This window comes from Candidatus Aminicenantes bacterium, from assembly GCA_011049425.1.
In the GTDB taxonomy this organism is placed as follows: Bacteria; Acidobacteriota; Aminicenantia; order UBA2199; family UBA2199; genus UBA876.
Map to the genome: position 1 here is coordinate 1 of DSBM01000141.1, position 57,671 is coordinate 57,671.

The following is a 57,671-nucleotide window of genomic DNA, read 5'->3' on the forward strand; positions in this document are numbered from 1 at the left end:
CAAGCCAGTCGTGTGCCTACAGGTTTTGAGCAAAAAACAATATCCAATGTTCCAAAAACCGCATCAATAAAGGGTTTTACTTTTCAAACTTCCCAAAATGTGCGTTTTCGTCTCAAACGCAAGCTTGACATTGGTGTCTGGATTGATACAATTTCAATCTGCATTACAATCGTCAAAAACCCGGACTGGCTGGAACGAGTCATATCCAAGTGAGGAGAGTGCGATGATCGAGGTGATGGACCTGACCAAGTACTACGGTAACCTTTGCGCCCTGGACCGCATCAACTTCCAGATTCATAAAGGCGAGGTGCTGGGCATGCTGGGGCCCAACGGAGCGGGCAAAACCACGTGCATGCGCATTTTGACCTGCTACCTGAATCCGACATCCGGAAACATCACCGTCAAAGGCATGAACGTTACGGAAAACCCGCGTTCCATAAAGCAGATCATGGGGTATTTGCCGGAGAATGCCCCCCTCTATCCCGAGATGCTGGTGTTTGATTACCTGGAATATGTGGCTGATTCCAGGAGGCTGGACCGGGAAGCCAAACAGAGTCGTATTGACTTTCTGTCACATATTTGCGGCATCCGTGAAGTCATGCATCAACCCATAGGTGAATTATCCAAAGGCTACAAGCAGCGGGTGGGATTGGCCCAGGCCATGATGGGCGATCCGGAAATCCTGGTGCTGGACGAACCCACTTCGGGATTGGATCCGAACCAGATTGTTGAAATCCGGGAGATCATCCGCGAAATCGGGCGCGAAAAAACCGTAATTCTGTCCACGCACATCCTCAGTGAAGCCGAGGCGACTTGCGACCGGGCCGTCATTATTCACCAGGGACGCATCGTGGCGGACGGCGATATTACCGCACTCAAAGAAAGCGCCGGTCGCGATACCCGGATTGTGGTGACCCTGGCCAAAGCGGAAGCGGGGAAAGCCAGATCCGTGTTAAAGAAGGTGCCCGGCGTAATGGGCATCGATACGGAGTCCCATCCCGGAGATTCGGTTATTCATCTCAGCCTGGCCGTTGAACCGGGAAAGGATATCCGTGTGCCGGTATACCATGCCATCAAAGCAGAGGATTGGGACCTTCTCGAATTGCAACGCCAATCCAAGTCACTGGAACATATTTTCCGTGAACTGACCAAGGAGAACGTGCAATGAAGCAGATTTTGAATATCGTACGCAAGGAATTGGCCAGCTACTTTGTTTCTCCCATTGCCTACATTGTAATCGCCATCTTCCTGGTGGTGACCGGATGGTTCTTTTTCTCGACCTTCTTTTTGTACAACCAGGCCAGCATGAGGGGATTTTTCTCGCTTTTGCCCATTATCCTCTCTTTTGTTGTTCCCGCCGTTACCATGAAACTCTTTTCCGAGGAATTCAATCGCGGCTCATACGAGATGCTGATGACCCTTCCAGTAACCCCGGTTGAAGTCGTCCTGGGAAAATTCCTGGCCGCACTCGGATTCATCGTGGTCATGTTGCTTCCTACGGTGGTATACGCGTTGACCATATCCGGCATGGGAGATCTCGACCCGGGCCCCGTTCTGGGCGGATATCTCGGTGCCGTGCTGCTGGGCGGATTGTTTGCGGCGGTGGGGTTGTTCGCATCCTCCCTGACCCGCAATCAGATTATCGCCTTCATTATCGCCATGGCCATCTGTTTTTTTCTCACCCTGATCGACAAGATGCTCTTTTTCCTGCCCAAAGGCATACTCAGCATCATGTCCTACCTGGGAGCGGATTTCCACTTCCGTAACATCGCCAGGGGAGTATTGGATTCCCGTGACCTGCTGTACTTTATCAGCATGACGTTCATCGCGCTGTATGGCACCCACCTGGTGGTCCAGGAGCGCAAGTGAGGTCCAGTATGAAAAATATCGCAGACAGCAAATACACCAAGTTTGTCCTCTACTTGATCGTGGTCGTGTTGATCAACGCCGTGGGCATGAATGTTTTTTTTCGCGCGGATCTCACCGATTCCGGCTTGTACTCCATCTCATCGATCAGCCGTGAAGTGGTGTCCACCTTGTCTGAACCGCTGACCATTCACGTTTTCTTTTCAGACAACCTGCCCGCGCCTCACAACAACACGCGGCGCTATCTGGAAGATTTACTCAAGGAATACGCGGTTTACGGTAACCGCTTTTTTAACTATCGCTTTCATGATATCCGTTCCGCGGACACGCCGGACCGGGGCGCAACTTCCCCGGAAAGCTACGGCATCTATCCTTTGCAGCTTCAATACCTCAAAAACGATGAAATCAAACTGTTGAAAGCGTATATGGGCTTGGTTCTGATTCACGGAGATATGGTTGAACAAATCCCCCAGATAACCTCCACCAGGGGGATCGAGTACCGTATTACAACCGCAGTTCAGAAGATGCACAACAAGATCGGCGCCCTGCTGGGTCTTGAAGACCCCATTCAGGTCAAGCTGGTCCTCTCTTCTTCTCTGCAATCCGTGGCGCCTTACATGAAACTCAACCAACTCATGGGTTTGCCGCAAACCCTGGAGCGGTTGACCAAAGAAATCAGTGAGCGCCACTACGGCAAACTGGAGTATGCGTATGTAGATCCCACCCGCGATCCTCAGGTAAAGGAATCCCTGAAAAAGTACCGCTTGATGGAGCTTTCGTGGCCCGACCTGCAGGATGCTTCCGGAAAAATGATCGCGGCGGGTGAGGGAGTGGCCGGATTGATTGTTGAGCATCAGGGCAGTATCCGGGAATTTCAACTCATTCAAGCCGTAAACATTCCCCTGATCGGCACGCAATACCGCCTGGTGGAGCCGGAACAGATTGAAAAACTCATCGAGGAGGGAACCGAGTCATTGTTGGACATCAACGCCGACATCGGATACCTGGAAGACCACGAAACATTGAGTTTGTTTAATCCCATGGCCTCCATGCAACGCATGGAGAATCCTGACACCATCACCAATTTCAACAACCTTGTCAAAGACATCTATACGTTGAAGCCCGTAAACCTGACAAAAGACGGAATCGGAGGTGCTTTCGACACCCTGATCATCGCCGGTCCCAAAGAGGAATTTTCGCAATACGAGTTGTTTGTCATCGATCAATTCCTCATGCAGGGCAAAAACCTGGCGGTATTCCTGGATCCGTTTAAGGAAGTCATGCCGCAGCAGAACATGAACTACATGAACCGCAACCAGGGACCGGTTTACCTGCCTTTGGACACCGGCCTGGAAAAACTCTTGTTCCATTACGGCGTTACGGTTCGCAAGGCTTATGTGATGGACGAAAAGTGCCTGCGCCAGCAGGTAGATGAACAATTTGGTGGTGGGGAACAGGTTTTTTATTTCGCCCCGGAAATTCAGCAGGAGTATATCGACAACTCCCTGCCCTTCATGCAGAACCTCAATCGCCTGGTGTTGTTGAGGACCGCGCCGTTGGAAGTGGACGCTGCCAGACTTGAGAAAAACAGCATCCATGCCACGACCCTTTTCTCTTCATCGCCGCGTTCCTGGGAGATGAGCAATCAAATCAACCTGAATCCCTTCATGATCCGCAAACCCCAGGATCCGGCCAAGTATCAGCAATATCCCCTGGCGCTGATGCTGGAAGGAGAATTCAGCAGCTTTTTCGCCGACAAAGCGATTCCGGAGCAAACGCAAGCTTCAGCCGATAGAGACAATGCCGAGGGCGTTCAACCTCTAGACGGCGCAGCCAAAAAGGCGGATGCGATCGATATGTCCAAGGTTAAGGATAAGGGAAGCATCCTGCGGCGCGGCAAAAGCGCCAAGATCTTTATCGTTGGAACATCGGATATCCTGCGCGACAACGTTATCGATGCCCGCGGCCAGGGCCAGAACGCCATCTTTGTTCTCAACCTCCTGGATCACTTGAATCAGCGTGACGGCATCGCCATGATGCGCAGTAAGCAGCAGACTGTGGCGTTGTTGAAATCCAGCCGCACCACTGAGGGCGCCAAGACGTTCGCCAAGACATTCAACATCGCCGGGTTACCGTTGCTGGTGGTTCTGGCCGGGTTGGCCGTATGGTGGAAACGCAATCAGCGGAAACGCCGACTCCGCAGCCGGTTTTCACCCGCTGGCGCGAAAGGAGGTGAAGTATGAAATTAAACTTCGGCCGGATCAGGAGTGAATTCGTGGTTTTGGCCCTGGTCATCATAGGGCTGACTCTGTTCCTGTTGTTGCGAAACCCCGACCGCGTTAGGTATGAGTTGCCTCAGATCCCAATGGTGGAACGCGAGGCCATGGATCGGATTGAAATCCAATCCAAAAAAGGTCAAGTCGTTTTAGAGAAAAAGGCGGGAGAATGGCAATTGCAGCCTTCCAACCATGCCGTGGATCCATCACGCTTGAACAGTGCCCTGGATGCGTTGGTTGACCTCAGCTTGACCACGCTGGTTTCCAGTTCCAAAGATTTTCAACGTTACGGCATGGATCCGGACTCCGCCGTTCAAGTCAAAGCCTACGCGGGAAAAGAAGTGGTCCAATCTTTTATACTGGGTAAAGTCGCCTCCACCTATCGTCACACATTTCTGAGGTTCCCTGATGATCACCGCATCTACCATGCATCGGGTTCCCTGCGCACCCGCTTTGAGTACAGCGCGCAGGATTGGCGTGATAAGACCGTGTTGGCGTTTTCGAAAGATGAGATTTCTGAGATCGACGTCACGGCAGGCAATTGGTCCGGCACCTTTGTGCGCCAAGCGGCTGCCCCAAGGGTAAAAGATGATGAGAAAAATGTTGCCGGCAGCGAAATGACATCCACCGTAGAGTGGAAAAGTACGGATGGACACAGCGTTGAATCCAAAATCATGGATCCCCTGCTGCAGTCCCTGTCTGAACTCTCTTGCCAGGAATTCCTCCAGGCTGAGCCGGATGCAACAGGTACAACCATTGCCTTAAGGGTATCTTTGAAAGGCAGCAAGGAGTATCAACTCCAATTGCGACAAGCGCAAAACGGGGAAACCACCCGTTATACCGGCACATCTTCCATGGTTGCGCAGTGGTTCGTGATGCCCGCTTACACGGTTGAAGACTTGACAGGTAAAGCCGAAGCCTTGTTCAAACCTCAAGCGGGCGGCGATTCGTCCCGGAAAGATTAGTTTGGGTTCATTGATCGCCTGAGGAATAGTGTCTGCCGCTTTCAGCGAACTCCCGTAACCGTTGGTTGACCCGGTGGTTGATCGTGCCCTCGGGGTAAGCGCCTTGCTTGTCGCGTGAGCCGGCGGGAATCCCCATAAGGATTTGCATGCCTTCGTCCACGTTCCGGACCGGCCAGATATGGAATTTTCCTTTGCGAACCGCCTCCACCAAGTCCTGACGCAACATCAGGTCATCTGTGTTCTGGTGGGGAATCATGACACCCTGTCGGCCTGTCAGTTTGCGGGCACGGCAAACATCAAAGAAACCCTCGATCTTTTCATTGACGCCGCCGATGGGTTGAATTTCTCCCCTCTGGTTGACAGAGCCCGTCACGGCGATCGCTTGGGATATGGGGACTCCGGATAAAGCGGACATCAGGGCGTAGATCTCTGCAGACGAAGCGGAATCACCATCGACTCCGCCATAGGATTGTTCAAAGCACAAACTGGCGGTGACGGCCAACGGTTTGTCATGCGCGAAGCGTGCGCGCATGAATCCACTGATGATCAGCACGCCCTTATCGTGCAGGCTGCCGCTCAACTCCGCCTCCCGTTCGATGTTGACGATGCCCTCGCTGCCGACCGCGACTTGAGCGGTGATGCGGGAAGGTTTGCCGAACATCGCATCTCCCAGGTTAAAGACGGACAGGCCGTTCACCTGGCCCACCACGGAGCCTGTGGTGTCGATCATGAGGGAGCCGTCCTCGATCATCTCTTGAATCTTGGTTTCGATCAATCGCGAACGGTCGCGTTTTTCCAGAATGGCCTTGTCCACATCCGCTCCAAAGATATGTTTGCGGCCTGTTTTCCGTGCCCAGTAATCCGCTTCACGGATGATGTCTGCAATGTCATTAAACCGGGTTGAGAGCTTTTTGCGGTTTCCAGACAGTTTAACACCGTGTTCCAGTACGCGGGCGACACCACTGTTTTTCATTGCAAGCAAGTCTTCATTATTTGCGATCCGATTGACAAAACCGGCATAATCCAGCATGCTTTTCTGATTTAAATCCATGACGGAGTCGAAATCCGCCCGCAGTTTAAAGATCTTCTTGAATTCGGGATCGCGTTCAAACAGCAATTGGTACAGGTGGGTGTCTCCCACCAAGGCCACTTTGACGTCGATGCGGATGGGTTCGGGTTTCAATCCCGACACGGTTAACAGGTAGATGGGCGAATAGTTCTGAATCTCCAGGCGCCGGTTTCGCAGGATGCGCTTGAATGCCGGCCAGACTCCGGGCTCTGTCAGCAGGTCGAGCGCTTCTACGATCAGGAAACCGCCGTCGGCTTTTAACAGCGACCCGGCCTTGATGCGAGTGAAATCGGTGCGGGAACCGCCTGAGCCGTCTGCACTGAATTCCACGCTACCGAACAGATTGCTGTAAGTGGGGGAGGTCTCGTAAATCACCGGGGCTTGGGGGGTTTTAGAGTTATCCACGAGCAGATTGACGCGGTATACCAGGAAAGGATCATCCGGGGAACCGGGCCGCGGCAGGGGGACACCCTGTTCTTTTTCAGCGGCCTGCGCCTTGCGAAAAAGGTTGAGCTGATCCATGATGCTTTCGGTTACTTCGTCCAGGTACTGCGCGACTTTTTCCTGGGGGTGGCGTTCCCGGATCTCGCTGATATTGCCATGCACGACCGGCTTGGCGAATTCATGATCCATCTCTTTCAGACGCCGGGCGGTTTCTTTCTCTAAAACGGCCAGTTTCTTGAACACATCTTCCAGTTCGTTGGAGAGCTTCTCCTGGGTTTTCTCTATCGCCTGGAACTTTTTTTCCGTCATTTTGCCCTCGTTTACCAGGGCACGCAGTTTGTCGGTATTGGCCGGTTTGCCGTCCACCATGGGAACCACAACCGGGCGGGTCATGCCGCCGACCTGGATCTGGACCAGGGCAAAGCCTTTTTCACTTACTGTTTTTTCCAAATCCGCCAACAACTTTTTCTGCTGCTTTGTGACTTCGTTGAGCAAGGCCTTGCGGCTTTCAGTGTAACCTTCGCTCTCAAACAACTCGGGGATTTGTTTCACCAGGATTTCAATCAACTCATCCATTTCCCCTTTGAACGCGCGGCCCTGACTCGCCGGCAGGCGCAAAAGGCGTGGTGTGTCGTGATTGCGAAAGTCATTTACATACAATTTGTCATCCGGGATGCGCTTTAAGCGCTCGCTTTCACGGATCAGGCGACGCACCGAAGTCTTACGCCCGGTGCCCACTTTACCGGTTACGAATACGTTGTATCCTTGGCTCTCGATGTCAAAGGCCATGCGCAGGGCACTCAAAGCCCGGTCCTGACCGATGATCTCTTGGCAGGATTTCAAGTCGCTGGTGGTTTTGAATTTCAAGGTTCCGGGATCGCATTGCCAGCGAAGTTCCTCGGGTTTCAGCTCAACATGTTGCTTATCGTTTTTTTTCGCTTTGGTCAACGTTTACTCCTGATCATGCCATCTGCCCGGCTGCGCCGGGAAAGGGTTAAGAGAAAATTTGGTACTCGCCGTTCAGAATCACCGGCGTGGGCGGGCCGCTACCCGCGGTCAGGGTCACTTCCAACAGGCGGAGCCGAGGTTGGGTTTCGGGAATGTAGATGCGATCCAGATGGATTACCTCCGCGGGAGAAGAGAAGCTGTCCGGTCCGACATCTCCACCAAAGTGATCGCTGCGCCCGAATGCAACGTGAAAGCCGAGTTTTTCATCCAGCAGGATCTCGTTAATGGGGGTGAGTCCGAAATCTCCGAGAACTCCGAACCCGAGTTCAGCCATGTTGCCGTAAGCGGGTTCCCTCTTTAAGTGATTGCGTTCCGCATCAACCGATTCTGTTTCTCCGGAAACATCCACGGCGCGGTTTTCGCGGATGGTGAACACGGCGATTTCGCCGTTGATCTCGACCGGCAGTTCGCCGCTGGTGCGGCTGACATCTTCGGCATTCCCGGATTTCCTGAAAAGTTCGCCTTCGTAGGGCACGATATAGGTTTCGCCGCTGGGGAGGTTGCCGGCAATGCCGGGTTCCGGGAAGCGGCCGCTGCTCAAATGGGCCAGGCGGTGGCGCAGATCGAAGTGCATGCGGTATTCCTTGTGATCGTCCACCCGGAAACGCACGTTTGCCTCAACGGCGGGGTCAAGTAGTTCCTTGAGTATGCGGCAACGGCGGTTGACTTCATTGTAGTCGATACGCAATGCGGGGATCATGGCGGAGATGAATCCGGGCATGGTAGCGGCACGGAAATGGTATTTGCGTGCGGCGTTCTTCAGCGGCGCCGTGGTTGAGTACTCCGTGGGCGCCAGAAGCAATTGGCATTGAGAAAACACCTTGTCGAAAGATGTGCGTTTGCCACTGGATTGAAGTTCATGCGCGGTTTCCGGAAGCGCTCCATCCACATCGTAAGCTGACTCGGGTAAGTCGGCGTTATTGGAACCCACATCGGGATAGGCGAAAAGGTGCACGCTTTCCAAACCGAGTACAGCGGCGTGGAGGCGGATGGTATCTCTCCATGAAGCAGCGATCTGCCGGCGTTCCTGCCAACGGGGAGAGTCGGATTGGGATTGCCTGGGCAAATCGACCAGAATTCCCAGTACACGGTCGGATTTCCCGGGAGAAAAAACCGACGCCAGTAAGCCGATCAACTCTTGAATGTCGAGTTGGTTCATAGCTGTCCTCCTTAGTGCCGGGTACTAGAATTTCCCGGTGTACTTCGTCCAGATATCGTCTCCGAGTTTCCAGTACGCATCGGTTAAGCGTTTCATCCAGGATTGGCTGTAGCGGGTCAAGGCTTTTTTCAATCTGCGCGGGGTCTTTTTGTGCAAAACCATCATGCGTTCTTCAAAATCCGCCTGGGAGGCAAAAACCTCTTTTTCCAGGGGATTCCGGACCGCGGCTACATCCTCACGCATATGGCCCCATTTCTGTGCGGCCAGGTCGGCAACCCGGTTAAACGCCCACCAGGCGCACTGCCGGTTAAAGCCGGAACGGCCGCAAACCCGCCATTCTGCAGGGAACGACTCGATACCGGCGTATATCGGGGCGTATGCCGTCATGGCGGGGTTGTCGTAACCCACCCAGGCGAGGCCGCCTATGGGGTCGGGGAGCCACGAGCGGACCTGGATCACGGTGGCGTAGGTACAATAGTATCGGGCAATGCAGCGTTCGCCGAGTTCGTTCCAACCTCCGTTGATGGCAAACAGGGGCATCATGTCGTAATCCATGAAGGGATTGGCATAAGGGCTTTTTATGAAACGCCCTGTTCGCTCACCTTTTTTTGTTTCCGGTACCAGCATGAACTTGGTCATGTCAAAGGGGGTGCCCTCATAGGTGTCGCGGAAGATCTCCATGATTCGTCCGGGTGAGACCTTGGCTTCGGGTTGGACGGAAAAGGGGTGATTTTCGCTGTTCGGGTCCAGTTTCAGGCCGGGAGCCAGCAGGCTCAGAACTCGCCATTCCCGGCGCCGGGCGGCCATGCTGCGACGGTGGGCGTATGCGTAACAGAATTCAAAGGGTTGGCCGGCCTGTGGATCAAAAAGTCCCATCTCGATGGCACGTTCGACTACATTGGCGGAAGCCATGTACTCATCCGGGCGATCCAGGTGGATTTGCCGAATCCGGGATGCGTTGGCGTTCACGGATACGTGCCCGTCCGGGACACGTTGGGCGGCCCATACAGCCCCTTTTCCACCCTTTCCAGGTCCGACGATTTCCAGGTGCCATACCTCCTGCGGGTCCGCGATGGTAAAGCACTCACCGCCATCGTTGTAGCCGTATTCTTTTGTGATTTCATCGGCGATGCGAATGGCGTGACGGGCCGAGGTGGCCCGTTCAAGCATGATGCGGTTGAGCTCATAGTAATCGATTATGCCCTGATCGCTGCGCATTTCCGCTTTTCCGCCGAAAGTGGCCTCACCGATGGCCACTTGTTTCTCGTTCAGGCAGGGCAGAGCGGTATTGATGTAACTGTATGTCTGTTTAACCTGGGGAATCGTTCCCACCCGGCTCTGCCGGGAAAGATCATCCGCATGGCGGGTTAGATGGGAATCAGAAAAAACCGGCCGCATGGATCCGCTCGGGTATCGGCTTGCCGGAACGACATCGATCCAGGTGCGATCCTTGTGCGAATCGCAGGTGTGGGACGTCATGACCGAGCCATCTGTTGACGCCAAGCGTCCAACGGTTATGCTGGTGCATCCGTCCGGGTGTTGCTCAGGTTCGTCCGGTCCGGGGAAAAGCGGTCCCGCCAGGCCGGCCAAACACAGTGATAAAAACAGAATACGAAACAATTGCATACGGACTCCTCTGATTCAGGATTCACAACCAGTTTCATTATAAGGGCGGGGCAAGGGGAATGCAACGGCGATTCGGCGCGTGAAAAAGTTAAGCCTGATGATCAGCGGCGATAATTGCGGGCGATCAGAAAAACCCCCAGGCCGATAAAGATGCCGGGCCAGAAAAACATGCGCAGATGGTTTCGGATCCACCAATAGTAATCGTTGAAGAGGGGGATGTTTCGCAGCAGAAAGAAAGCACCCAGGATAACCAGAATCAAGCCGAATACAACCGGACCGGAATGGGAAGCGGTTTCCGAGTCGCTTTCATTTTCAGTGGAAAGTTCGCGGGGGGAAGATTCTTCTCTATGCATCGACACAGTTTCTTCTTCGCTGTCCAGGGGTTGCTCGGGAATAATGAATATACCGGCAATGTAGGCGATTAGTCCGACACCGCCGGTAAACACGAGCAGAACCGCCCCGACACGTACCAGTACGGGATCCAGGTTGAAATACTCTCCGATACCACCACAGATTCCCGAAATCACACGGTCTTTGCGACTGCGATACAAGCGTTTCACTGCATGCCTCCTTGCCGGGCCAATCAGGCCGTCTAACCATTAAACGCAGGCGGGTAGAACTTGGTTCTCTAAAACGGGGGACCGTATCTACAGGTCTCCGGAAAGCTTGACTCCACGCTCTTCCAAAAGTTTCCGAACCCGTTTAAACACACCCTCCATCTGGCCCAGATGTTCGGGCGCAACCACTCCCCGGCGCCGGATCCGACCCTCCGCAAGAATTCGAACCACCGCGGAACAGGTGTATCCGGTGGTACGTGCCATTGAAGTGGTACGGGTCTTCCAATCGAACTGGTCAAACAACTCGAATGCCCGGTGAACCGGGTTGTTTCCCGATTTTCCCTTGATATCAATGCGCATGACGGTGAAATCCGCTTCATCGGGACGCATCTTCCATTGCGGGAAAAGAATGGCACTGGTCACATCCAGGGGAGCCAGCCGCTGATTTTTGATTTCCATCTCTTCACGGCTGAAGAATCCCGCACCACCCAGGATTTCCATCAGGGCCGCATGACCGGGATACCGAAGGGTTTTTTCCTTCATATTGGGAATTTTCATTGTTTTTAACAAGGTACGCAATCCATCCGTATGGAACGCTTCCAGGGTGCCGATGCCTTTGAATTCAACCCGTTCCAGGCCGGAAAGGGGCGGATACACGACCGGCTTGCCGTTCTGAACCATGCGGCAGGGGCGCGTGTACTCCTCAATAACATCAGCCGGTGAAAAACCGGCTTTGTATTCCCAGGGCCATTGCCGCTCCACCGGCAATCCCCCGACCAAACAGGAATAAGATTCGATGGCGTCCAGGCGCGTGGATTCATATCCCAGGATCATGTTGCACAAACCCGGCGCTACACCACAATCCACTACCGCGGTGACTCCGGCTTTGGTTGCGCGATCCTCTAAAAGAAAGGGATCTTCGGGGCTGAAAGCGATGTCCACCACGTTGTTGCCGTTGTCGATCAGGTCTTTCAGAACGCCAAAGCCCATATGTCCGGGCAAGGCGTTTACCACTACGTCAAATCCACGAGTCAATTGTTTGAGCCGACGGGAATCCGCCAGGTCGGCGTGAACCGGCGTAACGGAAAATGACGAAGAAACGGCTTCAAGCGTGTGCAAATCCGCATCAGCCACGTGAACGCTGAATTCGCGACAGAGATCCGCCGCAACCGCGTGTCCGACCAAACCGCTGCCCAGAACAAGAATACGTTGCATACAAGTCACCTCCCATGGTTCCGCAAAGAATAGCTGATGCTTGGATTCCCATTGTACCCAAACTCGAACCAATCTTCAATCGCTTGTCTCACCCAAGAGGATGGCGTACAATTTGCATGTGCATGAGCATTTAAACCCTTTCAAACAAGAGTCCCTGGCTGAGTGCCTGAGGGGATTCCTCTGCCTGGCGGTCCATTTCTTGTTGCTTTTCTTTTTTGTGCGAACGTTCGCCTGCCAAACCATGGTCGTTTCCTCTGCCTCCATGAATAACAACCTGGTTGTAGGGGATCATGTGCTGGTCAACATGGTCTACTCACGCGACGGATGGAACGCGATTGAACGGTTTTTCATGCCGCCGCGCGCACTCTGCCGGGGCATGGTGGTTGCGTTTCATCCACCCGGTTACGCGGATCGGGTTTTTGTCAAGCGCATCATCGGCCTGCCGGGAGAAGAGATCCGCATTCAGAAAGGTCAGGTTCTGGTAGACGGAGCGAGATTAAAAGAGACCTACTTGAATGATCCAAGCAGCTCCGGTCGCAAAAGAGATTCAATCCATTGTCATGCACCTTCGGGTCATTATTACTGCCTGGGTGACAATAACGCTGCAACTTGTCAACCAGATGCATCAAGCATCTCAGTAATGGCGGTATAGACGGAGTCTGTAGAGATCTGAGCCATGCAGTTCATTTTATTGCAAGTACGTCGATGGCAGAAACGGCACTCAACCGTGCTGACCACGGCGCGGGATAAAGGCAACAGGGAACCGTTGCGCCGGGGAGATGTCGGTGCAAACAGACCGACACTCGGAGTGTCGACCACGTCCGCCAGGTGCAATGCCAGGGTATCCGCGCTGATGATACAAGTGGCGGAACGGATCAGGTGCACCAGGTCCACAAAATCGGTTTCCGGAGCCAGGGGGATCCCGGTTTTGTTTGAAATATCACGGGCGCGGTCCAACTCGGCCGCGTTCCCCCACAGCAGCACGGCGGGAACACGCGAAGCGACGATATGTCCGATTTGTGCCAACAGGTCCAAAGGCGGGATTTTGGTTGGCCATCCCGCTCCCGTGTTTAGTAGACAGAAACCTGCGGAACCCGGGGACAAACGGTCCAGGAAGTCTTGCAACCGTGGCGATGGGGTGGCGTAACTCAGGCTCGGGTACTGAACCGTATTCGTGTTGACGCCCAGAGCGCTCAACAGGTGGAGATTCTTGTAAATCACATGGCTGTTTCCCGGCCACGGATCGGCCTGTAAACGATAGGCCAAAGACGCCAGGGGCTCGCGTAAGTTTTGAGAATGAAATCCCAACACATTCCGCCCCGCCATGCGTGCCACCAGTGCGGATTTGATTAAGCCCTGAAAGTCCACAACCAGTGAATACCTGTCGCGGTTCCTGAGGCGAAAAACGCGAACCTCCCTGAGTGCGTCGCGCATGGGTTTGTGACGGAGATCCAGCGAGTAGACGTGGTCGGCCACATTGAACACGGAAAGCAGCTTGTCAACAGGAGGTGAGCAGATCCAATCCAGGCTGCAACTTGGAAAGGCCCTTGCCATTTGAACGACCGCGGGCAAAGTGTGAATCACGTCTCCCAATGCAGACAAGCGAACCACGGCGATCTTCTCGCCCGGACCCGGAATGGCCACACTTTCTTTTTTTAAATCGGTTTTCACTGACAGTTTCACTGTTGAAGCGGTTTTTTTGATCTCTTTACCAACCAGGAAGTGGATTGAACCTTATCGCCGCCCACTATCACGACCCGCCCGCCGTAAGCGCGGACCACCTCCTTTTCCGGGACTGTGTCGACGGTATAATCGGATCCCTTGCAGTGAAAGTGGGGTTTCAAAGCCAACAGCACTTCGGTCACCGTGGTCGCGTCAAACGCAACCACAAAGTCCACTCCTTCCACTGAGCAGAGGATGGCCATGCGCTCATGCTGGGGCAAAATGGGGCGTTCAGGACCCTTCAGGCTGCGCAGGGATTTGTCAGAATTGACCGCAACCACCAGGATGTCGGCTACAGCCGCAGCCGCCTTTAGGTAGCGGGCGTGTCCCACGTGGAAGAGATCAAAGCCACCGTTGGCCATTGCAATGGTTTTGCCTGCCTTTTTAAGCACATCGATTCGCCGTGCAAGCTCGGAAAGCTCACTGATTTTGCAATCAGAAATTTCCCGGATCACGGCAAAGTACCGGTAGACAGCGCATGAATCAGTTCATCGGGAGTAACCGTGGCGGCTCCCGCTTTCATTACCGTCAGTCCGGCCGCTACGGCGGCGAGTCTGGCGCAGGCAAGCATATCCGCACCCGATGCCAGGCCTAGAGAGAGCAAAGCGATCACGGTATCACCCGCACCGGTGACGTCCACGATCTCCAAGGGGCCGTATATTCCGATCCGGGTCGGCGGCCGGCTGGATTCCAGCAGTACCATGCCCTCATCACCGCGCTTCAACAACAAACCGTCACTGTTGATTTCCCGGTGCAGGTCGATTGCCGCGCCGATAAAATCCGCTTCACGGTTGAATTCCGTTGCGGGAAAGATGCGTTGCAGTTCAGTCAGGTTGGGGGTGGCTATGCGAACGTCCGGAAAAGAGCGCAGGTGACGGCGTGAATCAACCGCAACCGGCGGAAAGTCAAATCGTTTGCGGGCGGAGTGGTAGTCCTTTTCGCGGACTGAGCAGCACAGGTAATCGGATATCACCAGGAAACTGCTGTCTTTGAGGACTTTTTCTAGTTGATCCAGCAGGTTCGCGTGGTGTTGTTCCGGCAGGGGCGAGCGGTTGAGGCGATCAATGCGCAATACCTGTTGCCGCCGGGTATGTTGATCTCCGGAAAGAATGCGTGTCTTGCGCGGAGTAATGAAATCCTTTACAGCCAACAAGCCGTCATCCGGGATCCCGGAACGGCTAAGCACATCACGCAGTATATCACCGCTCTGGTCCCGGCCGACAAAACCGATGGGGTGGGGTTCACCTCCCAGGGCACGGATGTTGGCGGCCACATTTCCCGCCCCTCCAAGACGAAAATCATCACTTTCAAATTCAGTGATCAAAACCGGCGCTTCGCGTGAAACCCTGGCCGCGCAAGTGGTGATGTATTCGTCCAGGATCAAGTCTCCCCAGACGGCAATGCGTTTGCCGCGGAACTTCCGCACCAGTTGTTGCATTTCTCGGCCGATCATTTGTGGAAACGATTATTGTTCCACACCGAATTCCAATACGAAAATGGAGGGGCCACTCTCTTCGCCTTCGCCGTCCACGCTGGTGAATGCGTATTTCACTTCAGTCCTTTTGGCCACTCGCCGGTGACGATACGAGAACGTGGCGGCGTCTACTTCAGCGAGATGTGTCATCTCGTTGTCGATTATCTGGTAAACGCGATATGCAACCACATTTTTGTCGTCGTTCAGTGGATTGGCGTTCCATGTCAGGGTGTTGATGTATTCCGTGTGTAGCATTGACTGGTTAAAAGACTGGCTGCCCTGGATGTTTACCGGTGGCGCAATGCTCATCAGGCTCATCAGGGCCTCACCCACATTGATGCGGGGCTTCTCTACTCCAGTCTGGCACTTGGTGACCACGCTGCGGCCGGAATATTCCAGTGCCGTTACCAACTCGTGAACCGGCACTTCGCGGGAATACTGGCGGAAAATGGCGAATCCGCCGGCAACCATGGGCGCAGCCATCGAGGTTCCGCCCCAGTATTGATAACTGGAATTGCTGCCCCCTGTTGCGGAGCGGATACTTTGGCCCGGCGCAAAAAAGTCCAGCATTTGGGGATGAAAATTGCTGAAACTGGCTTCCTGATCATTCTTTGTAGTGGCACCGATGGCGATGGCGGAAGAGATGCAGGCCGGCGCACTGAGTCCATTGCACAACGAATCGTTTCCCGCAGAGATTACCGTGGGAATCCCGGCGGCGCGAAGGTTATCGATGGCATGTTTCACGTTGGGGTTGTCTATGTCGCATGCAGCGGCGTTGTCATATTCACCGCCGCCGAGGCTCATGCTGACGGCCGCAATCCGCAACTGGTTGCGGCGCGAAAAGACAAATTCCAGCGCCTTGAGTTGGTCGGAATTGTAGGACATGACACAGGGCTCGCTTGAATTGCACTCCGCTGCGGAAAAGCGGGAAAAAACCTGGATGTGAATCAGGTTGGCATCTGGGGCGATTCCCCGGAAGGAACCACCGTTGTTGCCGGTTGCGATCCCGGATACGTGGGTGCCGTGATCGTAACCATAGTATTGCGGAGCGTACATGTGAGCCGCTCCCGGACCGGACATTTCACGCTGACCGTTGGGGCAATCGGCTTTCAAGGAGTAGCACTGCTCAACGACGGCTTTTCCCTGAAAGGCTTCATGGGAACGGCGAATACCGGAATCCAGGATCGCCACGTATTCACCGGCACCGGTGTAGCCCGAAGCCCAGGCGCTGTCCGCCCGGACCAGTTCAACCGCATCCGCCATCTGGGGTGAAGATGCCTCCTGCGGAAGAGAAGCGTTTGCCTGGTATTCGGGGATGCGCATCAGGCGGTCTTCCGTAATGGCCGCAACCTGATGCAGTTGTGCCAATTGCTCCAGGGTTTCCGCATTTACCCGCAGGGCCAGAACGGGAAGGGTGGAAAAAGTGTGGTGGATTTCCCAGTCCGAACTTCCCAGGTGAAAAAGGATTTCCTCACTCACATTGCGAATGGCCGTTTCCAATCTTAAATCCGCTTCCATGGACCTGTGAAAATCGCCCGGGTCCATTTTTCGTCTTGAATAACGGATGCAATCCGCGGTCAGGTATTCTATGCCGGGTACCCGTAAGCTCAGGATCACCGGTACAAAACCGTTTTGGTGGGCTTTGTTCAGCAGGTTATCGTCCAAAACGCCCGCCTTCTCAACGGCATTCAAAGAGAAACACATGATCAATACTGTTAGAATGGTTACGATCCCACGGCCCGGGAAGCGTTTGTTGTGCATGGGGTCCTCCTCTATGTCAGCGCATCATATACCCATAACCCGCTATTATAGCACACCGCGATAGGTCTGCAACTCCCGCTTGAGTTTAGGCAAAGTACCGGTTAGAATAAAATTCATAGAAAGCATGTCATCAGGAGGATTGTTCAGTGAAAAATGCCGTGCCATTGACCAATGACGTCTACTGGATTGGCGTCAACGATTTCGAAACCGACCTGTTTGAATCGATCTGGCCGCTTCCAGAAGGGGTCAGTTACAACGCCTATCTGATCCGGGATGAGAAGAATGTGATTCTCGATACGGTAGAAAAGGGATATATGCCCCAGTTCCTGGGAAAAATCCAATCCGCCCTTCCCGCGAAAGCATCCATTGATTACTTGGTGGTCAACCACATGGAACCCGATCATTCCGGCTCAATCAACCTGCTTCGCAATCTCTATCCGGAAATGCAAATTGTATGCAATCCCCGCACCGTGGATTTTCTCAAGGGGTTCTACGGAATTGATTCCGGGATCAAGATCATCGGTGACGGGGAGCGCTTGCATTTGGGGAATCATACCCTCGAGTTTCACTTGACCCCCATGGTTCATTGGCCGGAAACCATGATGACTTTTGAGACCCGGACCGGAACGCTTTTTTCAATGGACGCCTTCGGCGGATTCGGCGCGTTGCGGGGAGCGATTTTCGATGACGAGGTGGATGCGGACGAAAGAGAAAACGAAACCCTGCGCTATTACGCCAACATCGTAGCCAAGTTCAGTCCCATGGTGCAACGGGCATTGAAAAAGCTCTCCGGCCTCGATATCCGTATCGTTGCCCCCACCCACGGGACGGTATTTCGAACCAACCCCGAATACATCATCAGCCGCTACGACCGCTGGAGCCTTCAGGAAACCGAGCCGGGAGTAGTGATCGCATATGCATCCATGTACGGTCATACCCAGGTCATGGCTGAAGCCGTGGCCCGCTCAATGGCTGTTCAAGGCGTCAAGCGGATCCGCCTGCACAACCTTTCTCATTCCCATCTTTCTTATGTATTGCGGGATATCTGGCGTTACCGCGGTTTGATGCTGGCCAGCAGCGCCTACAATACGAAGGCCTCTCCCTTTATGGAAAGCCTCTTGTCCATGTTGGAAAACGACAAGTTAAAAAACCGCCTGATCGGGATATTCGGCACTTATAGCTGGAGCGGCGGCGGGGTGTCCGCCATCCGCGAATTTGCCGAAAAATCAGAGAACGAAACGGTGGAACCCGTGGTGGAAGTCAAATTCGCACCGGGCGATAACGACCTCGAGGACTGCCGCCGCCTGGGCAAGGCCATGGCCTCGCGGTTACTCTAAGACTTTGTTTTCAGAGTCCCAGCCGGCCAGGTGAAAGGCGGTCGCGTATACCAAGCGGGAAACGTTCTCTAAATGATCAAGACTGACTTTTTCCAGGCTGTCGGAGGGCATGTGGTAATCTTGGGTCATGGCCGAGAAAAAGAAGACCCAGGGGATGCCTTTGAAAGCAAAGGGCGCGTGATCACTTCCTCCGAAACCGGTTGACGGGCGAATCAAAAGATGCATTCCCACCAGGGCGTTGGCCTGTTTCAGCGCTTCACGAACCGGAAAAGACCCGCGGGCACGTGACAGAATCATGAAGCGATCCACATCGATTTGTTCCAACTCTTTCTGAGGAATATCCATACCCCGCCAGCGACGCATGCTTTCCAATTGTTCGCGGGTCCAACGCCGGCTGATCATGTCCAGGTTAAGGTTGGCCACGGTTTTGGCCAGGGGATAGGTAGGATGCGCTACGTAGTAAGTTGAGCCCAGCAGGCCGGATTCTTCTCCGGTCCAGAGGGCAAACAGAACGGTTCTTTTGGGCCGGGTGGGGTTGACGGCAAAAGCCTGTGCCACTTCCAGGACTCCGCAAACGCCGGAGCCGTTGTCGTCCGCCCCGTTAAAAATATATGGACCCTTTTTGCCCAGGTGATCGAGATGTGCGCCGATCACGATGACCTCATTTTTCACTTCCGCATCCGCTCCTTCCAGGACAGCCAGTACGTTGCGGCTGCGCACAAGTTGGGTTCGGCTCTTTGTGTTCAAGGTGAGGCGCACACGTGAAAGCAGGCGTGACGCGGGTTTATATGTGGTGTTTATGACGGATTGCAGGTTTTCCAAGCTTTCTCCGCACGTGGCGACAATCTCAGCGGCCATGCGCCGGGAGATTTGATAGGTTGGAATGGGAGCGCGGGGATCCGGGTTGTTTGAGTGGGGGAGCAGCAAACGCCGGCGCCCGGGATCAAACACCGGCCCGGAATCATCCACTTTATCGCGATCCAGGATCTTGGCGCCCAGGTAGCGGTTCTTTTGGGGCCGGTTTTCCACCAGCAATACGGCCAAAGCTCCTTTTTCGGCCGCGGTTTTCGTCCTGAGATCGCCGCCGTGCATGCGGCGACGCGGCTGGAAATAGCGCTTTTCATATTCGTCTTGATGAAAAGGGCTGTCGGCAAGGTCGGCTCCGGGGGCTTCGTTCAGGATCATCACGATTCTGTCTTTTGCCTGTATGCCGTGGTAATCATCGTATTTTAACGATTTTTCCACTATGCCGTGTCCGGCGAACACCACCGGGGCTGTAATCGACCATGTGCCTGTTGATGTTGATGTGTAGTCGATTCCATGAATGAAAGTTCGCTCACGCCTCACTCCGGAGCGCTTGGATTCCGCGGTAATGGATCCCGTGGTAGAAAGGACCTCGCGCATAACGACATCCTGGAAGTAGCTGCGTGATGGGGATTTGCGGGCATCACTACCGGCGGATAAAAGGTTTCTCGCGCGGGGTGCGTCGTGGATCAGGTCTCCAGCTGGCTCCAGTCCCCACATGCGAAACAGGGCGGCGACGAATTCCGCGGCGATATCATATCCGCTGGAGGCCACTTCTCTGCCTTCCAATAAGTCGGAAGCCAGGAAACGCAGATACGAATCGGCGTCGCGGCCCGTAATGGAAACGAAGCCATCGTGAATGGCGGCAGGTGGGGGCACGGGAGAATCAACCCGGTGAAAACCTCCGGGATCTCTGTCGGGTGTATCGCCAAAAGTCGTCGACAATGGATACACCCCCATCAGCATGAGCGCAAAGAGCAGGGACAGACATTTTTTCATTCTCGCCTCGATTGCAAACCTGAATTTCTATTTGATACGCAGTTCCGTCCCAAAGGGTTGTTGAAATTGACTTGCGCCTTGAACTTCACTACTATGAAATCGATATCCACGCGCATGAAAAACCAATTCGACATCATTCTGGTTCTGCCGTACCCGTTCAGTGACCACCCTTCCTTTCCCGAAGGTCTGCTGGCAAGCGCGTTGAGAGCCGATGGTTTCCGTGTTGGGGTTCTGGATGCGCTGCATTGGCAGGATCCCCACGAATTCACCCTGCTGGGGCGACCGGAACTGTTTTTTGCCATTGTTTCGGGTCCGGTTGATTCCGTGATCATGAATTACACGCCCACGCTGAAGCGGCGCCGAGAAGACCTCTATCAAACGGACGGAAACGCGTTTTTTCCGGATTCTCCCCGCACGGCGGCTTCCCGGGTGCGTCCGGATCGTTGTGTCATCACCCTGGCCAATCAGATCCGCAAGGCGTGGAAAGACGTTCTGATTATTGCCGGCGGCATGGAAACCAGTCAGCGGCTTTTTGCCCATTACGACTTTTTGCGACAACGCATCCGCCGTTCCATTCTGCTTGACGCCCGTCTGGATCTGGCGGTGGTCGGGATGGGAGAGATCCAGATATGCGCAGCGGCGCAAGCCATCGCTGACAAAAAGAACCTGCGGGAATTCAAAATCCCCGGAACCGCGGTAGTTCGCTCCAATCGACCCGATGGCAGCGATTACGAGTTGCTGCCTGCATTAGAGGAAATCGAAAGCGATCCGTCTCTGTTGTTGAGTGCCTACAAAAAGCAAACCCGCGCTGATGCCCTGGGCAGGGGTGTCCTGCAACGCAACAATGACCGCTGGATCGTTTGCCAACCGCGGGCAATTTACACTCCAAAAATTTTGGATGGCATATACAATCGGGAGTACAAACGTTCTCAGCATAAAAATCGATCCATCTCTCCGGCGCTTGCAATGAACCTTTTTTCCATTACATCCCACCGCGGTTGTATGGGTCGATGCGCATTCTGCGCCGTTTGTCGCCAACAGGGTGGAAACGTGATTTCGCGTTCGCCTGAATCGATTATACGGGAAGTGGAGCACATGTCTCGTCATCCCCGTTGGCGCGGCGTGATCAGCGATGTGGGCGGCGCAACCGCCGAGATGTACGGCATGGACGCTCACGTGCGTGATTTCAGGCCGCCTTACCTGGGTCTGTTGCGCATGGTTCGCCGCCATCCATTGGTGCGCAAGGTTTTTGTGGCATCCGGGGTCCGTCATGACTTGATGCTGAAATTTCCCGAATTGCTTGAAGAGATTATGCTTCATCATAGCGGCCGATTCCTGCGGGTGGCTCCGGAGCACATCCATGATGACGTGCTCAAGTACATGGGAAAGCCGCGCTTCAGCCTGTTCCGGGAGTTCTGCTCTTTGTTTGGTGACATCAACCGCAGGTTGAAACGCCGGGTGGAATTGGCCGCGTACGTGATTGTCGGGCATCCCGGGGAAGAGGCAAAACACGTCAAGGACATGGCCCCGATGTTGCGGAATCTCGGGGTAGACCAAATTGACGCGCAGATTTTTACCCCCGCTCCCGGACTTTTGTCAACGGCCCTTCTCGTGAGCGGCACGGATGATCAGGGAACCGCCATTCCCGTCTGCCGGGATCCACGCGAATTGGATCGACGCAAAAACAGCCTTTATACCTGACCTGTATTTCTCTTGATCGATGCTGCTGAATCGAGGATAATCTTTTCAGGAGTCGCATCATGATCGTAAAACTGATCGCCCGTTTCATACTCACACAATCCGGCATACCTCTTACCGACAGGGGTATAACCGCCCGCATTCATGACCGGGACCCGCTCAGCGATGACTTTCTGGCTGAATCCGGACTTTCAGATAAAGGCGAAGCGGAATGGATGTTTCCCATATCCGTTGCCGCTTCCCTGGATTCACCTGCGGAACGACGTCCCGGTATCTACGTAGAGCTTGACAAAGGCGGCCATGTGTTCTTCCAGAGTTTGGTGACAGCGGACATCGATTTTTTCCAACGGGATCCGGTGAGCGGTGAACACCGGGGCCGGACACTCTTCCTGGGCACTTTTCAGGTGGATCAACCGCCCCTCAATCCAGAATGAAGCATAATGCGCAGCCAAACCATTTTGAACGTGTCATCCGCTGGCACTTAACTCGTTTTCCCCGGCTGGAGACCCGCGATCTGGTAAAAATACTTTATCAAGCCGCTTTCGGAAATTATCACCTTGGCACGGATTTAGAGGAGATCCGCAAGCATATGGAAAGAGAACTGGCATCCAGGAGCAAAGACCGTGATTCAGTCTACCTGATTGAACCCCTGTCGGCGGACATGGAAACCGGATGGGTACGCGTGAACCTGGATACCTGGCAGCGGGCCGGAGGTGACATTGAACGACTCGTCGATGTGGTGGCGGCCAGCGCCGGCGGCCGTCAGGATGGCCGCGCCATGTTCGGGTTTCTGCTGCGCGATTTAAAAGCCTTTTTGCAAAAGGAAGCCATGGCAGTGCCCGGTGAAACCATTTCCTTCTGGACGAAATGGATGCAGGAAAACAGTTTTTCCCCGGTGCATCACTCAACAGCATATGTCCAGGCGTATCATCCCGCATACCGGGTCGTTTATTTCCCCCTGCTTTGCCGCTGCCTTCCGCTCCGCGCGACAGGCAAGGTTCCAAATCCGGGAGGTCTGAAGTGAGCCGAGACAACGATTTTTTCGAGACCACATTTCACGTGCGCTTCGCTGAAACAGACCAGATGGGCGTGGTGCATCATGCCGTGTATGCCGTCTGGTTTGAGGAGGGACGCTCCCAATGGATGCGTGCCAGGGGCCGGGATTACGCCGAATTTGATGCCAAGGGCATTAATCTGGCCGTAACCGAGTTGCGCATACGTTACCATCGACCCGCGCGTTACGGCAGGCGGGTCACTGTACGCACATGCATGGAAACGGTTCGCAGCCGGGGAATGGAAGTGAGTTATAAAGTCGTGGACGCCGATTCAAGTGAACTGCTGGCTACGGGAAGCACGCGTCACGTAAGCACGGACCGCAACGGCAAGGTGGTCCGTATCCCCGACGCATGGTTGCGGTTCCTGATGCCGGAATCGTAAAAACCAGGCAAAAGGCATAGGATAAAGGATACTTTCAAGTTTTTCCCGCTCCACTTATTGATCCCGCAACATTTGCAGCAGGGCCTTGCGTGAACGTGCTCCCAGGATCACATCGGTGATGCGCCCATCATCCACCCGCACGGTGGCCGGTGTGGCCATCACGCCAAAAGCCTGGGCGGCATGCCTTTCCGCGGCGGCGTTCAACACAAACACATCGTTACGCTCCTGTTGAAGTTCACGCATCAGGGGCGTCATGGAACGACAGGCGCGACAACCCGGGGCATAAAAGTAAATCAGAACGGGCTTTCCCCCAGAAAAATCCCGGCCGCAAACATCCTTAAGCAGTGGGGCCGTCCGGCCGCGCATGCGCCTGGCTCTTGCGTATGCCCACACTTGAACGCCGATGATAAAGGCGGCCACAACAGCCACAAGCAGGGCCAACCATTGAAAACTCCCGGCCGTGATTCCGCTTTCCACACTTCACTTCCGGCTCAAAGAGTACGATTTTTTTACCCGAATTGCAATTCCTTACTCATGCCTTGACATACCGTCCGCTAAAGGGCAAAATCCCTGACTGGAATGTCGGGAATCATGGAAATCAAAGATCAATTGATACGATTCAAATTTCGCCTGATATATCGCCTGATCAACCCCGACGCGGCGGAGTTTCAACAACGCTTGTTGCAAGCGCAACACTGGAGCCGTGACGAACTGCCGGCCTGGCAGCGCAAACGGCTCCGCCGCCTTTTGAATAACGCCTGGGAGCACAGCCCTTTTTACCGCAGACGATTTAGCGAAGTCGGGATTCACCCCAATGACATCAACGGCCCGGAAGATTTACACCAATTGCCGGTATTGACCCGCCAAGATATTCGCGACCACTTACACGAAATCCTTGCCCGGAACGTGCCCAGGCAGTTTTTAAAACCCTCTACAACGGGTGGCACCTCGGGCATTCCCGTACGTACCCTATTGGATCGCAGGGTTCCCCACGCCGCCCTGGGTTGGCGGATGCTTTCCTGGTGGGGATACGGGCCGGCCGTGAATATGGGTTTGGCCTGGCGGGAGGTCGAAGCCTCATTGGTTCATCGATTTCTCAGCCGCGCTGTTGTATGGCCTTCCCGCCAGGTGCGCCTGAACGCCTCTGCAATTGACACGCGATCCATGGAGCGATTTGTAAGAGAATGCAAGCGCCTCGATATCCCCGTGCTTCACGGGTACACGGGAGCAATTCATCACTTGGCCAGATACCTGGAAAAGCGGGGCGGGGATCACTGGCGGCCACGGCTGGTCTGGGTAACCTGTTCTCCCCTTTCCGGACCCCACCTCGAGCAGCTTAAGCGGGTTTTCCGGGCACCGGTTTTGGACCAATACGGCTCTTGCGAAGTGTATTGGATCGCTGCCCAATGTCCATACTCGGCGCCTAACTTGCACTTGTTCGCAGACGCGCGCCTGGTTGAGGTGACCGATTCGCGTTTTGAGCCTCTGCCGACCGGAAAGATCGGGAATCTCTTGATAACGGACCTGGAGAACCTCGCGTTTCCCATTATCCGGTACGCCATTGGAGACCGTGGCCGCCTGCTTCCCGGGAAATGTGAGTGCGGCATGGGGTTGCCCTTGATGGGTCCGGTTCAGGGAAAAAGCGTGGATACCATCCAACTGCCGGACGGTACGGCGATTACGGATATCAATGTCATTTTTGATGATTTTCCCGAGGCGGTGAATGCTTTCCAGGTATACCAGGATCGTGCGGGTAACCTGGAGATCCGTTATGTTCCCGTCAATAACGAAAAACAAACCCTGCGGGCCGTACATATTGTTCGTAATCGCCTGCAGAACATGGTTCGTGGCCAGGTTGCGGTCCACATGCGTGCGCTGGAGCAAATCCCCCACCGCAAAGGCAAACTTCAATACGTATTCAGCGATTTCGATGGCGTGTCGGACACCCGCATTCAGCTCGATCAATAAAAGAGAGCAACTCTGCTGGAAAGCCGACAAGTATTTCCGCCCCGGCTGACTCAAGTTCTTCTTGGCTGCGAAACCCCCACAGTACGCCTGCGGCAACAGCTCCGGCCGCATGCGCGGTATGTATGTCCACGGCCGTATCTCCCACCATCAAGGTATTTTGAGGCAGGCAATCCATGGTTTTTATCAACTTCAAAAGCGCGGTTGGATCGGGTTTAAGCGGGGTTTCCTTTTCCGCCCCGACCACGGCTGAAAAGGGATTATCTGGGAAAAACCACTGTACCTGTTTCTCCAGGAATTCCCGGGGTTTGTTGGAAAGTACGGCCAGGTGAGTGCCCCGGCGATGCAACCCCGAGATCAACGGCGCAATTCCAGGATAGGGGCGGGTATGGTTTCGCCAGTTGCGCGCGTAATGACGGCGTACCCCGGCCAGCACGGCTTCAACTGTGTCCTTATCAAGGCTGTCGGAGGGAATGATCCGCTCTACCATGGTGCGCATGCCGTTTCCCACGAAAATGGCATATTGTCCGGGTGGGTGATGGGGAAACCCGGCTTGCTTCAAGGAGCGGTTGGCGGCTTCGGCAATATCCGCGAGCGAATCCAACAGGGTCCCGTCCAGATCAAACACCACGGCTTGAACAGGTGGCATTTATTTCCCCTTGCGGTCCAGGAAACGGGAACGCCAACGTTCACGACCGATGCGGAAGGCAGCTGGGAATACGCCTTCGCGGGCCGTGCGCACATCTTCAACCGAGTAGAAAGCCCGGGGGTTGAAATGACGGATCATATCCACCACCCGGGTCAGGTCCTTGCGGTTGATGATCATGTAGATGATTTTAACCATTCCTTTGGTCCCGCGGGCATCCACGAGGGTAATGCCGAAATCGTTTTCCCGGAACCAGCGCACCAGACGACGTGAGTCCCGGCGCGTAACAATGCGGATGGCCAGGCGACCGACAGCGATTCGGTTCTCCAGGATCAATCCCACCAGATTGCCTGCGGCGAAACCGGCCGCGTAGGCGATGTAACAAATCCAGTTGTCCAGATTGCGGAAGATCTGATGGATGGCCAGCAACCAGATCAGCACCTCGAAAAAGCCCAGCAATGGAGCCCACAATCGGCTGCCGCGGGTTACGAATACGATGCGCATGGTTCCCAGGGTTACATCCACTACACGTGCGATAAAAATCAGCAAAGGCAGCAGCAACCAGGTCCATAACGGCGAATTTACCAGTTCTTGGGGCATGCAGATATCTCCCGCGATAGCGCTGAACGCATCGCCAAGCACATTATCATGGACCCTGCCGGTGTGTAAAGGGCCGGTGGAATTTCAGAAAAATTCTAAATAAATACAGATGCAAAGCGGGCCTGTTATAATGCCTGCATTTTCTTACGGTTCGAGCGCTTCCAGCCGGGCCATAACCGTCATGCTTCCGCGGTTCCCCTTGGTGATCCGGGTTTGCAACTCATCCCGCAACAGCCGCCCGGAATGTGCATCCATTGTCACGCGGCGAATGAAAAGCTGAATGCGGAAGCGGCCCCAGATGGGAACATCCGGGTGAGCCGTGCCGCAAATTTGAATGGTTCCAGGAATAGACGGCTCCAAACGGTACAACAGGTGGAATGGCTTTTCCTGATTGAAATCCTTCAGTCCCTTGACAAAACGTGAAGCCAATGCGGCGATGGCGTTGATGGGTTGAGAGAAATCAAGGGCGGGCGAAACCCAGAATCCCGCTAAGACTGCTCCGTATTGAAAAACAAAAGCCTGATCAGGGGGGTGGAAGGAATGGTTGAACAGCCCGATCATCTCAACCATGATGCGATAGAGGTTGAAATCGATCCGTAACTCCTCGGGATGGTAGCGAAAGCGCACATCCATTGAATAGTGACTGTTGGCATGGATGCCGCCGGGTGTGCGCTGAAAGCGGATGCCACCGCTTACCGGGCCATGAAAGCGGAACTGAAAATCTTTTACCCGGCGCACAAACCGCGGATAGTAAGAGAGATGTTGTCGCCATTTTTGCCACAAATTCCGGCCGTTGCGGATGCCCCGCTCCAACTCTTTATCAGCCGTCAAAACCACCATTGTGTGGCCGGAAAATCCGGTTGTGCGCAGCATGATTCCGGTTTGGTCGACAGTCTCGAGAACAAATTCTCTATGGCCCGGTTTCAACGGCATCACCTGGAAAAGAGCGGAAGCCTGGGAGCGGTAGAACGCACGGTAGGGGATGATGAAAAGGATGTGCCCTTTGGCTGCCCCCTGCAAGCGGTAAATGAAACGGTAGCGCTCAGCCGATGGTAAACAAACCGTCATTGCCATCAGCAATCCACAAAAAAAGCGTTTGGGGTTATTCATGCTGCGGTTGATCTCATGGACAGACAACGCCATTCTAGGCGACTTTTGGAATACAGTCAAATGCCCATTGATGCGGGTGATTTATGTTAGAATAGATCGGTATAAGTGGAGGATAACCTGGATATAATGGGGAAAACCACCGCATTGCTCAGCGCATTGTCATGGGCAATCGCGGTGATTCTGTTCAGCCATGCGGGAAAACAGATGCGCCCCGTAGCCCTTAACCTGTTCAAGACCACGATCACAACCCTGTTTTTGCTGGTCGTGATGTTGATTTGGGGCGTTTCACTGCTTCCATCCGGGCTCAGCCTGGGCGATTGGGGTATCGTGGCGTTAACCGGATTTCTCGGCATCACCGTGGCGGACTCCCTGTTTTTTGTGTGTTTGAATCTGCTGGGAGCGGGAATGGCGGCTATCGTGGACTGCCTGTACAGCCCAATGGTGCTTTTCTTTTCATGGTGGATGCTCAGTGATGCTCCCGGGAGCACCAAAATCACGGGCGCGGCCCTGGTGGTGGTATCCGTGCTGGTGGCATCGATTCATCCGGGAGTGCCTGGACCGGGATGGCGCCGATTCTTGGCAGGTGTTTTGGCCGGCGCTGGCGCCATGGCCCTGATGGCCCTCAGTATCGTGCTGATGAAACCAATCCTGGACCGTGCCGATTTCCTCTGGGTAACGGAGTTGCGCCTGGTTACAGCCCTGATTTTTCTTTTGATCCAGACGGCACTTCATCGCAAACGGCGCATGATTGTGGCTGAAGTTTTGGATCGTCGAAGCTGGCGCCATGCCATTCCCGGTGCGTTGATGGGAAACGTGATCGCCATGACCATGTGGGTGGCGGCTTTCAAGTTCACGGACGTGGCTTCCGCCGCCATCCTGAACCAAACCTCCACCATCTTTATCGTTATCCTGGCCGCAGCCTTTCTCAACGAACGCTTTACTCCGCGTCGCCTGATCGCCACCTTGCTCGCCTTTGCCGGCTCCATTCTCGTCATCACGGCTTGAGCTTCCCGATTGGAGTGTAAAAGGTCCAAAAGCGGCTCTGAAAGAATTCAGGTCAGTTTTTAGAAACAGTGGGAGTCGCTGGGTCACACACTTCATCCAGGCGCACCACCGTATTCTTGCCCATCTTTTTGCCGGCGTACATGGCTCGATCCGCTCCGCGGATGCACTCGTTCACCGGTCCGGGACGGTTGTATACATTGATGCCCATGGTAACGGTTAAAGAGATTTTGCGGTTCCGGTAATCCATGGGGGTCGCTTCCACCAGCGAGCGCAATTTTCCCGCCAGAACAGCTCCACCCTCCATATCGGTTTCCGGCAACATGATCAAGATCTCATCGCCCCCCCAGCGCGCGGCCACGTCGGCCTGGCGCAAGTGATTCCGGACCAGCTCGGCCAGATGGCGCAGCATGCGGTCACCGCATTCATGCCCATAGGTGTCGTTGACACTTTTGAAATCATCCACGTCAAGCATAATCAGGCAGAAAGGACGCCATGTACGTCCCATGCGCACCATTTCGATGTCAATGCGTTCCAGGATGCTATGCCGGTTGTAGAGCCGCGTAACATTGTCGAAACGGGCGATGCGTTCCATGCGGGCATACGCTTCGCGCAATTCCATTTCCGTGCGTGTACGCAAACGATGACGCCGGTACAGAAAAAGCAGGATCATGATGCCCATCGCCAGGACGGCGATAAGAAAGAGTGTAACCAGAATACGGCGTTTGCGGTCCAGTTGTCGGATTCGGATACTGCTTTCTTCCGACTTCTGGGCACTGAGGCGCTGCTCTGATTCGTATTCCGCCTGCAGGGCCAACAACTGGGCGTAATTTTCCCTTGAAAACAAAAGGGTCTGAAGGGTGGTGTATTCGCGATAGTGTTTTAATGCCTTGGCCAGGTCTTTTTTGTTTTCATATAAACGGATCAGGCTCCATACAGCATCCCTGTGCATGGAGCGTGACTCCGTATCAACGGCCAGCCGCACGGCAAGTTTTAAGTGGGTTTCCGCCAGGTCCAATCTGTTTAGATCCAGGTATAGATTGCCCATGTTCAGGTGAGAGGCAACCATGCGTGGTTTGGCGTTCATGCGTTGAAACAATTCCAGTGACTGCTGATAACTGTTTAAGGCATCTCGCCACAATCCCCGGCGGTGAAATACATCGCCGATGTTGTTTAAACAAACCGCCATGTAGTCCAGGCTGTCCAGTTTTTTTGCATCCGTATGCGCTGAAACGAATTTTGCCATAGCCTCACTGAAATGGCCGCGATCTTTGTGAATTTCCCCGATGTTGACACGGCAGACAACCGCCAATTGCAGGTTGTCTGTCTCTAGCGCGATTTTTAGGGCACTTTGAAAATGAGACATGGCCTGGTCAGGGTTGTTCAGCCGGTTATACACATTGCCGATGCTGTTTAATACAATCCCGACACCGGGCTGCTGATCCAATTTTTCATAGATCCGCAGGGCTTTGAGCATGAAATCCAGGGCTTTGCGCAATTCACCTGAACGATAATGAATCAGGGAAATGTTGTTGAAAATCCCCGCCAAGCGCAGGCGGTCTCCTGCTTGCCGGATATGGCGGATCGCGCGTTGGAAATTGGCTAAAGCATTCGTGGAATCGCCGCGCTTTAAAGCCACGGCCGCCACACCGTTCAGGGCGGCACCCATGAGTCCGTGATGCTCTGATTCACTGCCGATTCGCAACCCCGCCCGGTAATCTTCTCTTGCTCCGTCCAGGTTTCCCGATTGAAGAAAGCCCCCTGCGCGTTGAATATGGGATCTACCCATGGCCACTTTACTATCCAACTCCCGCGCCAGTTCCAATGCCCGGGTGGCATAAAGAATCACTTTTTGCGGATGACGCGAAACGTGATATTCAGACAACTCCAGCAGTATGTCCAAACGTTCTTTCCCGGTGGCGGTCTCTAAAGCATGTTCAAATTTGGCTGCGATTTCGTCAGGAGCGGGGGAATCGGTTTCTGCAGAGTTGAGGAAAGAGAAAAAAAACAGCAGGCATATCACCGAGATTTTCCATCCGGAAGAACCCCCTTTTTTTTTCCTCATAGCGACTGCACGCGGCGCCCCAATGCTTGAATCAATTTTAGCTCAGCCACAAAGGCTTTGCAATGGCTTGTAAAGGTTTGATTGCAATGTTCAAAAGCACCGATCTCTTGTGTTTCGTGTGTGTTAGCACACATTGGTGATAGGCGAGAGTCTGTGGGGATAAGCACCCGGAGGGCATTCTCCTTCAGCCTTCCCCTTTTTTCAAATCAGAAGAACTTCCCAACCCACACAAAATGGAAGAGAACTTAAAAACGGATATAAAAACGGATATACTTGATTCTGTTCTCAGTCTCGGTTACCATTTGAACCAATTGAATCCGAAAAGCACAAATCCCAGACAGCTCGTTTTATTGAGATTTGCCGCCTGGCTCATATTCGGACTGGTATGCTTCCTGTTGCTGGATCGGCTCATGTTTCTGGGCGTACGCGAATCCGCGTTTCACTGGTATCGTCAGCATGAGAGCGAACAGGATCCCCTGCTGAAAAATTTGCGTCGCGATTACTACGATATGCTGATTATGGGTTCCTCACGCAGCTATAAAGGGTTGTTGCCGATCCACTTTTATGATATTTTGAATCGAAAACCCCTTCAAATCAGTCTCAAAGGCAAGTACCCCAAATACAATTATCATTTTTACTCACGTTTTCGACGCCTATCCAAACCTCCCGATCTGGTTATTTACGGAGTCGATTATCATATTTTCTGTATTCACTCATGGAACCTGCTTTTGCAGGACTTGAACCTGGATGGTGCGATCGAGCGTTTTCCCCTGCCACAAAAATCTGATCAGGGCTTTGTCAACGAAATTTCCTGGTTGGTGCAGGGAAAACCACAAATCGAGCGTTTTTTTCAGGACATGATCTCAAATCATTCGGGATCAGTTTCTCAAACACAAGCCATATCCACCTATCTCGGTCAGCAGGAAAGCAATGTGCGCGTTCACCGTCCGGCGCGTTTTCAGCGAATTCCCTATGCATCCTTTCCCGGCATTGAAGGCGAATACCTGATCCGCTTGCTCAGTTTGTTGCAGGAAGATGGTGTGCGGGTTTACATGGTGATCCTGCCGGATTACATTGGTACCCATCAAACGCTTCAGGGCAAAGAACGATTTTATCAGGATATCCACAATTTGTGCGATCGTTTCAGTCAGGTGACCTGTATGAATTTTCACGAGCAGAGCGCGTTCGAAATGGAACGCGCGGATTATTTTGCCGACGGGGGGTGGGGGAGTGGAAACAGTCACTTGTCCGCAAGTGGAGCCCGAAAGCTGGCGGAACTCATCTGTGAGCGCATTGCAGAAGAATCAGGCACGAGCAAACCCGGAATGGTGACGCGATGAACCCGGACTCCACATCCTCCGGAATGCCCAAAACCCTTATGGAAATTTCCCGCGAACTGAATGAGGCTGTATCCAAAATGAAATTTCATGCCCCGGTATCCGTGGTCTACAATCCCCTGGAATATGCCTGGGAACCCTATAGCCAATATCTGAGACTTTACGGCGGCGGGCCGAAGCGAACCGTCTTTCTGGGTATGAATCCGGGACCATGGGGAATGGGGCAAACCGGAGTTCCGTTTGGTGAAGTGACCCGGGTGCGCCGGTGGCTGGGTATTTCGGGTAGAGTGTCGGTTCCCGGCGTTGTCCATCCCCAAAGGCCCGTACAGGGATTTGAATGCCGCCGTTCTGAAGTCAGCGGACAACGTTTGTGGGACTTGTTTTTACGCCGATTCAAAACCCCCCGGCATTTCTTTGCTGATCACTTTGTGGCCAATTACTGTCCGTTGTTGTTCTTTGACGAACATGGCCGCAACCTCACCCCCGATCGCCTTGGCGCTGCGGACCGTGACGTTTTGTTTCCCATTTGTGATATCCACCTGGTTGGCCTGGTCGAGATCCTCCGGCCCCAGTGGCTGGTGGGAGTAGGACGATTCGCGCAGCAACGCGCCGAGAACGCGCTGAAACACTTGTGCACCAGGGTAAGCGGCATTTTGCACCCCAGCCCGGCCAGTCCGGCGGCCAACCATGATTGGCAGGGCAGGGTCATTGCCACCCTTGAGGAAAACGGGATATGGCCGATTACACAGCAGGAACGGAATAACTCGACATGAACACGATATGGATTTCAATCCCGATGCATCGCCCCTGAATATGCCGGGGTTGAGTTGGAGTTACTGATATGTCGCGATATTTGGCATCATGGCGGTTGTGGCGTTGGCCATGATCTGGGTGTTTCATCGCCGCAAATGTCTGTAAACGGGTAACGGAGGTGCGGATGAACGGTCACTGGATTGAATGGTTGCAGTCATTGATCCCCATGCTGGTCCTGCTGGCGGTGACGGCATCGCTGTGGCGTCTGCTCAAAACGTGGTTTTCGCGTCGCGAAGAGAAATATGGGCGCCAGGCTGCGTTTTCCCGCCAGCTGACAAAGGTTTTCATGACCGTTGCCGTGGTGACCGGAATCATCGCAACCGCGCCGGTCAGCGGAGAGATTCGCGGCCAGTTGCTGGGGTTCTGGGGCATCTTGATCAGCGCGACCCTGGCCTTGTCGGCCACGACCTTCCTGGGAAACCTGCTGGCCGGATTCATGCTCAGGACAGTGGGCGGCTTTTCCGCGGGGGATTTCATTTGTGTTGATGAACATTTCGGCCGTGTGACCGAGCGCGGTGTTTTCCATGTGGAAATTCAGACGGAAGAGAGTCAACTGGTAATGCTGCCAAACATATTGGTCGCTTCTCGCCCCACGCGCATCATGCATTCCCGGGGAACCCTGGTTTCCTGTTCGCTGTCGCTGGGTTATGACCTGCACCGGCTCAATGTCGAGCCCGTCCTGATAGAAGCAGCGAAACGAGCCGGGCTTGAGGAGGCCTTTGTACGCATTACCGAATTGGGAAACTTCGCGGTTACATACCGGGTATCCGGCCTGCTCAGAGAGGTGAAAACCCTGATTTCTTCGCGTTCCAAACTTCACGCTTTCGTGCTCGATTCACTGCATGAAGCCGGCATGGAAATCGTTTCCCCCACTTTTATGAACCAGCGCCGGTTGGAGGCCTCTCCACCCGTTATTCCAAAAAAGCCGATGGGGATCAAGGACAAGAGTGAAGAGAAAACCGACCCGGAGCAGTTGATTTTCGCCAAAGCCGAAGCCGCGCACAAACTGGAGAGCCTCGTGGAAGGCATTGATGCACTCAAGGAGCGCATCAATGCGTTGGAAGAAGACAAGAAAGCCGCGGATGAAGAACAACGCTCCGACGTGGATTCCCGCATTCAGCGCATGCATAATTGGCTGCATGTCCTGGAAGACCGCTTGAAAGAAAAGCGCATGGAAATCGATAATCACTGAAACCAGCGTGGCGGCGTTACTCTCCGTCCAACGACTTCACCTGTCGCCGGCTTTGCTTGATTTCTTTGCGCTTGCGCTTTTCTTGCAAGCGACGGCGATCCGCGGAGAGGGATGGGCGAGTCGGATGCCTGTGCCTTGGAGTAACCAGGGCTTGCAGGATCAGTTCCCGCAGGCGCCTGCGGGCATCCCTGCGGTTGGCCTGCTGGGTGCGAAAACGCCGCGCATCAATAAGCAGTATGCCTTGCGACGAGGTGCGCCCGCCCGCGATGCGATGTAACCGTTCTTTAACCTCCGAGGCCAAATCTGTACAGGATTTCAGGTCGAAACGCAATTGAACCGCGGTTGACACGCGGTTGACATTCTGACCTCCGGGACCGGATGCGCGGATGAAGTGCTCATTCAGCCAGCGTTCGTTAATGGATATGCTGCGGTTAATGCGCATGGGAAGAATTGATTCTATCACAATTGAGCGGGCTGCAGAAAATTCAAGCCTTTTGGTGAATCCCCGTCCGCGTTACGGTTGTCATTGGAAATGAAAAGCGATTCCGTTTGGAACAGGAGGTTTTTATGAGCAATTCAGTTCTTTTTAGAACGGCCGGCGTATGCATGGTTGCCGTAATCTTGATGTTGCCGGGCTCGATGCCAACCGCAGCCGCGGAGGGTGAACCCGCTTTTCTGGGCGTAGTTGTGCAATCCATTGACCACTCAGAAAAGAAAAGCCTGGGAATCACCCATGGGATCAAAGTCGTGGCAGTCGAGCCTGAGTCTGCCGCGGAAAAAGCTGGGGTCCGCAGGAACGATGCAATCCTCAGCCTGAACAACCAGGATATCCTGATGCCAAGAGACTTGATTTCTCTGGTAAGAAAGCACAAGCCGGGTGACAAGGTAACCCTGATTCTCTTCCGTGACGGCAAAGAGAAAAAGATCGCCGTGCATCTACAGGAAAGAAAGGCGTTGGGAAAGGATAAGCCGTGGCATGAGATGGGCGGTCGCAAGGGATTTCAAATGCAGCCGCGGCCCTGGCTCGGAATCAGATTGCACGCCATGAATGACGAATTGGCGTCTTATTTTCAGGTTACGCCTGAAGATGGTGTCCTGGCCCTGGAAACGGAAAAAGATGGTCCCGCGGCCAGGGGCGGCCTGCGGGCGGGGGATGTGATCCGGCAATTGGACAACGAGCGCGTGCGACGCCCATCCGATGTAACCCGGATTCTCAACGAATTGGAGTGTGGAAGAGAAGTCCAGGTGCAGGTCATGAGGAGAGGAAAGACCAAAACCCTTACGGTTACGATCGGCGAAGCGCAATGGGGCAAAGAATTACGCTATCACTTGTTCCGAAAAGACAAAGATGAGCCGGGTGAAGGTCTGTCACCCTTTCCGCAAGCATTGAGAAACTTGCGTTTCCGGCTGCCCCGGCATGTAGATGAACACATGCAACTCCGTGTGCCCCGCCGCCTGCAGCGTGATTGGGAAGAGCGCCGCATACACAAACGGCGGCGGGCCTCGATCTGATTCTCTGTAGTCGCTTTGGCGTGCCACCTCTCCCGGCAGGGTTGACCGCCTTCCGGGAGGGGTCTACAATTGGATTGTGAATAAACCCATTCCGCAGATTATCCATCAATTTTTCGCATGAACTCGAAGCGGAATTTGAATCCTTTCCGGGCTTCAAAGATCGATTTGTCCGCTTTGTATGTCACTATCGAAAACAATCACCCTTTTAACCGGCTGGAGCCGGGGATTCACGGTGCCGGCCACGCCAGGCGGGTATTGCTGTTCAGCCAGTTGATCGCTGCCTTGATCGAGGAAGCACCGGATGCGGTGCCCGTGGACCGGCCCCTGCTTCTGATTGCATCCCTGTTACATGATTGCGGTAGAAGAAACAACGGCATCGATCCGGAGCATGCCTACCGTTCAGCGGAGATGGCAGTGGAGTTTTGCCGCCGGCACGATATCGGGTGTGATCGGGAAAAACTGCGGGATTGCATTCGTTACCATTGCAAGTCCGGGTGTTATCCATTGCGCGATCCATCCATTGAGGCGCGGATTCTGGCTGACGCCGACAAACTCGACCGTTTCCGCTTTCATTCAGCCTCCTCCCCGCTGAACGCATCACTTCTCGAATTAAACGTCAGCCACGATCTTATCCCAATGGCCAGGGACCTCAACGGGCATCCGTCGGCGTGTTGATTCCAGCTGCGGCGATTGGATTTGTATCCGGGCAGTTCGTATAATAAACTACGCGGAGAGGAACGAGATGAAAATCATTTGTTTGGGTTTGTGCCTGATCGTGGTGCAGACCGGGTGCGCCACCTCGCCGGATCAGAAGCCGATGGTGGAAAAGACGCCTGGGGTTCCGCTGGGAACACTGGAAATCCTGCGGGCGGAAGATTCGCGAAATTGCCATGCCCTGCTGCAGATGGCCGCTTCCTTGAACTTCGATCGCGCTTTTCTGGCGGAGCGGCTGGCCATCGCCTCGGGACGAATTCCATGTTTTCAAACCTGGCAATTGCTGGCGGCACAGTTCGGACACCATGAAAACGTGGCCCGGGCATTGGCCGTGGCCGTGCGTTTTCCGGAAACGCAGTTTCCCGGGGATAAAGTTTTGGGCACACTCCTGGAACTGCCACCTTCTCAGGCTGTTGCGGAGACCCTGATGTACCTCGATACGGATGCGGCTTTTCAGGCGGCACTCGGGCTGAAACCCTACCAGCGTACGGTTGCAAAAAACCTGTGGCGCATGAAGTCCCGCGTGAACAAGGAAATTCTCAATCTCTTTTTCGAAAAATTTCCCAGAGAAACCGTAATCTCCTTGTCGCGCATGAAGGTTGAAGGATTTCTCAGCAAAGAGATACTGCAGCGCATGCCCTGGCAGCAGCGGCAGATTGGGTGCGCGGTTTGCCTCCATGCGCAGGATTTCCTTGCCGACCCGTCATGGCAGGTCCGTATTGCTGCACTGCGCAAAGCCCAATCAGGTAATGCCGTCCGTTCTTTATTGAACGATCCCAGCGCCCTGGTGCGTTGGGAAGCCTTGAGAGCCATGCTGCGCATCGACCCCCATTGGCAACCGCAAGATATCGATTCGCTGCATCCCTGGGAAGCGGAAACCCTGGCGGCGGCAGCGCATACTCCGGCGGAAACCGTGAAAAGCCTATTTGCAAAGGGAGGCGTTTACGCCGAAATCACAGCGCCCCATATGCCGGAAGAAGCGGCCCAGGCGGTTCTGGCAGAGAAACTCTCCCATCGTGCGCGCATCCGTTACCTGGAAAAGTGTTTTGGAGAAGAGCGGGCTGTTGCGGAAGCCAAACAACTTTTCCAGACGCATGATTCGGCTTACGCGTTGGAATACCTGCTTGGCCGCAAAAGTGGAATCGACCGCAACGCCCTGGCCGCTGAAGCCAGGCTCAGGGACAATTTTGCCTCCGTGCTGGCGGATTTCGGCTTTTTGACGCCCCCGATTGGGGAAAGTACACCGAACCGCTATGCTCTTGCCTTAAAAGAGGTTGAAAAATACCGGGGCTTTCGCGTCCATACCGGGCAGGGAACAATGGAATGCCGGTTTTTTGGCGAACAGGCGCCACTGACATGCGCCTCATTTATCAACCTGGTTAAAAGCGGGTTTTTCGACGGGCTCGTGGTTCACCGGGTCGTGCCCGGTTTCGTCACCCAGGACGGTGATCCCAGTGGAAGCGGATCCGGCGGCCCCGGATACACCCTGCGTTGCGAGTACAATGAATTGAAATACGACCGGGCGGGCCGCGTGGGCATGGCTCTTTCGGGCAAAGATACGGGAGGCAGCCAGTATTTCATCACCCACGCACCCGCCCCGCATCTGGATCACCGTTACACGGTTTTCGCCCAGGTGGACAAGGGGCTGGATGTGTTGTCCCAACTCCGTCAGTATGACCGCGTGGAGCGGATCGATTTGCTGTGATACCAGGTCATGCCAGGAGACCGGCAGTTTAAGTCCAGAGAAATGCGGTTTCAACTTCACCGACCGTGCTGCCCGCGACCACCGCATGATTCAGACCATGGGTTGCTTCCGTGTGACCTCCCACAATGGATACGCCCAGGCAGAGACAAGCCTCGTGAATCTGAGTAAAAATTGCGTCGGCATCGGAACGGCGGGCACGGCTTTGCGGTAAGAGGATGCAGGCTTGAAACCAGCAGGGACGCGCACCGCTGGTTGCCACGTCGTTGGCGTTGACGTGGACCGCATACCAACCGATCCGGTCCGAGAGCATTGCTTCCAGCATGTCTGGAGGTAACTTTCCCAGTCCCCGGAAGGGATCATTGCCATTCTCTATTGATTTTCGCCTTTTTGGGGGAGGCATGACACCATTATATACAGGCGGGTTGCGAGTTCCAGGCAAAACCTTTACCCGCCTGTTTCGTATGAGTCTTATCCATTTGCAGATTCGCGCAGGAGTGTGCATATACAAGTCGGTTTTCATGCTATAACTGGTTCGGGTAGAGATCAGCGATGAACGCATATATGGCGGGCGCCACTATTGAGCGTTCGGGGTTTGGCTACGCTTTTTTTACTTTTACCTGCTTTGGAGTCACCAATTTCCTGTTGGGCGTGATTGCCGAGCAAGCCACCGCTGCAGATCAGGTTGTTCTGGTTGCACCCGTGGTGCTGTGGTTGGGCACAGGCCTGCTGGGGTTGGCTTTCCTCCTGTCACCCAGGGGAAAATCCCTGTGGCGGAAGGCCGTTTCAAACCCCGGACATTTCTGGATGGCAGCGGCAGCCGGAGTATGCCTGGCACTGGGGATGCTGACCCTGAAACTCGGGTTCCTGGCTGACCCCGCATCCAAAGGACCGATTACGGCCGTTACCGCCGCAAACGCGGTTGTGGTGGCCCTGCTGGTTCGCTTTTTGCTGAGGGAACGGTTGCTTTGGCCTCAATGGGGAGGAATCCTGGTCACGGTGGCGGGCATTTCCGTAATGGCGCTTTCAGCCGGTGGCGGCAACGCCTTGCGTGGACTGGGATATGGTGTAATCACCCTGACCTGTTTTGGTATTACCAACACCGTTCTCAAGCTATTGGGTCACCGGGGTATGCCCTCCATGTCCGCGGCGATCACGATCTGGCTTGCCGTGGGCGCCTGCGGGGCCTTTGGAATCGTTGTCGCCACTGTGACGGGTCCGAATATATTTCAACTCAAACCAATCTACCTATTGCCGGCCGCCCTGGTGGCGGGCCTGTCTCTGGGTGCCGGGATGTGGTCCCTGAAGCGCGGTGTGACGGTAGGGCGGGCGGGCCCGGTGACGGCTATTGCCGGAGCCAACGCGTGGCTGGTCACCGTGCTGGACTTGCTGGCGTTCCGGCATTTTCCGTCACCACTTAAATTAACCGGGATGGTTATCGCGTTGATCGGGGTGGCGTTTCTGGCACTCTCAATGCCTCGGCGTGGGTTCAGGGGATGATATTGAGTATGCGTCCGGGAATAAAGATCACTTTGCGGAAAGGACCTTCACCCACATGGCGGTGGATGGTTGCATCACGCAACGCGTAAGTCATTACCGTGTCCTGATCGGCGTTGTTCGGCACCCGGATGCTGCCGCGGAATTTGCCTTTTACCTGCACGCCGATCTCAACTTCCTGATCAAGCAGGAAACGCGGATCATGCTGCGGCCAGGAAGCGTCCAGGACCAGGCCTGGAAATCCCGCTTGTTCCCACAGCTCACACGCGAAATGGGGAGCAAAAGGAGTCAATAATACCAGTAGATCGCGCACGGTTTCGCTGGCCACCCCCCGGAGTTGAAGAGACAGGGCGTTGGTAAACTCCATGAAAGCGGAAACAGCGGTATTGAACTTGAAGCTCTCCAGGCGGTCGGTAACGTCGTGAATCATGCGGTGACGCAGACGGGCTACGGCGTCACTCTCCGTTTCGCGGCGCTGGTCGGAAGCAATCCAGCCGGTGACCAGTTCCCAGGTGCGTTTCAGGAAACGGTATACTCCGATGATGCCCCGATCCGACCATTCGCTGTCCTGTTCCGGCGGGCCGATAAAGAGTTCATACATGCGCAGGGTATCCGTACCGAATTCAGCCATGATCTCATCGGGACTGACCACATTGCCCTTGGACTTGGACATCTTTTCAATGCGCCCGGTTTTTTCGCTGCGTCGCGTCACCATGCCGATGCAGAAGAGGCGCTTATAGGGCTCTTCCCATTGAACCTCACCGATATCAAAGAGGAATTTCTGGTAAAAACGCGCGTATAGCAAGTGCAGAATGGCGTGTTCAATGCCACCCACGTATTGATCAACCGGCATCCAGCGGGCTTCCAGGTCGGGATCGACCAGGGCTTTGTTGTAGTGGGGGCTGATGTAGCGCAAATGATACCAGCATGAACCCGCCCATTGGGGCATGGTATTGGTTTCCCGCTTGGCTGGACCGCCGCAATGCGGGCAGGCCACATTGACCCAGTCATCAATGCCGGCCAGGGGGGATTCTCCGGTGCCTGTCGGTTCATAGTGCTCCACGTCGGGCAAGAGTACGGGAAGGTCTTTTTCCGGAACCGGTACCTCTCCGCATTGGGGACAGATGATGATGGGAATGGGTTCCCCCCAATAGCGTTGCCGAGAAAACACCCAATCCCGCAGTTTGTAGTTCACCCTGGATTCTCCAAGCCCGCGGCTTGTCAGTTCATCCGTAATGAGACGACGCCCTTTATGGCTGGAAACGCCGTCAAACCTGCCGCTGTTGACCATGACGCCCTCACCTTCATATGCGACCGCCAGTGAATCGTCTTGGTTTTTTACCGTGTCAGGAGATGAAATCACTTCGCGGATGGGCAGGTTGAAGCGGGTCGCGAATTCAAAATCCCTCTGGTCGTGAGCAGGGACCGCCATGATGGCGCCGGTACCGTACGACATGAGCACGTAATCTGAAATCCATACCGGAATTTCTCTTCCGTTGACCGGGTTGAGCGCATACGCGCCGGTAAAAACCCCGGTTTTTTCCTTATCCAGGGCGCTGCGCTGCAATTCCGACTTACGCCGGGCCTGTTCAAGATATTCTCTTATCCCGGTTTTCTGCGCTTCTGAAGCAATGCGCATCACCAGTGGATGCTCGGGGGCCAGAACCATGTAGGTGGCGCCGAACAATGTATCCGCTCGAGTGGTAAAAACGCGTACATCGTGAGCATCTTTGGATTCCGCCTCATGAATGCGAAACACCACTTCGGTGCCGTCACTGCGGCCGATCCAGTTGCGTTGCAGGATTTTAACCCGTTCCGGCCAATCCAGGTCATCCAGATCCTTAAGCAGCCGATCTGCATAGCGGGTAATGCGCAACATCCATTGCATGAGATCTCTCTGGACAACCGGACTGCCGCATCGTTCACAACCGCCATTGATCACTTCTTCATTGGCAAGACCGGTTTTGCAGCTGTCACACCAGTTAATGGGTACCATCTGGCGATAGGCGAGGCCGGCCTTGAACATTTTTACAAAAATCCACTGTGTCCAACGGTAATACCCGGGATCCGAAGTGTTGATCTCCCGTTCCCAATCGTACATGCACCCGAAGCGCTGGAGTTGTTGCTTGAATTTTTTGATGTTGCTTTTTACGCTGACGCGGGGGTTGATTTTTTTCTTAATGGCGTCGTTTTCCGCGGGGAGCCCAAATGCATCCCAACCCATGGGATGCAACACATTGTAGCCGCGAATGGACATGTATCGACTCCACACATCGCTCAGTACATAGCCGCGTGGGTGTCCGACATGCAGGCCGCTGCCGCTGGCGTACGGGAACATGTCCATACAGAAATACTTGTGTTCAGACTTGGACGTGTCGCAGCGATGAAGATTTTTTTCCGTCCAGATGCGTTGCCACTTTTCTTCATACCTGGCGGGGAGAAAGTCCGTTTGAATCATCTGCATAACTCCTGCGCGCCCGCGCTGAACCCGGCAAGGCGGGCGGGAAATTAAATTATAGCATACAAAGGCAGCGCTCCAAAAGCCTGTGACAAAAAATTGTGGTTGACAATGCAAAACAGCTGTGCTAATTCTCTGTACGTGCACGTTACGATAACTATACGTTCACGTAGAGGTATGAAATGACACCCAAAAATGTAATTTTCATTGACGAGTTGATCGGTATGATCGGTGTAGAAGAAACCCGGGTCCGGGAGTGGATGGAAAGCGGACTCCTGCATCCCATTGGCCAATCCGAAGACGGCCAAGCGGTTTTTTCAATGTTGCAGGTGGAACGTGCACGAAAAATCAGTCGTTTGGCGACTATGGGGTACAACCAGGCCGAGATCCGGCGCATTGTCCGCAAAGTCGGTATTCCTGGAGAAAACCCCAAACCCGATTCAATCAAAAACCACCAGCCTTTAACCGTGGGCGCTCTGGCCGATCGCGTCGGTGTGAGTCCCCGCACCATCAAACACTGGGAGGAAAAAGGCATTATTGAACCGGATATGCGCAGCGAGGGGGGCTTCAGGCTCTACTCCGAATCTTTTGTTTATCTGTGCCAGTTGGTCCGCGACCTGCAGCTGTTCGGGTACAGCCTGGATGAAATCAAAAATGTTTCCGATATGTTCCGCATGTTCATGACACTCCAGGCATCATTGGATGCACTTCCATGGGAGTCGGTAAATGAGCACCTCAGCGCCATGCTGCGGGAGATTTCCAACCTGGACGAACGCATGGCCATGTTGAAAACGGGTATACGCCGTTGGGAAGGGCTTTTGGGTAAAAAAAGCCGGGAGATCACAACCTTGCAGCGTCGCAATCACAAACGCAAAAAAGCCGCAAAAGGAGAAAGCCATTGAACCCGGCAAGAGAATCCCACCTGATGTTCGCAGCGCTCAGGCATTGCAAAAACGAAATCGAAATACCGGAACTGGATATCAGGGTCCGCCGCTTCAAGATGGAATCAAAAAACGGTTATCTACAGCATGGGGGTAAGCCTTGCTGTCCGATTCATGGTTATGAATTTCCGGTATCGGCTTCACGTTTTCATCACGAAACCAACCAACTTGCGGACGCCTTGATTCCCGAGAACCTGTCGTTTGCGTATTTCATGGTGACAAGCCGCCCGATTCCTGCCAAGCCCGCCAGAGGAGTAATCCTGCTGTTTCATGGTCTGAACGAAAAAAGTTGGCAGAAATACCTGCCCTGGGCGCTTCGCCTCCATCGTGGAACCGGAAAGCCGGTGATTTTGTTTCCTCTGGCATTTCACATGGATCGCGCCCCCGCAGAGTGGATAGAACCGCGTTCCATGCAGGTTCTCAGCCGAGAGCGAGCCGCACGCCACCCCGCCATCCATGCCCATTCACTGGCCAATGCGGCAATCAGTGAGCGCCTGGAGGCCGATCCCAGACGTTTCGCCTGGTCGGGGCTGCAATCGCTATACGACCTATTCGACCTTTGCCGCCGCATCCGCGCCGGGCTTCATCCCGGGATCCTTCCCAATCCACGCATCGATCTCTTCGCTTATTCAATCGGCGCGTTCCTTGCCTTGATCGCCATCATGACCAATCCGGGGAATATCTATTCCACGTCCCGCCTGTTTTGTTTCTGCGGCGGCTGCGTCCTGAACCGCACGAACCCCACCTCACGCTACATAATGGACAGCGAGGCCACTATCGCGTTGTACGCAATGTATGTCGAGTACCTGGAAACGGAAATTCGAACCAACCCCCGTCTGGCCCACTTCATCTCCTCGATGCATCCCGAGGGGATGTTTTTTCGTTCACTGTTGGATTTAAACCAAATGGCCGAGTTCAGAGATCTACGCCTGCATCAACTGCGAAGCCGCATCCGCGCGCTGGTACTGAAGCGGGATCTTGTCATACCTCCCCTTGAAGTGATCTATACCCTTCAAGGACGTCATCGCAAGATCCCCATCCGTATCCGCCAAACCGATTTTCCTTATCCATACACCCATGAAAACCCATTTCCATTACAATCATCCCACTCCGGGCAAGTGACTCGAATGATGGACCGCACAATGGCGGGCGCATCCCGGTTCCTTTCCCACTGATACTGAATGATGCCGCCCATTCCCTGTTTGAATCGTTAATCGCGTGCAAACAAAGATACCAACGCAAAAGAGGCCCTTTCCCTCAAGTGGTGTTGGTATAGATGGGACATGGGCGTGCTTTCCGGATTGATCTCCACCATGACGGCACCGGATTCCCGGGCAAGTTGCGGAAATCCCGCCGCGGGCCAGACCACTCCCGAAGTGCCCACGGAAACAAACAAGTCACACCGTTTTACCGCGCCTGCGGCCGTTTCCATCAGTCCCGTATCCATGGTATCACCAAACCAGGTGATGTCCGGGCGCATCCATGCAAGGCAAGAGGGACATTGGCGATGGGCGAATTCCGCCTGTTCAAGGTCTTTTTGAACGCCGTGTTGTGGGCAACGCATCCGCCACAAGCTGCCGTGTATCTCCAATACATTGCGGCTGCCCGCGCGCTGGTGCATGCCGTCGATGTTCTGGGTAATCAACGTCACCCGGGGATGGATGGTTTCCAGATCAGCCAGGGCTTTGTGTCCGGCATGGGGAATACAATCCAGCACGGCTTTGCGACGTTTCTCATGAAAATCCAGTACTGCTTCGGGCTTGTTTTCAAACGCTTCCTGGCAAGCGTACTCCTGCCAGCGATACTGGTTCCAAATGCCGCCACTGCCGCGATAGGTGGGTACACCGCTCTCAGCCGACATGCCGGCGCCGGTAAACACCACGATTGCCCGGGCTTTGCGCCAGGAAGTAAGGCTCATTTGCTTTCCAAGATGCGTTCAAGGTATTTCTGGTAAAGCTGAGGCGGATCGATCACGGCCAATCCGGTTTCTCTCAAATGGGCGCCCTTTAATTGGATCGGGTCATGCACCCAGCGAACAGAAGCTTTCAGGGTTACCGGCTTGCCGTCGATATCCAGGCGCACCATTACCTCCCGGTATGTGGGCAGGGTTTTTTCGCAACGCAGACAGATTCCCCGGGGGGAGATGTCTACGACCACGGCGGGATATTCAACCCCATCCATGACAACCACAACGTTCTTCAGGCCATACAGGCGTTTTTCCTTGCGGGGATTCATTTGTTCTCCATGAAGCAACTCTTCCAAATGCATTCTAAGCAAATAAAGAAAAAATTCAAACCTCTCGCCAATATGGCGGCGCCAGTTGAAACAGTGTCTGAAGTACTTTATATTGTTATTAAGAGATGCAGGGGAGTTTTTTCAGATCTTCCCGGAAGGAGGCAAGATGGCCGTTGTGACACTTTCACGCAGCCTGGGCAGCTTGGGAACGCAAATGGCGGAAATCCTGCAGCAACGGATGGATTTGCCCCGCCTGGACAAATCTTCCCTGGAAGGCATTTTTTCCGACTACGGTGAGGCATTGGAAAACCTGGAGCGCTATGATGAAAAGCGCCCCTCATTCTGGGACAATTTTTCCTCGCAAAAAGACCGCTACCTGCATTTTCTGAAAACCGCCATATTCGAGTTTGCCGGTACCGGGAACGCCTTGATACTGGGCCGCGGGGGACAGATCATCCTGGCGGGGATCCCCGGTGTAATCAAGGTACAAGTAACCGCACCGATCACGGTACGCCGTGATCGCCTGATGAAGCGTTACGGCGTAGAAGAAAACCAGGCCATGGCCATGCTCCGCCAGAGTGACCGTGAGCGCTCCGGATTCCACCGATTCTTTTTTAATGTGGACTGGGATTCACCGGATCTGCACGATCTGGTGATCAACACCCGGGAAGTGGAAGCGGAAACCGCGGTGGCCATGATCGGCAGTCTGGTGGATTCTCCCCCTTTCCGGGAACAGGCCCAACGGCAACAGGAGTTGATCCGCGACTTGAGCTTGGGGCACCGGGCAGCGACCGCCATTTTGTATCATGCCCATATTCCCATTCAGTTTCTGGAAGCGGAAGCCCGCAACGGTCGTGTGAGCCTGAGGGGGTCAACGGTCATTCGCGCGGATATTGACCGCGCCACCCGCGCGGCTGCGGAAGTAAAGGGAGTTCAACAAGTTGACAACCACATCCAGTTCGTACCCATGACTTTTTCCATGGGTTAAGTGGCGAATTTATTTAGTTTTTCAGCCTTTTCTGCAAAGCCTTCATCATTTCCTGGGCTTTGGCCGTGGTCAGTATGATTCCGCCTGTTTCTCTTGCCAGCCGGGAAAAGAACTGGTACATGTCGGTGGAGTGTTCATGCAGCTCCATGCGGCGCGGCACGCGCTCACTTCCGGTTTGCAGGTAAGCGAAATTCAGTGTGACGCCTGCATCCCGGAAGGCGTCAATCACCGCCTCTAATTTCTTTGGGTTTTCATGCTGAGTGGGTTCCAGAAATATCTCGCGGGCAATAAAGGCCAGGTCCACATTCTGCATAAAACCGTCCATCATGGTGGAATCGGGAATGGGACGAAACTCTTTCTGGAAAAACACCACCACGTGGTTTTCTCCCGGCGTCTTGCGGAACATGTCGGCGAACTGCAATAGCAGGGGCTGATTGATGCGGCGTTGGGATTGCAGGTTGGCCAGTCCCTGGCGATACTGGTTCAGCAGGCTCTTGGTATCGCTCCCCTTGGCTTCGAAGAGCATCTCCTCTAAAAGCCCTTTCAATTCGTTAAAGGCCTGGCGGTGGCCGGTGGCGGCCATATTGCTGTCCGTCTTCAACTTATCCTGCAACCATTGTGAGAGTTCCGCCTTGGGACGCGACAGCGTCTGCTCGGAGAAGCCGTATACCCGGGCGGGGGAGTATACAATAAGATTATCTCCCGGACGGATCAGGTCATAAAAGATGGTGTTTACCGTGCTGCGGATCCTTGAGTCATAGTTTTTGATTTCGTAACAGATGATCAGGTTGCGCCTCGGATTGAGGCTGTCATCTTTTTCAGGCAGGGGGGCGGCGCTGGAGACCAAAGACCCGGTAATCAGCAACAAGCCCAGGCAAGTTATGGCAATGGATGCTTTCATTTTTCTTCTCCTTTTCCGGTCTTTTGCGTTTGACCGGGTCACTGGCTTGAAGACGCAATAATGTCCAGCCAGTTGAACCATATGGGGTGATGAGATTTGTACCACACGAGGATTTGTTTCAGTTTGCGCTGTTTCTCCAGAGAGATCACTTCCGGAGCAATGCGTTCGAAATGGACGCGGATCCTGTCTTCGCCGATAAACTCCAATGCTTCGGAGCACAATGTTTGCAGTTCATTGCGGATGCGTCCGGAATCTGATATCTTGACCGGCCGGCTCTCATAGTCTTCTCCGGCCAGGAAACGGTTCAGCAGGGGGTTAAACACCAGGCGGCTCTGTTCCATGCTTTCCATCAACCGCAGGGTGAAAGTGATGTCTTTGTCGCCGCGTTTGCAAGAAAGACGCACACATACCCGGTATACTCCGTCGGCCACCGCTTCAACGCCTTTTACTCCGGAATAGGGGTCGGGCCGCATGTAGCCGCATACCGCAAGTACTTCCCATTGCTTTTCCGGAAAGAAGTCATTGGCTTCAATACAGTTGATTTTTAGGGGAATGCCCGCTTGCCTGCCTTCCCGGATCATGGCCGCATAAGTCATTGCATCGCCATCGCCTAATGGTTTGCCCATCACGGCTTTTAACTTTTCATTGAAATCCGCGCTATCCGGATTCAGCAGCATGATGTCCTGCTCTTTTTCAAAAGAGAGCTTGAAATTGGAGGTAAACACGCATAACGATGCAGATAGCCCCATGATGGGGGCGAGGCTGGCCGCCTGCATGGCCTCCGCGGATGCCGCGTAACCGTCTACGATAAAAAGATGCAAATCGCCGGCGCTGTCTATCCAGGTTCCCACACGAAAGGTGGGTGCGTATGTTCCGGATTCGGTAAAGGCATTCAACCCCGAAGGCAAAACCCAGTCATCATCCACCAGGTGAACGCCCATTTCCAGCCATTGACTCCATAAGGTTCCGATGCGGCCCTGCCGGCTGCTGCCGCGCAGGGTCCAGACATGGATGTTGCGGCGCTGAATACCCGGGTAAGTGGCTTCGATGGCTTCCAATACCAGTTTACGGGGGGTGCGGAAATTGATGAGCAGAGACCGGCGGCAAGCATATTCCACCACTTCGCCCGGCAAAAACAGGTTGCCCATGTAACCTTCATAGGGACGTGAGATGTGCAGGGGTTGATCAAACAGGTGCAGCACGGTCATGGGCCCGGTTTCTTTGCCTTTGGCGAAACGGGACGTGTTCTCCAGGGTATCGATGGCCGCGCCCCAAACCGTGATGCCCGAATCCTTCAGGTCTTTGTAAAACCGGTCCCATTCGTAGCCGGGTTCGTTCAACAGTCGCTGAATACGCCGATCCAGCCAGTGGGCCACCTCGGGGCGGGCATAGACACGACCGAAACCCAGCAGGGGGTTGGAACCCATTTCCGGGGTTTCCCCGGCTTTGGGCATGAGTCCTTCTCCCATGCACACCATGATGGCGTGGTTCTCAGGCAATTGCCTGGACAGGTACCAGAGGCTTTCGCTCATGGCGTAGGCGGAAATTGCGTCCGCATCTTTCTTGACCTCGTTTAAGCCTGTTTTGTCTAAGCCGGCACCCGCGCCAAAACGGCCGAACAACTGAGTTCCCAATGCGGTTACCGCACCGGTCATGGCAAGTAAACGCTCCATTTGCCCGTTTAGAAACGAGATTTCAGAAGTAAATTCCTGAACAGGTTCACCCCGGGTCCAGCGCACCTCGACATCTTCGAGCCACAAATGAAAACGCCCCAGGATGGGACGGGTGTCGAATGCCCATTGGGCAATGAGGTTTTGCTTTTCCTGAAAAGGACTGTTCATGAGTTTCTCCTCTGCCACGGGAATATCATCCGGGGTAACGCCCGGAATCACGCCGCGCCGTCACGTTCATCTCTCCCGATCTCCGGTCCATCTTAAGGGCATTGTAGGCCAGCCGAAAAGGTAAAGTCAAGCGCCGGAATGCCGTTGCCGGGTTGACATTTCGAATACATCGCAGTGTTGTTTCCCTGGAAAGAATCAAGGCAATCGCCGGCTCTTGAGGAATAGAGCCGCAGTGATCCGCACCAGAAAAAATACAAGCAGCGAAGTAAACACAATGGTTGCACCCGAAGGAACATTCAATATGTGAGAAGCCGCCAACCCCCCCAGGGTGGCCATCAGGCTGAACAGGATCGCCAGCGGAATCATGGAACGAAAATCTTTGGCCAGCAGGTTGGCGGTTGCAGGGGGAACGGTCATCAGAGCCAGAACCAGCACAATGCCCACCACCCGGATGTTCACCACAACCGTCAGGGCGGTCAGTACCATCATCAACGATTGCATGCCGCTGACCGGGACGTTTCGGGTGCGGGCAAACTCCGCATCAAAAGCAAGGTACAGAATGCGGCGAAAACGCCACCAAAAAACGCTGACTACCAGACCGGCCAACCCCGCCATCAAGCCCAGGTCTGATCGGGAAACGGTCAGGATATCACCAAACAAAAACGTCATGAGGTTGGCGGCATAACCCGGGGTCAAGAAAACAAACAGCACCCCCAATGCCATGCCGAAAGACCAGATCATGCCGATAAGGGAATCCCGGCGCACGCGCATGTGCGCACCCATGGATTCAAGAATAACAGCGGAGAACACGGCGAAAAACGCGGCTCCCGCCATGGGGTTCAAGCCGAAAAAATAAGCGATTCCCACCCCGCCGAAAGCTGCGTGGCTGATTCCGCCGGTGATAAAAACAATCCTGCGGCTGACGATATAGGTGCCGATGAATCCGCAGGAAATACTGACCAGCACGGCTGCCAGAACACCATGAACAAAATATCGGTATTGAAACAGTTCAATCATGGTGATTCCGCTTGGGGAGAGACGAATTGTTATCTTGATGGGATTTCAGCACCCGATGGGGGACCCGTCCATGCGTGATCAGGTCAATGGGACATCGATAAGATTCCATTAATTCCTGGGTGATTTCGCTGGATTCATGATGGTAAAGTGATCCGTTTACGCAAGCAATCGATTGTACCTGGGAAGCGATCATTCCCAGGTCATGAGAAACCATCAGAATGGCCATATCCCGGTTTAACTCGGTCAATAATTCGTGAAAATTCCGGCCGAAATCACGATCCGCGTAGGTGTCCGGTTCATCCAGCAAGAGCAGGGGAGGTGAAGCCACAATCGCTCTGGCCAGGAATACCCGCTGCCGTTGTCCCCCGGACAACTCTCCCAAAGGACGGCGTCCCAGCGCCGCAATGCCCATTCGCTGCATTACTCTCTGTACTGGAATGTCGCCGGGTTCATTCGCGTCTCTTGTCATCAGGCCGGAACGGACTACGTCTTTAACGGTTATGGGGAAATCGGGATCCACCTGGGCCGATTGGGGCATGTATCCCATGGAAAACCGCTCCACTTCGCTACCGCCCCGGAAATAGCGTATGATGCCGCTCCACGGGGGAAGCAGCCCCAGGATGACCTTTAACAAGGTTGTTTTGCCGCTTCCGTTGGGTCCGACAATCCCGATAAAATCATGGGAATGCACACAAAAATCCACATCCAGCAGTACCGGTTGCCGACCATAGCCGGTCCGGACTTTCTCTAGTTTCAGAATAAGGTTACGGGTGGTCACCGTAGTGAAACCTCTTGAGCGGTACGCAATTTCCGGGCCGTCGAGATCAAGTTTTCAGCCCAATCCTCCGCCAACGGGTCCAGAATCACAACCCGGCCGTTGATCTCACGCGCCACGACTTTTGCGGCTGCCGTGTCAAACTGAGGCTGAACAAAGACTGTGCGCAGTCCTTCACGGCGCGCCAGGGCAATGATGCGTGATAAATCCCCGGGTGCCGGGCTTTTGCCCTCCGCTTCAATCACAACCTGCTCTAATGCGTAATCGCAGGCAAAATATGCCCAGGAAGGGTGAAAAACCATAAAACTCCGGCGGGGCAGGTCTGCCAGCATGTCATGGATTTGTTTGTCCAGGGCTTTGATTTTTCTTGCCAATTGCCTGTAATTACGGCGGTATTCCTCGCCATGTTCAGGATCCAGACGCACCATTGCGTTCATGATGTTCTCAGCTTGTATCAACATCAGCCTTGGAGACAGCCAGATGTGGGGATCCACGCCGTTGGAATGCCGGTGGTCGTGTCCTTGTGGAACAATCCACTCCACTCCTCTGGATGTATCCACTATTTCCAGGTTGGGATAGACGGAACGGATGCGATCTGTCCAGGTTCGCTCAACCGGAAGCTTTCCAATGCGGAACCAGGCCAGGGAACGTCCCAGGCGACGGATCCGGCTGGGGGCCGGAGCAAACGTGGCTGGATTAAATCCCGGGGGAATCAAGACCTCCACGTGGAAGCGATTGCCGACAATTTGGTGCACGATCTCTTTTTGTGGCAGGATGGTAACAGCTATGCTCGGGGTATCCGCTTCGCCGGCAGCTGAGTGGCAAGCGGCCAGACACAATAACGCGACACCCGATAAGACCACCGAGATCAAGCGTTTAACTTGGCGCTTGTTTCGACCTGATCGCCGGACAACGTCCATTATGGCTCCCGGATCCGGTTACGATTGAAGCCGCAACCGGTCGCTGGTATTGATTGTAGATGGAAATGGGAAATCCCGCAAGCAGCAGCCCGGCATTACTTGCGCAATTCGAAACCGTCAAAATGAACACCGTCCACGGTCCAGGCGTCAAAACGCAAGCGATCTTTTTCCACTTGAATCACCTGGTACAATTGGCGGTCTGCGGCCATACGGGCCATGATGGAACCGTATAACGGGTTCAGGGGATATTGCTTGGGACCGCCCACGCTCACCACGTATACGGTTCCCCCCCTAGTGGAACGGACCCGGCGACCGGCCCGCAGGCGAAAGGTTCGCCCATACGTATGATCATGTCCCTGAAGCACAAGATCCACGCCATGGGCGTCGATAATCGGAAGCAGTTGTTGCCGCAGCTCCAGGTTGTCGCGATCGCGTCCCGTTGAGTAAATCGGTTGGTGCATCAAGAGCACGGTCCAGCCACCGGAGCGTTTTTTTCGCAGAACCCGGTCCAGCCAGGCGGCCTGTTCACGAACGGCGGTATTCGGATTCAGGGCCACAAGGCGCGCGCCCTGTACATCCAAAGTATATACGGTTTCTTCCAGCCCCGGCGGGCCGTTCTCCGGCAGGGTGAAGTGGGGGCGCCACAACGGTGTCAAGTCCGCACTTTTTTTGGAGGGCGTGCGCCTGTATTCGTGGTTGCCCGGAACCATAAGTTGGGGAATGCTGCGGAATATCCATTCACCCACGGTAAACCATTCCCCCCACTTGTCGTCCCGCCATGCACGGGAGACCAGGTCACCGGCGTGCAACATGAAAAGCGCATCGGGGGCCTGGAGTATGGAGGCACGCACAACCCGGCCACATTGAGATGCCAACTCGTTTTGCAAATCACCCAGAAAAACAAAGCGGAAAGCGCGCCGATCATCCGCGGCTGTGCGGAAATGGTTCCATTCGCTCCAATGCTCTCCGGAACCCACGCGATAGGCGTACAACGTGTCGGACTTCAGTGCAGAGAAGCGCGCGCTGTGTGTCCATACCGTTTCACCTTTGCCCGTATCCAACTCCATGCTGGCGGCTTTCACCACGAAGGCTCCGGCCGGAGTCAGGGGAGAGGGCGAAGCTGTTTGAATCTGGGCGGCCGCGTCGGCGGCGGGAGCGTGTGTCCGCCAGGTCACGGCGGCGGTGGTTGCCGGATCCCCATACCAGTTCAGTACAATTCGTCTGGGAACGCGATCCGCCGCCAATGCGCCGCTTGCGGCCCAAACCGGGAGCAGGATGGCTATCAATAAAGGTTGTTTTCTCATCTGTTGCCTCGTATTACAGAATTGAGTTGAAAAGATTCACATTCTACAATGAAAATTCCTTGGATGTCAACACAACATGGCCGATCAATTTCATTAAAAATGACGTTTCTGCACAATCCCGCGTTGGTATTGGCGCGCACTGAAGTCTGTTCAAAAAGCCCATAAAGCTGTTTTTTTTTGGTTCTCTTCCATTTTGTGTGAGTTTAAAGGTTATTCCAATTTGAAAAAATATAGAGGCTCCAGGAGAGTACCCTTCCGGGCACAAAGCATCGCTCACCACTTCGGTCCAGACCCATTGCGGTCTTTTTGCGTATTTAGCCGACCACGGCGGTTGTTCGGGATGTGACCGCGGCCGGCTTTCGTCCTCGATGAATACCCCTCAGCCGACCATCCTGTCTCAGACCATGGGTCCCCGGAACCTACGTTTGCGTTCGCTTATGCTGTATGCCCTGCGGGTATGTATGCCCTATGGGTACTCATCACCACAGCTTCTTGTCAATCACCAATGTGAGTTTACCCATACAGAACCAGGGAGAACCTTGTTTTTGAACCTGAACCCATGCTATGGTTGGAGGGCCAACCAAAACCAGACTTACAAGTTGGCTTGCCAACTATAAAGGGAGGGGGTAAAATGGATGAAGGAATTCTCCGTCGCCTGATGCGTTGCGCCCGGCAACTGGAACGCCTTTCCGGCAGAGACCTTGCGTCGCTGGGCCTTGGCAGCGGGCGGGTGCGTTTGCTGCTGGGTATATTGCAAAATCCCGGAGTGACCCAGGAAAGCCTGAGCATTCACGCCGGTGTGGACAAGACCACCACGGCCAAGGCGGTCAAACGCCTGGAAGCCCGGGGATACGTACAAAGGCTGCAAGACGAAACCGACCGCAGGCTGCGGCGCTTGTTTCCCACAGATTCGGCCCGTTCGCTGAAGCCGGACCTGGAGCGGCGCTTGCGCCTCGTTCATGAAATCATGTTGCAGGGATTTCTGGAAACGGAAATCTCCCGCCTTTCCGGTTATCTTTCACGCATGCTGGAAAATCTGGACCGCAATTCCGGCCGGAATGGAACCCTGGACTTTCGTGCGGTTCCGCCAACCACGGGATGGGATTGATCTGTTGAACCTTGTATGATCCTTGTGGTAAGGTCCGGTTTGATTGCGTTCAGCATTGCGCCGACAACGGTTACTGGAAGGAGGTCAGTGACAGAGATGGGGTTTGATTTCTGGTACACCTTGACCCTGCTTGTCGCCATGATCATTGTCCTGATCGACGAATGGATCGATATCGAGCTAACCGTTGTAACGGTCTTGTTCTTACTCACAATCGGCGGTGTTGTCAGCGCGGGCGAAGCTGTAGCAGGGTTTTCCAACATCGGCGTGATCTCGATCGGCTTGCTCTTTCTTTTGGCCGGGGCCATGCAGACCAGCGGCTTATTGCCCATAATCAACCGTTTGATCCTGGGAAACTCCTCTAAAAACGGCATGCGCCGCAAACTGGCCCGCCTGCTCTTTCCCGTCACCCTGCTATCCGCTTTCATGAACAACACCCCGGTAGTGGCAATGTTGATCCCGCCAATCAAAAAATGGTGCCAGGAACACGGCATCTCCGTGTCACACTTCCTGCTTCCATTGTCGTATGCGGCGATCCTGGGGGGATTGTGCACCTTGATCGGCACCAGCACCAACCTGATTATCCACGGACTCTTGCTCGAGAACGGCTACAAGGGGTTGGGTTTTTTTGAAATTTCACGCATTGGTATTCCCGTTGCGCTCTTGGGTCTGGTTTACCTGGTTGTGGTTGGAAACAGGTTGCTGCCCCAGCGGCGTGAACCCATGAGTAAACTGACGCGTCAACTGCGCGAATTCGTGGTGGAAATGAAAGTGGGGGAGGGTTTTGAAGGTATCGGCCGCAGTGTGGAAGCGGCCGGGTTGCGCCACCTTCAGGGATTGTTTCTTTTCCAGATCCAGCGTAAAGAAACGGTGCTGGCTCCCGCCCGCCCGGATGAAACCGTCCGGGATGGAGACCGCTTGTTTTTTACGGGGATCCCCGACACCATTCTGGAACTTCAGAGGATCCCCGGCCTGCAACCAGCCAAAACCATTCACTTTAACCTGAAATCGGACCGTCCGGGCCGCGTCTGCGCATTTGAAGCCGTGATTCCCGCCAGTTCCGCCCTGGTGGGGAAGAAAGTCAGGGAATCAGACTTCCGCGGTCGCTATGGAGCGGTGATCCTGGCCATTCACCGCGGCGGCGAACGCATTGCCAAAAAAATCGGCAACATCGTCCTGCATCCCGGTGATACGCTGCTCATGCTGGCGGATCATGAGTTCTCTGAGCGCTGGCCCCAGTCTTCCGATTTTTACCTGGTTTCCCTGCCTACGCCCCTTGACGGCAAGCATCCCTATCGCAAATGGGTCACCGGCGGTGTTTTTGCGGCCATGATCGTGATGTCCGCCACGGGCGTTCTGCCCCTGGTGGTTGCCGCCGCCGGGGCGGCGGTGGTCCTGAGCTTATGCGGATGTTTGCCTGGAAAAAGCGTAATGGTGGATTGGAAGGTGCTCATCATTATCGCCTCCATGTTCGGGATCGCCGCCGCCATGCAAAACTCCGGTTTGGCGGAATACTTTTCCTGGAAAATCGTCCAGCTTGGCCGCCATTTCGGCACTTTCGGCGTATTGTGCGCGGTGTACCTGTTGACCAGCCTGTTTAATTCGGTGATTACGGGCAACGCCACCGCGGTGCTTTTTTTCCCCATCGCCGTGAGCGCGGCCACATCCGTAGGCGCCGATATTCATCCATTTGCCCTGGCGGTGCTGGTTTCAACGGCAGCGACTTTTGCCACTCCCATCTCTTACCAGACCAATCTCATGGTTTATGGACCCGGTGGATACCGCTTCACTGATTACCTCAAGATTGGTTTGCCCTTACAGGTGCTGATCGCCGCGCTCTCCCTCTTCCTAATCAATCACTTCTACCTGTAGTCCGTTCTCAAATTCTTGAAACCACAGCCACTGGCATTCGGACAAAGCAACGCCGTTGACGCCTTACGGGACCTCTGCTACAATCGTGGACTGCGCGGAGGGATGGCAGAGCGGTCGAATGCGGCGGTCTTGAAAACCGTTGGCCTTTAACGAGGCCCGTGGGTTCGAATCCTACTCCCTCCGCCATTCGAACCCACGTTTTCCGGGTTCGACTAATTCGCGATCTGCGAATTTGGACCGTGAGCGCAGCGAACGGCCCGCAGGGTGAGACGTAGCAGCGGCTCATCAATCCTACTCCCTCCGCCATTCGAACCCGGCAGGCTGAACAACCGCAAACCGGATCCTCGTTTCCTGCAGATCGATCTGTTACAATCTCTTTCATGAAAACCGGAACAACTCCACGCCTGGTCGCTTCCGACCTGGGGGGCACCCTGGTTCCTCTCAAAGAAGAGGCCGTTCCACCCGCAACCCTTGCCGTCCTGGACGCGATCATGGCCCTGGGTGTTCCCGTCGCTCTGGTGACGGGTTTCAACCTCTACACGGCCCGGCGCATGGCGGCCGGCCTGAAGAGATCGCCCTGGCTGCTGGTCCAGAACGGCACCCTGGCTCTGAAGAATAACAAGATCGTTTGGGAACATGGTTTGGCGGCGGATGAAGCAAAAAAACTGGTGCGCACATTGGAAGCGCTGAAAGTCCCGGTTGTGGTCTACCGCAGCCTGTCCCGAGGCGGCAGCCCTGAATACCGGGGCTTCGGCATGTTCAGTCGCAGCACTCCCTTTCGGACCGTGGAGGAATTTTCCGACTTTTCCGACATCACCGGGGTATCAACCCGGATCGCCAACGACAGGGTGGGGGAGGTGAAAACCGCTCTGAACAGTTGCCTGCCAGTGAAATCCCGCTTGATCTCTTCCCGGGGCAATAGCCGCACCTGGCTTGAAGTCACCCCTGTTGGTGCGCGTAAGGATCAGGCTTTGCGTCGCCTTTGTACGGAACTGGGCGTGGATCCGCAGCAAGTAATCTATTTCGGTGACAACCTGAATGATCTGGAAGCATTAGAGATGGTGGGATTTCCCAGGGTGGTTGCGGATGGCCTGGCGGAGTTGCGAAACCTGTTTCCGCAAGTGGCGGCAGCATCCCATCAGGGGCCGGCCCGTGAACTGGTACGGTTATTCGAACTTGAGCAGCCACCCGGCTTATAATGCCGATTTGTTGCCGGCCCTTGATTCCAATTGCCGGAAACGGTAAGGTATTGGCCTCTTGCCGGTAAAAGAAGCAACCATGCTGCAACTGGAAAGGATCCGTGTCCAACATGACGGTAACCCGATCCTTCGGGACGTTGACCTGTCTGTGGCCAAAGGGGAAAAGATCTGGATCCACGGACCCTCAGGCAGCGGCAAGACCACTTTGTTAAAAGTGCTGTTTTGCGCGGAGTATTTTGAAGGCCGGCTGCTTCATGAGAATCGCCCGGTTACGCCTCCGGAATTGACGCATTACCGCTCACACCTGGGATTTGTATCCCAACGCATCCCGGATTTCGATCTCACCGTTGGCGAAGTATTGCGCTATCCCCTCCAATTTCGCGCCAATCGTCATCGCTCCTTTCCCCAAGACCGGGCAATGGAGTTGCTTGCGCAACTGCACTTCAAGCAGGATGTGTTGTCCAGACGGTTTCCCAGCCTGTCCGGCGGTGAAAAACAGCGCCTGATGGTTTTGTTGCTCCTGCTCGTGAACCGTCCGGTGTT

50 protein-coding genes, 1 tRNA gene and 1 pseudogene (1 of these 52 running past the window's edge) are annotated in these 57,671 nt (G+C 54.4%); 26 read left to right on the plus strand and 26 right to left on the minus strand.

Annotated elements, in window-relative coordinates; genetic code table 11:
- The first annotated feature begins 223 nt into the window (after positions 1–223).
- Genes ENN40_09550 through ENN40_09565 form a run of 4 tightly spaced genes read left to right on the plus strand, consistent with a single transcriptional unit; the run spans position 224 to position 5,107 of the window.
- Positions 224–1,168: an ATP-binding cassette domain-containing protein gene (locus tag ENN40_09550; protein HDP95589.1), complete on the plus strand. Its 945-nt coding sequence runs from the start codon at positions 224–226 to the stop codon at positions 1,166–1,168.
- A complete protein-coding gene (locus tag ENN40_09555; protein HDP95590.1) occupies positions 1,165–1,869 on the plus strand; it encodes an ABC transporter in 705 nt (234 codons plus the stop codon). Before ENN40_09550 ends, ENN40_09555 begins: the two co-directional genes overlap by 4 nt.
- Before the next feature lie 8 nt (positions 1,870–1,877).
- Positions 1,878–4,109, plus strand: coding sequence for an ABC transporter permease (locus ENN40_09560; GenBank protein HDP95591.1), 2,232 nt, complete (start codon positions 1,878–1,880; stop codon positions 4,107–4,109).
- The gene (locus tag ENN40_09565) at positions 4,106–5,107 is read left to right on the plus strand and encodes a DUF4340 domain-containing protein (GenBank protein ID HDP95592.1); all 1,002 of its coding nucleotides are present in this window, start codon (positions 4,106–4,108) and stop codon (positions 5,105–5,107) included. Before ENN40_09560 ends, ENN40_09565 begins: the two co-directional genes overlap by 4 nt.
- A gap of 7 nt (positions 5,108–5,114) precedes the next feature.
- On the opposite strand, the gene ENN40_09570 is transcribed toward ENN40_09565, so the two are convergent.
- From ENN40_09570 to ENN40_09590, 5 genes are all read right to left on the minus strand, one after another.
- Positions 5,115–7,568 (minus strand): ATP-dependent protease, encoded by a 2,454-nt coding sequence (locus ENN40_09570; GenBank protein HDP95593.1) that lies wholly within the window; start codon positions 7,566–7,568, stop codon positions 5,115–5,117.
- Positions 7,569–7,614: 46 nt separating this feature from the next.
- Positions 7,615–8,787: a hypothetical protein gene (locus ENN40_09575; GenBank protein ID HDP95594.1), complete on the minus strand. Its 1,173-nt coding sequence runs from the start codon at positions 8,785–8,787 to the stop codon at positions 7,615–7,617.
- 24 nt (positions 8,788–8,811) lie between these two features.
- Positions 8,812–10,413 carry a hypothetical protein gene (locus tag ENN40_09580; GenBank protein HDP95595.1) on the minus strand — a complete coding sequence of 534 codons (1,602 nt, stop codon included), beginning with the start codon at positions 10,411–10,413 and terminating at the stop codon, positions 8,812–8,814.
- A gap of 101 nt (positions 10,414–10,514) precedes the next feature.
- Positions 10,515–10,973 carry a PspC domain-containing protein gene (locus ENN40_09585; protein HDP95596.1) on the minus strand — a complete coding sequence of 153 codons (459 nt, stop codon included), beginning with the start codon at positions 10,971–10,973 and terminating at the stop codon, positions 10,515–10,517.
- 87 nt (positions 10,974–11,060) lie between these two features.
- Positions 11,061–12,185 (minus strand): saccharopine dehydrogenase, encoded by a 1,125-nt coding sequence (locus ENN40_09590; GenBank protein HDP95597.1) that lies wholly within the window; start codon positions 12,183–12,185, stop codon positions 11,061–11,063.
- Positions 12,186–12,285: 100 nt separating this feature from the next.
- On the opposite strand from ENN40_09590, the gene lepB reads away from it, so the two are divergent.
- Positions 12,286–12,837, plus strand: coding sequence for a signal peptidase I (gene lepB / locus ENN40_09595; GenBank protein ID HDP95598.1), 552 nt, complete (start codon positions 12,286–12,288; stop codon positions 12,835–12,837).
- On the opposite strand, the gene ENN40_09600 is transcribed toward lepB, so the two are convergent.
- From ENN40_09600 to ENN40_09615, 4 genes are all read right to left on the minus strand, one after another.
- On the minus strand, positions 12,798–13,856 hold the full coding sequence (locus tag ENN40_09600; GenBank protein HDP95599.1) for a lipopolysaccharide heptosyltransferase family protein: 1,059 nt from the start codon (positions 13,854–13,856) through the stop codon (positions 12,798–12,800). The genes lepB and ENN40_09600 overlap by 40 nt on opposite strands.
- An 8-nt stretch (positions 13,857–13,864) precedes the next feature.
- Positions 13,865–14,269, minus strand: a complete 405-nt coding sequence (locus ENN40_09605; protein ID HDP95600.1) for a D-glycero-beta-D-manno-heptose 1-phosphate adenylyltransferase — start codon at positions 14,267–14,269, stop codon at positions 13,865–13,867.
- 89 nt (positions 14,270–14,358) lie between these two features.
- A complete protein-coding gene (locus ENN40_09610; protein ID HDP95601.1) occupies positions 14,359–15,360 on the minus strand; it encodes a hypothetical protein in 1,002 nt (333 codons plus the stop codon).
- Positions 15,361–15,372: 12 nt separating this feature from the next.
- The gene (locus tag ENN40_09615) at positions 15,373–17,142 is read right to left on the minus strand and encodes a hypothetical protein (GenBank protein HDP95602.1); all 1,770 of its coding nucleotides are present in this window, start codon (positions 17,140–17,142) and stop codon (positions 15,373–15,375) included.
- Between the two features lie 146 nt (positions 17,143–17,288).
- Between ENN40_09615 and ENN40_09620 the strand changes: the two genes are divergently transcribed.
- Positions 17,289–18,479: an FprA family A-type flavoprotein gene (locus tag ENN40_09620; GenBank protein ID HDP95603.1), complete on the plus strand. Its 1,191-nt coding sequence runs from the start codon at positions 17,289–17,291 to the stop codon at positions 18,477–18,479.
- Here the strand turns inward: ENN40_09620 and ENN40_09625 are convergent.
- Positions 18,471–20,282, minus strand: coding sequence for a M20/M25/M40 family metallo-hydrolase (locus ENN40_09625; protein ID HDP95604.1), 1,812 nt, complete (start codon positions 20,280–20,282; stop codon positions 18,471–18,473). The genes ENN40_09620 and ENN40_09625 overlap by 9 nt on opposite strands.
- A gap of 60 nt (positions 20,283–20,342) precedes the next feature.
- Between ENN40_09625 and ENN40_09630 the strand changes: the two genes are divergently transcribed.
- The 3 genes from ENN40_09630 (at position 20,343) to ENN40_09640 (ending at position 23,417) form a co-directional block, all read left to right on the plus strand.
- A complete protein-coding gene (locus ENN40_09630) occupies positions 20,343–21,983 on the plus strand; it encodes a radical SAM protein (protein HDP95605.1) in 1,641 nt (546 codons plus the stop codon).
- A 59-nt stretch (positions 21,984–22,042) separates the two neighbouring features.
- Positions 22,043–22,414, plus strand: a complete 372-nt coding sequence (locus tag ENN40_09635; protein ID HDP95606.1) for a hypothetical protein — start codon at positions 22,043–22,045, stop codon at positions 22,412–22,414.
- Between the two features lie 433 nt (positions 22,415–22,847).
- Positions 22,848–23,417, plus strand: a complete 570-nt coding sequence (locus tag ENN40_09640) for an acyl-CoA thioesterase (protein ID HDP95607.1) — start codon at positions 22,848–22,850, stop codon at positions 23,415–23,417.
- Between the two features lie 54 nt (positions 23,418–23,471).
- On the opposite strand, the gene ENN40_09645 is transcribed toward ENN40_09640, so the two are convergent.
- Positions 23,472–23,894 carry a thioredoxin gene (locus ENN40_09645; protein HDP95608.1) on the minus strand — a complete coding sequence of 141 codons (423 nt, stop codon included), beginning with the start codon at positions 23,892–23,894 and terminating at the stop codon, positions 23,472–23,474.
- Between the two features lie 114 nt (positions 23,895–24,008).
- Between ENN40_09645 and ENN40_09650 the strand changes: the two genes are divergently transcribed.
- Positions 24,009–25,385, plus strand: a complete 1,377-nt coding sequence (locus tag ENN40_09650; protein HDP95609.1) for a phenylacetate--CoA ligase family protein — start codon at positions 24,009–24,011, stop codon at positions 25,383–25,385.
- Here ENN40_09650 and ENN40_09655 read toward each other — a convergent pair.
- From ENN40_09655 to ENN40_09665, 3 genes are all read right to left on the minus strand, one after another.
- Positions 25,336–26,031 (minus strand): HAD family hydrolase, encoded by a 696-nt coding sequence (locus tag ENN40_09655; protein ID HDP95610.1) that lies wholly within the window; start codon positions 26,029–26,031, stop codon positions 25,336–25,338. The two genes, ENN40_09650 and ENN40_09655, sit on opposite strands and share 50 nt — an antisense overlap.
- Positions 26,032–26,628, minus strand: coding sequence for a DUF2179 domain-containing protein (locus ENN40_09660; GenBank protein ID HDP95611.1), 597 nt, complete (start codon positions 26,626–26,628; stop codon positions 26,032–26,034).
- A gap of 144 nt (positions 26,629–26,772) precedes the next feature.
- Positions 26,773–27,771: a hypothetical protein gene (locus ENN40_09665; GenBank protein HDP95612.1), complete on the minus strand. Its 999-nt coding sequence runs from the start codon at positions 27,769–27,771 to the stop codon at positions 26,773–26,775.
- Between the two features lie 93 nt (positions 27,772–27,864).
- Between ENN40_09665 and ENN40_09670 the strand changes: the two genes are divergently transcribed.
- A complete protein-coding gene (locus tag ENN40_09670; protein ID HDP95613.1) occupies positions 27,865–28,743 on the plus strand; it encodes an EamA family transporter in 879 nt (292 codons plus the stop codon).
- A gap of 52 nt (positions 28,744–28,795) precedes the next feature.
- Here ENN40_09670 and ENN40_09675 read toward each other — a convergent pair whose 3' ends face one another.
- On the minus strand, positions 28,796–30,805 hold the full coding sequence (locus tag ENN40_09675) for a diguanylate cyclase (protein ID HDP95614.1): 2,010 nt from the start codon (positions 30,803–30,805) through the stop codon (positions 28,796–28,798).
- A 410-nt stretch (positions 30,806–31,215) separates the two neighbouring features.
- On the opposite strand from ENN40_09675, the gene ENN40_09680 reads away from it, so the two are divergent.
- From ENN40_09680 to ENN40_09690, 3 genes and pseudogenes are all read left to right on the plus strand, one after another.
- The gene (locus ENN40_09680; GenBank protein HDP95615.1) at positions 31,216–32,145 is read left to right on the plus strand and encodes a hypothetical protein; all 930 of its coding nucleotides are present in this window, start codon (positions 31,216–31,218) and stop codon (positions 32,143–32,145) included.
- A 23-nt stretch (positions 32,146–32,168) separates the two neighbouring features.
- Positions 32,169–32,828 (plus strand): annotated as a pseudogene (locus ENN40_09685) (single-stranded DNA-binding protein).
- A gap of 251 nt (positions 32,829–33,079) precedes the next feature.
- On the plus strand, positions 33,080–34,147 hold the full coding sequence (locus ENN40_09690; GenBank protein ID HDP95616.1) for a mechanosensitive ion channel: 1,068 nt from the start codon (positions 33,080–33,082) through the stop codon (positions 34,145–34,147).
- 16 nt (positions 34,148–34,163) lie between these two features.
- Here ENN40_09690 and ENN40_09695 read toward each other — a convergent pair whose 3' ends face one another.
- Positions 34,164–34,589 carry an aminoacyl-tRNA hydrolase gene (locus ENN40_09695; protein ID HDP95617.1) on the minus strand — a complete coding sequence of 142 codons (426 nt, stop codon included), beginning with the start codon at positions 34,587–34,589 and terminating at the stop codon, positions 34,164–34,166.
- Positions 34,590–34,714: 125 nt separating this feature from the next.
- On the opposite strand from ENN40_09695, the gene ENN40_09700 reads away from it, so the two are divergent.
- The 3 genes from ENN40_09700 to ENN40_09710 all read left to right on the plus strand — a co-directional run bounded on the left by ENN40_09700 (position 34,715) and on the right by ENN40_09710 (position 38,078).
- A complete protein-coding gene (locus tag ENN40_09700; GenBank protein ID HDP95618.1) occupies positions 34,715–35,659 on the plus strand; it encodes a PDZ domain-containing protein in 945 nt (314 codons plus the stop codon).
- A 117-nt stretch (positions 35,660–35,776) separates the two neighbouring features.
- Positions 35,777–36,334, plus strand: coding sequence for an HD domain-containing protein (locus ENN40_09705; protein HDP95619.1), 558 nt, complete (start codon positions 35,777–35,779; stop codon positions 36,332–36,334).
- A 1,006-nt stretch (positions 36,335–37,340) separates the two neighbouring features.
- On the plus strand, positions 37,341–38,078 hold the full coding sequence (locus ENN40_09710; protein HDP95620.1) for a peptidylprolyl isomerase: 738 nt from the start codon (positions 37,341–37,343) through the stop codon (positions 38,076–38,078).
- Between the two features lie 28 nt (positions 38,079–38,106).
- Here ENN40_09710 and ENN40_09715 read toward each other — a convergent pair whose 3' ends face one another.
- Positions 38,107–38,478 (minus strand): hypothetical protein, encoded by a 372-nt coding sequence (locus tag ENN40_09715; GenBank protein ID HDP95621.1) that lies wholly within the window; start codon positions 38,476–38,478, stop codon positions 38,107–38,109.
- A gap of 149 nt (positions 38,479–38,627) precedes the next feature.
- Here ENN40_09715 and ENN40_09720 point away from each other — a divergent pair, with 149 nt between their 5' ends.
- Positions 38,628–39,575, plus strand: a complete 948-nt coding sequence (locus ENN40_09720; protein ID HDP95622.1) for a hypothetical protein — start codon at positions 38,628–38,630, stop codon at positions 39,573–39,575.
- Here the strand turns inward: ENN40_09720 and ENN40_09725 are convergent.
- Complete coding sequence (locus ENN40_09725; protein ID HDP95623.1) at positions 39,565–42,030, minus strand: leucine--tRNA ligase; 2,466 nt, start codon at positions 42,028–42,030, stop codon at positions 39,565–39,567. The genes ENN40_09720 and ENN40_09725 overlap by 11 nt on opposite strands.
- A 182-nt stretch (positions 42,031–42,212) precedes the next feature.
- On the opposite strand from ENN40_09725, the gene ENN40_09730 reads away from it, so the two are divergent.
- Both ENN40_09730 and ENN40_09735 read left to right on the plus strand, forming a co-directional pair.
- Positions 42,213–42,932 (plus strand): MerR family transcriptional regulator, encoded by a 720-nt coding sequence (locus ENN40_09730; GenBank protein ID HDP95624.1) that lies wholly within the window; start codon positions 42,213–42,215, stop codon positions 42,930–42,932.
- The gene (locus ENN40_09735) at positions 42,929–44,146 is read left to right on the plus strand and encodes a hypothetical protein (protein ID HDP95625.1); all 1,218 of its coding nucleotides are present in this window, start codon (positions 42,929–42,931) and stop codon (positions 44,144–44,146) included. The genes ENN40_09730 and ENN40_09735 overlap by 4 nt, the downstream gene beginning before the upstream one ends.
- A gap of 35 nt (positions 44,147–44,181) precedes the next feature.
- Here the strand turns inward: ENN40_09735 and ENN40_09740 are convergent, their stop codons facing one another.
- Positions 44,182–44,889 carry an NAD-dependent deacylase gene (locus tag ENN40_09740; protein ID HDP95626.1) on the minus strand — a complete coding sequence of 236 codons (708 nt, stop codon included), beginning with the start codon at positions 44,887–44,889 and terminating at the stop codon, positions 44,182–44,184.
- Positions 44,886–45,239, minus strand: coding sequence for a PilZ domain-containing protein (locus ENN40_09745; GenBank protein HDP95627.1), 354 nt, complete (start codon positions 45,237–45,239; stop codon positions 44,886–44,888). The genes ENN40_09740 and ENN40_09745 overlap by 4 nt, the downstream gene beginning before the upstream one ends.
- 133 nt (positions 45,240–45,372) lie before the next feature.
- Here ENN40_09745 and ENN40_09750 point away from each other — a divergent pair, with 133 nt between their 5' ends.
- Positions 45,373–46,194, plus strand: coding sequence for a BON domain-containing protein (locus tag ENN40_09750; GenBank protein HDP95628.1), 822 nt, complete (start codon positions 45,373–45,375; stop codon positions 46,192–46,194).
- A gap of 13 nt (positions 46,195–46,207) precedes the next feature.
- Here the strand turns inward: ENN40_09750 and ENN40_09755 are convergent, their stop codons facing one another.
- The 6 genes from ENN40_09755 to ENN40_09780 all read right to left on the minus strand — a co-directional run bounded on the left by ENN40_09755 (position 46,208) and on the right by ENN40_09780 (position 52,952).
- Positions 46,208–47,095 (minus strand): hypothetical protein, encoded by an 888-nt coding sequence (locus ENN40_09755; GenBank protein HDP95629.1) that lies wholly within the window; start codon positions 47,093–47,095, stop codon positions 46,208–46,210.
- Between the two features lie 38 nt (positions 47,096–47,133).
- A complete protein-coding gene (locus ENN40_09760) occupies positions 47,134–48,936 on the minus strand; it encodes a hypothetical protein (protein ID HDP95630.1) in 1,803 nt (600 codons plus the stop codon).
- Positions 48,937–49,131: 195 nt separating this feature from the next.
- On the minus strand, positions 49,132–49,953 hold the full coding sequence (locus ENN40_09765) for a metal ABC transporter permease (GenBank protein ID HDP95631.1): 822 nt from the start codon (positions 49,951–49,953) through the stop codon (positions 49,132–49,134).
- The gene (locus ENN40_09770; GenBank protein ID HDP95632.1) at positions 49,946–50,731 is read right to left on the minus strand and encodes an ATP-binding cassette domain-containing protein; all 786 of its coding nucleotides are present in this window, start codon (positions 50,729–50,731) and stop codon (positions 49,946–49,948) included. The genes ENN40_09765 and ENN40_09770 overlap by 8 nt, the downstream gene beginning before the upstream one ends.
- Positions 50,728–51,648 (minus strand): ABC transporter substrate-binding protein, encoded by a 921-nt coding sequence (locus tag ENN40_09775; protein HDP95633.1) that lies wholly within the window; start codon positions 51,646–51,648, stop codon positions 50,728–50,730. Before ENN40_09775 ends, ENN40_09770 begins: the two co-directional genes overlap by 4 nt.
- Before the next feature lie 95 nt (positions 51,649–51,743).
- Entirely contained in the window at positions 51,744–52,952 is a 1,209-nt protein-coding gene (locus ENN40_09780; protein HDP95634.1) for a metallophosphoesterase family protein, read from the minus strand.
- Positions 52,953–53,511: 559 nt separating this feature from the next.
- On the opposite strand from ENN40_09780, the gene ENN40_09785 reads away from it, so the two are divergent.
- From ENN40_09785 to ENN40_09805, 5 genes are all read left to right on the plus strand, one after another.
- Positions 53,512–54,060 (plus strand): MarR family transcriptional regulator, encoded by a 549-nt coding sequence (locus tag ENN40_09785; GenBank protein ID HDP95635.1) that lies wholly within the window; start codon positions 53,512–53,514, stop codon positions 54,058–54,060.
- A gap of 15 nt (positions 54,061–54,075) precedes the next feature.
- Positions 54,076–55,929 carry an SLC13 family permease gene (locus ENN40_09790; GenBank protein ID HDP95636.1) on the plus strand — a complete coding sequence of 618 codons (1,854 nt, stop codon included), beginning with the start codon at positions 54,076–54,078 and terminating at the stop codon, positions 55,927–55,929.
- A gap of 96 nt (positions 55,930–56,025) precedes the next feature.
- Positions 56,026–56,115: transfer RNA gene (locus ENN40_09795), tRNA-Ser, on the plus strand.
- A 194-nt stretch (positions 56,116–56,309) separates the two neighbouring features.
- The gene (locus tag ENN40_09800) at positions 56,310–57,128 is read left to right on the plus strand and encodes an HAD family phosphatase (protein HDP95637.1); all 819 of its coding nucleotides are present in this window, start codon (positions 56,310–56,312) and stop codon (positions 57,126–57,128) included.
- A gap of 79 nt (positions 57,129–57,207) precedes the next feature.
- Positions 57,208–57,671 carry the 5' portion of an ATP-binding cassette domain-containing protein gene (locus tag ENN40_09805; protein ID HDP95638.1) on the plus strand. It continues 172 nt past the right edge of the window, so the window shows 464 of its 636 coding nt (coding positions 1–464); the start codon lies at positions 57,208–57,210; its stop codon lies beyond the right edge, outside the window.

Bases quoted from the DNA above. Each gene is read 5' to 3' on its own strand.
- ENN40_09635 (HDP95606.1), top strand. From the start codon at position 22,043: ATGATCGTAAAACTGATCGCCCGTTTCATACTCACACAATCCGGCATA.
- ENN40_09755 (HDP95629.1), bottom strand. From the start codon at position 47,095: ATGAAAGCATCCATTGCCATAACTTGCCTGGGCTTGTTGCTGATTACC.
- ENN40_09740 (HDP95626.1), bottom strand. From the start codon at position 44,889: ATGAGCCTTACTTCCTGGCGCAAAGCCCGGGCAATCGTGGTGTTTACC.
- ENN40_09625 (HDP95604.1), bottom strand. From the start codon at position 20,282: ATGAAAAAATGTCTGTCCCTGCTCTTTGCGCTCATGCTGATGGGGGTG.
- ENN40_09725 (HDP95623.1), bottom strand. From the start codon at position 42,030: ATGATTCAAACGGACTTTCTCCCCGCCAGGTATGAAGAAAAGTGGCAA.
- ENN40_09775 (HDP95633.1), bottom strand. From the start codon at position 51,648: ATGGACGTTGTCCGGCGATCAGGTCGAAACAAGCGCCAAGTTAAACGC.
- ENN40_09760 (HDP95630.1), bottom strand. From the start codon at position 48,936: ATGAACAGTCCTTTTCAGGAAAAGCAAAACCTCATTGCCCAATGGGCA.
- lepB (HDP95598.1), top strand. From the start codon at position 12,286: ATGGCGTACAATTTGCATGTGCATGAGCATTTAAACCCTTTCAAACAA.
- ENN40_09695 (HDP95617.1), bottom strand. From the start codon at position 34,589: ATGCGCATTAACCGCAGCATATCCATTAACGAACGCTGGCTGAATGAG.
- ENN40_09800 (HDP95637.1), top strand. From the start codon at position 56,310: ATGAAAACCGGAACAACTCCACGCCTGGTCGCTTCCGACCTGGGGGGC.
- ENN40_09780 (HDP95634.1), bottom strand. From the start codon at position 52,952: ATGAGAAAACAACCTTTATTGATAGCCATCCTGCTCCCGGTTTGGGCC.
- ENN40_09730 (HDP95624.1), top strand. From the start codon at position 42,213: ATGACACCCAAAAATGTAATTTTCATTGACGAGTTGATCGGTATGATC.
- ENN40_09660 (HDP95611.1), bottom strand. From the start codon at position 26,628: ATGCCCCAAGAACTGGTAAATTCGCCGTTATGGACCTGGTTGCTGCTG.
- ENN40_09615 (HDP95602.1), bottom strand. From the start codon at position 17,142: ATGCACAACAAACGCTTCCCGGGCCGTGGGATCGTAACCATTCTAACA.
- ENN40_09680 (HDP95615.1), top strand. From the start codon at position 31,216: ATGTTTCTGGGCGTACGCGAATCCGCGTTTCACTGGTATCGTCAGCAT.
- ENN40_09580 (HDP95595.1), bottom strand. From the start codon at position 10,413: ATGCAATTGTTTCGTATTCTGTTTTTATCACTGTGTTTGGCCGGCCTG.
- ENN40_09785 (HDP95635.1), top strand. From the start codon at position 53,512: ATGCTATGGTTGGAGGGCCAACCAAAACCAGACTTACAAGTTGGCTTG.
- ENN40_09550 (HDP95589.1), top strand. From the start codon at position 224: ATGATCGAGGTGATGGACCTGACCAAGTACTACGGTAACCTTTGCGCC.
- ENN40_09670 (HDP95613.1), top strand. From the start codon at position 27,865: ATGGGGAAAACCACCGCATTGCTCAGCGCATTGTCATGGGCAATCGCG.
- ENN40_09555 (HDP95590.1), top strand. From the start codon at position 1,165: ATGAAGCAGATTTTGAATATCGTACGCAAGGAATTGGCCAGCTACTTT.
- ENN40_09610 (HDP95601.1), bottom strand. From the start codon at position 15,360: ATGATCGGCCGAGAAATGCAACAACTGGTGCGGAAGTTCCGCGGCAAA.
- ENN40_09690 (HDP95616.1), top strand. From the start codon at position 33,080: ATGAACGGTCACTGGATTGAATGGTTGCAGTCATTGATCCCCATGCTG.
- ENN40_09745 (HDP95627.1), bottom strand. From the start codon at position 45,239: ATGCATTTGGAAGAGTTGCTTCATGGAGAACAAATGAATCCCCGCAAG.
- ENN40_09605 (HDP95600.1), bottom strand. From the start codon at position 14,269: ATGGCCAACGGTGGCTTTGATCTCTTCCACGTGGGACACGCCCGCTAC.
- ENN40_09575 (HDP95594.1), bottom strand. From the start codon at position 8,787: ATGAACCAACTCGACATTCAAGAGTTGATCGGCTTACTGGCGTCGGTT.
- ENN40_09765 (HDP95631.1), bottom strand. From the start codon at position 49,953: ATGATTGAACTGTTTCAATACCGATATTTTGTTCATGGTGTTCTGGCA.
- ENN40_09700 (HDP95618.1), top strand. From the start codon at position 34,715: ATGAGCAATTCAGTTCTTTTTAGAACGGCCGGCGTATGCATGGTTGCC.
- ENN40_09790 (HDP95636.1), top strand. From the start codon at position 54,076: ATGATCCTTGTGGTAAGGTCCGGTTTGATTGCGTTCAGCATTGCGCCG.
- ENN40_09650 (HDP95609.1), top strand. From the start codon at position 24,009: ATGGAAATCAAAGATCAATTGATACGATTCAAATTTCGCCTGATATAT.
- ENN40_09675 (HDP95614.1), bottom strand. From the start codon at position 30,805: ATGAGGAAAAAAAAAGGGGGTTCTTCCGGATGGAAAATCTCGGTGATA.
- ENN40_09710 (HDP95620.1), top strand. From the start codon at position 37,341: ATGCCGGAAGAAGCGGCCCAGGCGGTTCTGGCAGAGAAACTCTCCCAT.
- ENN40_09565 (HDP95592.1), top strand. From the start codon at position 4,106: ATGAAATTAAACTTCGGCCGGATCAGGAGTGAATTCGTGGTTTTGGCC.
- ENN40_09720 (HDP95622.1), top strand. From the start codon at position 38,628: ATGAACGCATATATGGCGGGCGCCACTATTGAGCGTTCGGGGTTTGGC.
- ENN40_09715 (HDP95621.1), bottom strand. From the start codon at position 38,478: ATGCCTCCCCCAAAAAGGCGAAAATCAATAGAGAATGGCAATGATCCC.
- ENN40_09750 (HDP95628.1), top strand. From the start codon at position 45,373: ATGGCCGTTGTGACACTTTCACGCAGCCTGGGCAGCTTGGGAACGCAA.
- ENN40_09640 (HDP95607.1), top strand. From the start codon at position 22,848: ATGGATGCAGGAAAACAGTTTTTCCCCGGTGCATCACTCAACAGCATA.
- ENN40_09705 (HDP95619.1), top strand. From the start codon at position 35,777: ATGAACTCGAAGCGGAATTTGAATCCTTTCCGGGCTTCAAAGATCGAT.
- ENN40_09560 (HDP95591.1), top strand. From the start codon at position 1,878: ATGAAAAATATCGCAGACAGCAAATACACCAAGTTTGTCCTCTACTTG.
- ENN40_09590 (HDP95597.1), bottom strand. From the start codon at position 12,185: ATGCAACGTATTCTTGTTCTGGGCAGCGGTTTGGTCGGACACGCGGTT.
- ENN40_09655 (HDP95610.1), bottom strand. From the start codon at position 26,031: ATGCCACCTGTTCAAGCCGTGGTGTTTGATCTGGACGGGACCCTGTTG.
- ENN40_09665 (HDP95612.1), bottom strand. From the start codon at position 27,771: ATGGCGTTGTCTGTCCATGAGATCAACCGCAGCATGAATAACCCCAAA.